Source organism: Micromonospora sp. BRA006-A (genome assembly GCF_033433935.1).
Lineage (GTDB): Bacteria > Actinomycetota > Actinomycetes > Mycobacteriales > Micromonosporaceae > Micromonospora > Micromonospora aurantiaca.
Map to the genome: position 1 here is coordinate 5,218,212 of NZ_JANCLW010000001.1, position 54,636 is coordinate 5,272,847.

Genomic DNA, 54,636 nt, shown 5'->3' on the forward strand with positions numbered 1-54,636 from the left:
CACCGTCTTCTCGTTCACCTTGGCCGGGTCGAGCCGGCCGGCGGCGACGTCACGGGCGATCCCGGCGGCGGCGTCGGCGATCTCGGCCTGACCGCCGTAGTTGACGCAGAACTGCAGCGTCAGCGTCGAGTTGCCGCGCGACATCTCCTCGGCGGTCTGCAGCTCGGAGATGACGCTCTTCCACAGCCGGCCGGCGCGGCCCGACCAGACCACCCGTACGCCCAGGTCGACGAGCTGGTCGCGGCGGCGGCGGATGACGTCCCTGTTGAAGCCCATCAGGAAGCGGACCTCGTCCGGCGAGCGCCGCCAGTTCTCGGTGGAGAACGCGTACGCCGACAGGTAGGGGATGCCCATCTCGATCGCGCCCTCGACGGCGTCGAACAGGCTGTGCTCGCCCTGCTCGTGCCCCTTGGTGCGGGGCAGCCCGCGCTCCTTGGCCCACCGGCCGTTGCCGTCCATCACGATGGCGACGTGCCGGGGCACCGCGGCGGGCGGCAGCGCCGGCGGACGGGCACCGGAGGGGTGCGGGGTCGGCGGCACCGGCTCGCGGCGGGTCGCCCTCGTCGATCGGATCACTCGGTCATCTCCCTGTTCACACCGGCGACGGGCCCGGCGCCGGAGCGCGGCGGGACCACATCCGGCCCCGCGACGCCGGGCGGCGGGACCGCGCCGGCCGCCGGGGCACCCCGGTCGACCAGCGGCAGCGAGCGTAGCGCGCGCTCCAGATGCCACTGGAGGTGCGCCGCGACCAGCCCGCTGCACTCCCGGCGTACGCCGGTCTCGGCCGCGTCGGCGTACGCCCAGTCGCCGGAGGTCAGCGCGGACATCAGCTCCAGCGTGGCGGGCGCGGGGTGGGCGGCGCCGGGGGGCCTGCAGTCCGGGCAGACGGCGCCGCCGGCCGGTACGGAGAACGCGCGGTGCCGGCCCGGCTCGCCGCAGACCGCGCAGGCGGCGAGCGCCGGCGCCCAGCCGGCGAACGCCATGCCGCGCAGCAGGTACGCGTCGAGCACCAGCGTGGTGGCGTGCTCGCCCCGGGCGAGCGACTTCATCGCGCCGAGGGTGAGCTGGAACAGCCGCAGCGACGGCTCGCGCTCGACCGGGGTGAGCCGCTCGGCGGTCTCGGCGATCGCGCTGGCCGCGGTGTAGCGGGGGTAGTCGCCGAGGAACCGCTTGCCGTACAGCTCGATCGCCTCGACCTGGCTGACGGAGTGCAGCGAGCTGCCCTGGTTGCCCTTGGGGTCACCGGCGAGCTGGAGGTCGACGTGCCCGAACGGTTCCAGCCGCGCGCCGAACCGGCTCGTGGTGCGCCGCACGCCCCGGGCCACCGCACGCAACCGGCCGTGCCGGCGGGTGAACAGCGTGATGATGCGGTCGGACTCGCCCAGCTTCTGCACACGCAGCACCACCGCGTCGTCGCGGTAGAGCTGTCGGCGGTACCCGGCCATCAGGCCATTCTCCCTCCGGGTGCGATCTCAGGGTCGGCTCGGGGTGGACCGGCGGGCGATCCCCGATGTGGCGGGCGCCGGGCCGGACCTAGTGTGCTGGCCATGGCTTCGCTCCGCACCGCGGTGGCCGCGACCGCTGCCGCCTCGCTCATCGTTCTCTCCGGGTGTGACACCCTCTCGTTCCGCCGCCTCGACTACGACCACACCGAGCGGACGAAGATCACGAAGATCACCGTGGACGACGACGGCGCCGGCGACGTCGTGGTGCGGGCCAACGGCCCCGCCGACCAGGTACGCGTCAAGCGCGTGGTCCGCTACCAGGGCGACGAGCCGACCAGCCGGTACGAGATCAAGGGCGACGAACTGGTCCTGCCCACCGACTGCGGGCACCGGTGCAGCATCTCCTGGGAGGTGACCGCACCGCCCGGCGTGGTGATCCGCGGCGGCACCGGCTCGGGCAACGTCGACCTCACCGACGTGGGCGCCGTCGAGTTCACGCTCAGCTCCGGCGACCTGACCATCAGGGGCGTCACCGGCGAGGTCCGCGCGTCCACCACGTCGGGCAACATCCGGGTCGTCGAGGCGGCCGGCCCGGTGCGGCTGCGGGCCCGCTCCGGCGACATCGAGGCCCGCCGGCTCGCCTCCGCCGTCGACGTGGAGACCACCTCCGGCAACATCGTCGTCGAGCTGGACCAGCCGGCTCCGGCCCGGGCGCACGCCACGAGCGGCGACGTCGACCTCGCCGTACCGGCCGGCCGCTACCGGGTGCGCGCCACCGCGACGTCCGGCGACACCGACGTACGCGTCACCGACGACCCGACCGCGTCGGTGACGCTGGAGGCGTCCGCCACCAGCGGCAACGTCACGGTCAGCACGCGCTGAGCCGACGGCTCCAGCCGGGTGACCGCATCCACGCACCCCGCAAACCCCACTCCCCCGACCTGGTGCCGCGACCCCGCCCTCACCCCGTTGATCATGAGGTTGGCGGCGACAAATCGGGCACGAACTGCCGCCAACCTCATGATCAACGGGGACAGGCGGCCGGGCGGTCGCGGACATCGTGAGGACCGGGGCCGTACCCGGGTGGTGGCTCAGCCGGGGCCGTCCCGCCGGGAGGCCGGGGCGCTGTCCCGGCCGGGGCGCACGGGGGCCTCGGCCGGGCGGCGCGGCCCCGGCACCCGGGCGCCGACGCTGACCAGCGCGTCCTCCGCCCCGGCGGGGGCCGGGCTGGCCGGGGCGGCCGCCGCCCGGTCGGCCACGGTCCGCCGCGGCTTCCCGGGGACCAGTTCGGGGGTACGCCGGGCGGCCACGTCCTCGACCCAGCCGACCATGAGCGTCACCACGCCGACGAGCGCGAAGACCAGCCCCACCCGCAGCCACAGGCCCACCGGGTCGCGTGGCGACCAGCCGACCAGGCCGACGAGCGGGGTGAGGAGCACCACGAACGGCATGTGCCACAGGTAGATGGTCAGCGCGCGACGGTTCACCACGGTCACCGCCCGGCCGAGCGCCGGCACGCGGTCGACCCAGGTCACCCCGGTCGGCGCCCGGCCGATCGCCACCAGGATGAACGCGGCCGACCAGAGCGCGTTGCCCAGCGGGATGTCGTTGATGTCGAATCCGCGCGGCCCCGGGTGGGTGACGATCCACGCCAGCCCGGCGGCGCCGACCACGGCGGCCACCGGCAGCAGCACCCGGGCGCGCATCCGGCGCAGCATCCCGTCGTGGTGGGCGAAGCCGAGCAGCCAGGCGCCGAAGTAGAGGCCGAACTCCCGCAGCACCGTCGGCGGGTTCGCCAGGATGCCCGCCTCGATCGCGACGAGCAGCAGGTACGGGGCGGCGAGCGTGGGCAGCGGTGCCCGGCGGAACAGCCAGAGCACCAGCGGTGAGGCGAGGACGAACCACAGGTAGTCCCGCAGGTACCAGATCGGGCTGAGCGCCAGCCCGCCCCAGTAGTTGGCCGGCGGGTCGCTGATCGGGAAGAGCCAGAGCAGCACCTTCGGGCTGAACGTCAGTCCGGTGAGCAGCATGGCCGGCACGAAGACCGCGGCGACCACCCACAGCGACGGCAGGAGGCGGCGCAGCCGGCGCCCGACCGCGCGTACCCCGCTGCGGTCGAGTGACGCCGCCATCAGCGACCCGGCCAGGGCGAACATCACCGACATCGCCGGGAACACCAGCGTGAGCGTGGCGTAGCCGGTGACGTGGTAGGTGACGACGCGCAGGATGGCCAGGAAGCGGAGCAGGTCCAGGTAGCGGTTTCGCATCAGCTCGCGGCGGGGTCCGGGGGCAGAGACAATGATCCCTACCCTGCTCCCGCACGCTGTGAAACAGCCGAGAACGCCTATGGAAAGTGAGATGTCCCATAGGTCTGGCTGATCCTGATCATCCGCTGCCGGGCCGGCCCCGGCCGCCCGTCAGAAGCCGAGCTTGCGCAACTGCTTCGGGTCGCGCTGCCAGTCCTTCGCCACGCGTACGTGCAGGTCGAGGTAGACCCGGGTGCCCAGCAGCTCCTCGATCTGCCGCCGGGCGGTGGTGCCCACGTGCTTGAGGCGGCTGCCCCGGTGGCCGATGACGATGGCCTTCTGGCTCGAGCGCTCCACGTACAGGTCGGCGTAGATCTTGGTGAGGTTGCCCTCCGGGATCATCTCCTCGACCACCACGGCGATGGAGTGCGGCAGCTCGTCGCGTACGCCCTCCAGCGCCGCCTCGCGGACCAACTCCGCCACGAGCACCTGCTCCGGGTCGTCGGTGAGCATGTCGTCCGGGTAGAGCTGCGGCGACTCGGGCAGGTAGCCGGTCATCACGTCGACGAGCGTGTCGACCTGGTGGCCGGAGACGGCGCTGACCGGCACCACGTCGGCGAACTCCCCCAGCTCGCTCACCGCGAGCAACTGCTCGGCCAGCCGCTTCTTGTCGACCAGGTCGGTCTTGGTGACCACCGCCAGCACCGTCGCCTTGAGGCTGGCCAGCTCGCCGGTGATGAAGCGGTCGCCCCGGCCGACCGGCTCGTTCGCCGGCACGCACAGGCCGATCACGTCGACCTCGCTCCAGGTCTCCCGGACCAGGTCGTTGAGGCGCTCGCCGAGCAGCGTGCGGGGCCGGTGCAGACCCGGGGTGTCGACAAGCACGAGTTGCGAGTCCGGCCGGTGCAGCACCGCCCGGATGATGTGCCGGGTGGTCTGCGGCTTGTTCGAGGTGATCGCGATCTTGGTGCCGACGATCGCGTTTGTGAGCGTCGACTTGCCCGCGTTCGGCCGCCCCACGAAACAGGCGAAACCGGCACGGTAGGGACGATCCTCGGGCGTTGTCACTCGACCACCGTGCCGAGGACGGTGCCGTCCGGCGCGGCCACGTGCACCGGCGCGTCGGCGGACAGGTCACGCACCGCGGCGTGCCCGGCCCCGTCCAGCGTCGACGCCTCGGTCACCACCACCGCGGCCTCCAGCCGGCTCGCGCCCGCCGCCACCGCCGAGGCCACCGCGAGCTGGAGCGCGGTCAGGGTCAGCGACGGCAGCGCCACGCTCGCCGCCGCGTACGTCCTGCCGTCCTGGTCGCGGACCGCCGCGCCCTCCACTGCAGCCACCCGGCTCCGCGCGCCCCGGGCCAGGATCACGAGCTTGGCGTCCTCGGCGCTCAGCTCGGCCGGATCGGCGGGGGTGGGCAGGGCGGCCGGTACGGCGGGTGACTCAGGCATCGGCGGGTTGCCTCTCCTCGGAACGGTTGTTGTCGCCACGCGAATCGGGCGGCTCGCTGCGGTTGGTGCCCTCCGGCGCGTCACCCCGGTCGACCCGGCTCACCAGAACCGTGTCGATCCGGTTGCGACGACCGGTCGTGCCCTCGGCCACCAGCCGCAGGCCGGCCACCTCGGCCTCGGCGCCCGGGATGGGCACCCGGCCGAGCGCCTGGGCGAGCAGGCCACCGACCGTCTCCACCTCGTCGGTGGGCAGCTCGGTGTCGAACAGCTCGCCCAGATTCTCCACCGGCAGCCGCGCGGTCACCCGCACGGCCCCGTCGGGCAGATGCTCGACCGGCGGGCGCTCGACATCGTACTCGTCGGTGATCTCCCCGACGATCTCCTCCAGGATGTCCTCGATGGTGACCAGCCCGCCGGTGCCGCCGTACTCGTCGACCACGATGACCAGGTGGTTGCGGGCCGCCTGCATCTCGGAGAGCAGGTCGTCCACCGGCTTGGACTCCGGCACGAACGTGGCCGGGCGCATCAGCTCGGCCACCGGCATCTGCCGGGCGGCCTGGTCGCCCTGCACCCGGCGGATCAGATCCTTGAGGTAGAGCACACCGAGCACGTCGTCGACGTTCTCGCCGATCACCGGGATGCGGGAGAACCCGGAACGCAGGAACAACGCCAGCGCCTGCGCGAGCGTCTTGCGCTCCTCGATCCACACCATCTCGGTACGCGGCACCATCACCTCGCGGGCGATGGTGTCGCCGAGCGCGAAGACCGAGTGGATCATCTGACGCTCGCCGTGCTCCACCACACCACGCTGCTCGGCCAGGTCGACCAGTTCCCGCAGCTCCACCTGGGTCGCGAACGGCCCCTCGCGGAAGCCCTTGCCGGGGGTGACCGCGTTGCCGATCAGGATCAGCAGCGACGCCAGCGGGTTGAGCGCGCGGCCCAGCCAGCGCACCAGCGGCGCGACAGCGCGGCCGACCGCGTACGCGTGCTGACGGCCGATCGTGCGCGGGCCGACACCGACCACCACGAAGCTCACCACAGTCATCGCGCCCGCTGTGACCAGCGCCGCCCGCCAGCCCGCGCCGAACGTGTCGACGGCCACCAGCGCGACGAGCGTGGTGGCGGTCAGCTCGGCCAGCAGTCGCAGCAGGAGCAGCAGGTTCAGGTGGCGGACCACGTCACCGGCCACCGCCTGGAGCGCACGCCCGCCGCGGGCGCCGTCCCGGGTCAGCTCCGCGGCACGGGCCGGCGAGACCGCTGCCAGCGCCGCCTCGGTCATCGCGATCAGGCCGGCGAGCACCACCAGCCCGGCGGCGAAGACCAGGAGTTGAAGATCAGGCAGACCGGCGGGGGTGCGGACCGCCGCCAAGGTGTCCATCACCGCGACCGGGTCGACCGCCAGCTGGCCAGCAGCCGGGCCTGGAGACCGAACATCTCCCGCTCCTCCTCGGGCTCGGCGTGGTCGTAGCCCAGCAGGTGCAGCACGCCGTGCACGGTGAGCAGGTGCAGCTCGTCGGCGGCCGAGTGCCCGGCCGCGGCGGCCTGCTTGGCCGCCACCTCCGGGCAGAGCACGATGTCGCCGAGCAGGGCGGGCTCACCGCCGGCCGGGTTGCTCTCCCCCGGGCCGTGGTCGACGCTGCCCTCGTCCATGGGGAAGGCGAGCACGTCGGTCGGGCCGTCGCCACCCATCCAGCGGTGGTTCAGCTCCGACATGTATTCGATGTCGACGAGCAGCACGGACAGCTCGGCGAGGGGGTTGACCCCCATCTCGTCGAGGGCGTGCCGCGCGACGGCGAGCACGGCGTCGGTGTCGACGTCGACACCCGACTCGTTGGCGATCTCGATGGACAACTGTCTTCCTCTGATGATGTGACGGCTTCCGCCGGTGGGTCAGCGGCGCCGGCCGGCCCGGCCGCCCTGGGCGGTGCGGCCCGGTACGGCGTGCACGCTCTGCGCCTGCTGGTTCTCCCGCTCGGCGTCCCAGCGGGCGTACGCGTCGACGATGTCGCCCACCAGCTTGTGGCGCACCACGTCGGAGCTGGAGAGCTGGGCGAAGTGCACGTCCTCGACGTTGTTCAGGATCTCCCGGACCACCCGCAGGCCGCTGGTCGTCCCGCCGGGAAGGTCCACCTGGGTGACGTCACCGGTGACGACGATCTTGGAGCCGAAGCCGAGCCGGGTGAGGAACATCTTCATCTGCTCGGGCGTGGTGTTCTGCGCCTCGTCCAGGATGATGAACGCGTCGTTAAGCGTGCGGCCCCTCATGTATGCCAGCGGCGCCACCTCGATCGTGCCGGCGGCCATCAGCTTCGGGATGGTCTCCGGGTCGAGCATGTCGTGCAGCGCGTCGTAGAGCGGGCGCAGGTAGGGGTCGATCTTCTCGTTCAGGGTGCCGGGCAGGAAGCCCAGCCGCTCGCCCGCCTCGACCGCCGGCCGGGTCAGGATGATCCGGTTGACCTGCTTGGCCTGGAGCGCCTGCACGGCCTTCGCCATCGCCAGGTACGTCTTGCCGGTACCCGCCGGGCCGATGCCGAAGACGATGGTGTGGGCGTCGATCGCGTCGACGTACTTCTTCTGCCCCAGCGTCTTGGGACGGATGGTGCGACCGCGCCGGGAGAGGATGTTGAGCGTCAGGACCTCGGCGGGCCGCTCGGTGCCGCCCTGCTCGAGCATGCCGACGGTACGCCGTACCGCGTCTGTGGTCAGGGTCTCGCCTTTCTCGATCAGTTCGAGCAGCTCACTGAAGAGGCGCTCGGCGAGGGCGTTGTCGGCGGGGGCGCCGGTGATGGTGATCTCGTTGCCGCGGACGTGGACGTCACTGTCGATCGAGCGCTCGACGAGCCGCAGGATCTCGTCGCCCGCGCCGAGCAGGTTCACCATGATCTTCTGGTCTCCGACCGTGATCCTGGTCTGCACACGCGGCGTGCCGGGAGGTGGGGTGCCGGTCATAGGTCGGGCCGTCGGGCCCTGCGCCACCTGCTCTCCGCTTCTCGGGCGCCGGGCCCTGCCGGCGCGGCGTTCGGTTACCTCCATCGTATCGGGTCGGCACCGTACGCACCGCGCCCATTTCCGGTGGCCGGCGGTCAGTCGCCGGCGCGGAAGTCGTACCCGTCGAAGGCCTCCTGGGTGCGGGTGAAACGGTAGGTCGCCCAGTGCATCCGGACCACCACGCCCCGTTCGTCGCGGGTCAGCCGCAGCAGCTCCCCTGCCTCCCGGCCGGAGACCGTGCGGAACACGTCCGGCCGGTCCGGCAGCGGCGCGAACACCGCCGGCGGCTTCCCGGCCGGGTCGTCCGCGCCACGCGCCCGCAGCGTCCCGTCGTGCCACGAGAAGACGTACTCGAAGCCCTCGCCCCACCAGCGGCCCAGCACGCCGCGCAGGTGGTCCGGCGCGGGCGGGCCGGGACGCCACGGCTCGATCTCCGCCGGGTCGTGCTCGGCGGCGGCGGCCAGCAGCCGGTGTGGCAGGTCGAGCACCTCCACGCCGGCGCCGGACGAGCCGAGCACCGCGGCGCCCATCGCCCCGGCGGTGCCCTGCCCGCCGCGCCGCCCGTACACGGCGGCGAGGAATCCGGGCATCGCTCCGTCGTGGCCCACGTGTGTCACCCGCTCCGGCTGCGGGATCAGGATCAGCCCCAGCCCGAAGCCGGCCGACCAGACCGACTCGTCGGTGGGGGTGAGCGGCCAGCGCATCTCCTCGACCGTCGTCGCGGCGAGCACCGCGCCGTCCGGGTCCACCGCCGCCGGGTCGGCCAGGAACGCGGCCCAGCGGGCCATGTCCGACGCGGTGCTCCAGAGCTGCGCGGCGGGGGCCACCGCGCCGAAGTCGGCGGGTGGTTCCGGGTGGGCCTCGTCGGAGTACGCGTCGACCAGGAACCCGGTCGCGGCCCGCTCGGTCGGGTACGGGCCGGTGGCGGTCAGCCCGAGCGGGGTGAGCACCCGATCGGCCAGCACCTCGGCCCAGGTGCCGCCGCGCAGCCGGGCGACCGCCTCGCCGAGCAGCGCCAGGCCGAGGTTGGAGTAGTGGAAGCGGCGGCCGGTGGGCAGCACCCGCTCGACCCGGGCCAGGTCGGCCAGCATCTCGTCGACAGCCGGGGCGCGCAGGCTGTCCCACACGTCGCCGTGCGGCTCGCGTTGCAGGCCGGCGGTGTGCGACAGCAGCCGGCGTACCGTCGCGTCGCCGTGCGCCGGCAGGTCGAGGTGCCGCCCGATCGGGTCGTCCAGGTCGAGCAGGCCGTCGTCGCGGCACTGCATGACCAACGCGGCGGTGAAGGTCTTGGTGACCGAGCCGATCCGGAACACCGTCTCCGGCCCGAGCGGGGTGTCGTTGCCGGTGTCGCCCACGGTGCAGGTCCAGAGCGGCCGGTCGGCCCGGTGCAGGGCGGCCGACACCGCCGGGATCCGCCCGGTGGCCTGCACCTGGCGCACCATCCGGGCGAGCCGGTCGGACACGTCGGTCATCGGCAGAGCATCGGGCCGAGCGGCGCGCCACCGAGCAGGTGGGCGTGCACGTGGAAGACCTCCTGGCCGCCGTACGGGCCGGTGTTGAACATCAGCCGGAACCCGTCCACGGTCAGGCCCTCCTCCTCCGCGACCACGGCGGCGGTCTGGAGCACCTCGCCGGCCAGCTCGGGCGCGCCCTGGGCCAGCGTGGCCACGTCCGCGTAGTGCTCCTTGGGGATCACCAGCACGTGCGTGGGCGCCTTCGGGTCGATGTCGCGGAAGGCCAGGGTGGTGGCGGTCTCGCGGACGATGGTGGCCGGAATCTCCCCGGCGACGATCCGGCAGAAGAGGCAGTCCATCGCAGCAGTGTAAGGAGGGGGCCCTGCTTAACGTCTCCGGTATGGGAAGGGGCCCTTTCTAACAGCCTGGCCCGGTGCGGCAGGATGGCCGCCATGTCGGGACGGGCGGTGCTGGTGACGGGGGCCTCGCGGGGCATCGGGCGGGCGGTGGCGCGGGCGTTCGCCGCAGGTGGAGACCGGGTGGCGATCCACCACCGGGACTCGGCCGAGCTGGCCGAGCGGCTACGCGCCGAACTGCCGGGCGACGGACACGTCGTGGTCCGCGCCGATCTGGCCGACCCCGAGGCGGTACGGACCATGGTGGACGAGGCGGCCCAGCGGCTCGGCGGCCTCGACGTACTCGTGAACAACGCCGGGGTGTTCGGGCCGGCCGATCCCCCGCACCCGGTCTTCGAGAGCAGCTACGAACAGTGGCGGGCGCGCTGGCGGGAGGTGCTCGACACCAACCTGGTCGGCGCCGCGAACGCCGCCTGGTGCGCCGCGCAGCACATGCGTGAACGCGGGGGCCGGATCGTCAACGTCTCGTCCCGGGGCGCGTTCCGGGGCGAGCCGGCCAACCCGGCGTACGGGGCCAGCAAGGCGGGGATGAACGCGATGGCCCAGTCGCTGGCGGTGGCCCTGGCGCCGTACGGCATCGCTGTGGCGTGTGTGGCGCCCGGCTTCGTCGAGACCGACATGACCAACGAGCACCTGAAGAGCGAGCGGGGCGAGGCGGTACGCGCCCAGTCCCCGTTCCACCGGGTGGCCCGGCCGGAGGAGATCGCCGCGGCGGTGCACTGGCTGGCGAGCCCCGAGGCCGAGTGGGCGTCGGGCACCATCATCGACCTGAACGGCGCCTCCTACCTCCGCTCCTGACCCCCGCCCCCGACCTCCGGCGATCTTGCACTTTCGGCCCCGACGAAGCCCTGCAAAAGGGGCACACCGAGGGCCCAAACTGCAAGATCGACGGGGCGGGAAGGGCGGGGGCGCGGCCGCGGCCGCGGCCGCGAGAACAGGGCGCGCGGGTTACCAGTGGGTCAGGCGGGTGGCCAGGACTGTCAGGGCTGCCACGCCTGCCGTCGAGGTGCGCAGGACTGACGGGCCCAGGCGGACCGTGCGGGCGCCCGCCTCGGCGAACGCGGCCAGCTCATGGTCGGCGATGCCGCCCTCCGGGCCGACCACCAGCACGATCTCCCCGGCAGCCGGAAGGTCGACTGTGGTCAGCCGGTCCTGCGCGCCCTCGTGCAGCACGTACGCGCCGGCCGCACCGGCGATCCGGCGGGCCACCGAGGCGGTGGACTCGTCCGGCGCGCCGGCCACCACCGGCAGCCACGGGCGGCGGGCCTGCTTGGCCGCCTCGCGGGCGGTCGCGACCCACTTCTGCCGGGCCCGCTCGCCCCGCTCGCCGCGCCACTGCGCCACCGAGCGGGACGCCGCCCAGGGCACGATCTCGTCCACCCCGACCTCGGTCATCGCCTGCACGGCGAGTTCACCCCGGTCGCCCTTGGCGATGCCCTGCACCACGACGAGCCGGGGTACCGGCGCGTCCGCGTACCCCCGGCTCGTGACCCGCAGGTCGAGCGTGCCGCGGCCGACGGCGGTGACCACCGCGGCGGCGGTGCCACCCCGGCCGTCGGCGAGCACCAGTTCCTCGCCGACGCGCAGCCGCTGCACGGTGGCCGCGTGGTGGCCCTCCGGGCCGTCCAGCGTCAGCGTGTCACCGGTCGGCAGCGCCTCGACCAGGAACAGCGGCGCGGACACCTCAGGCGTGCCCGTTGAAGGCGTCGCGCATCCGGGAGAAGAAGCCGCCCTGCTTGGTCAGCTCGGCGACCTCCTCGCCGCGGGTCTTGGCGAAGTCGCGCAGCATCCGCTCCTGGTCGGCGTCGAGCTTGGTCGGGGTACGCACGTCCAGGTGCACGTAGAGGTCACCCCGGCCGGTGCCGCGCAGGTGCGGTACGCCCCGGGCGCGCAGCCGCAGCGTGCTGCCGGGCTGGGTGCCGGGCTTGACGTCGACCGTCTCCTCGCTGTCCAGCGTCTTGATGGTCAGCCGGGTGCCGAGCGCGGCGGCGGTCATCGGCACCGTCACCCGGCAGTGCAGGTCGTCGCCCTTGCGGGAGTAGACGTCGTGCGGCCGCTCGTGGATCTCGACGTAGAGGTCACCGGCGGTGCCGCCACCCGGGCCGACCTCGCCCTGCTGGGCCAGGCGGATCCGCATGCCGTCCTCGACCCCGGCGGGGATCTTGACGGTCAGCGAGCGGCGGGTGCGTACCCGGCCGTCACCGGCGCAGGTCGGGCAGGGGTGCGGGATGGTGGTGCCGTAGCCCTGGCAGACGGTGCACGGCCGGGCGGAGACGACCTGACCGAGGAACGTCCGCTGCACCGACTGCACCTCGCCCCGGCCGCCGCACGCCTCGCAGGTGGCCAGGTGGGTGCCGGCGGCGGTGCCGGCGCCGGAACAGGTGGTGCAGAGCACCGCGGTGTCGACCGTGATCGGCGCCTCGACGCCGAACGCGGTCTCGTTGAGGTCCAGTTCCAGGCGCAGGATCGCGTCCGCGCCGGGGCGGGTACGCGGCCGCGGCCCCCGGCTGCCGCCCGCGGCGCCGCCGAAGAACGCGTCCATGATGTCCTGGAAGCCGACGAACGGGCCGGCGCCGCCGGGACCGCCCGGGCCGCCCATGCCACCGCCGCCCGGGGCGAGCGGGTCGCCGCCCAGGTCGACGATCTGCCGCTTCCGGTCGTCCGAGAGGACCTCGTACGCGGCGTTGATGTCCTTGAACTTCTCCTGGGCCTCCGGGTCCGGATTGACGTCCGGGTGGAACTGCCGCGCCAGCTTGCGGTAGGCGCGCTTGATCTCGTCGTCGGAGGCGTCCCGGCTCACGCCGAGAATGCCGTAGTAGTCCCTGGCCACTGCGTTAGGTGTCCTCATGTTCGTCTCGCGTCGCTCCGGTCGTCGGCCGGAACCGGCCGTCGGCCCTGACTGGTCAGTTCTGGGCCAGCAGTTCGCCCACGTAGCGTGCCACGGCCCTCACCATGGCGATATTGCCGGGGTAGTCCATCCGGGTCGGCCCGAGCACGCCGAGCCCGCCGACGATCGTGCTGCCCGGTCCGTAGCCGGTGCTGACCACCGAGGCGGCCCGCAGGTTGTCGAATTCGTTCTCGTCGCCGATGAGCACCCGGGTGGTGCTCGGCTCGGTCTCGCCGATCAGCTTGAGCAGCACGACCTCTTCTTCGAGCGCCTCCAGGATGGGGCGCAGCGAACCCTGGAAGTCGAGCAGGCCGCCCCGGGTGAGGTTGGCCTGGCCGGCCAGCGCGAGGCGTTCCTCGTGCCGCTCCACCAGCGTCTCCAGCAGCACGGTGGACAGCGTGGTCATGGCCGGGCGCAGGTGCGGCGCGGACTCGTCGACGAGCGCCTGCACCAGCGGCGGCGTCTCGGCGAGCTGGCTGCCGACCAGCTTCTCGTTCACCAGCCGGCGCAGGTCGGTCACGTCGTCGGCGGGCACCGGGGCGGGCAGCTCGACCAGTCGCTGCTCGACCCGGCCGGTGTCGGCGATCATGACGACCATCAGCCGGGTGGTGGAGATCGGCACCAGCTCCAGGTGGCGCACCTTGGACCGGGCCAGGCTCGGGTACTGCACCACCGCCACCTGACGGGTGAGCTGGGCGAGCAGCCGGACCGTACGGTGCACCACGTCGTCCAGGTCGACGGCGCCGACCAGGAAGCGCTCGATCGCCCGGCGCTCGGCCGGGCTGAGCGGCTTGACCCGGGACAGCCGGTCGACGAAGAGGCGGTAGCCGCGGTCGGTGGGCACCCGGCCGGCGCTGGTGTGCGGCTGCCGGATGTAGCCCTCCTCCTCCAGCACCGCCATGTCGTTGCGCACGGTGGCGGGCGAGACGCCGAGCTGGTGCCGCTCGACCAGGGCCTTGCTGCCGACCGGTTCCTGCGTGGCGACGTAGTCCTCGACGATCGCGCGCAGCACGGCGAGTTTGCGGTCGTCGAGACCCATTCCCCACCTCCTGACGCAGCTCGGCCGGGCCGGCACGCGGCATCCGCCGGGCGGCTGGCACTCGACTGTAGCGAGTGCCAGTCTACGTCGGCACCCCCGCCGACGCGATGATCGCCCGACGGACCTGCGGTGCGGCCCACCACACAGCGCCGCCCACCAGGGCCGAACAGCCGGTCATCGTCGGTCTGTGTCGCTCTGGTGCGAGTTGACCGGTGCACCTACCGTGGCGACCATGACAGAACCTCCTCGCCCTCCAGGGGCAGGGGACTCCGGCCCCCAGCCCGACCCGTCGGCGCCCTACGGCTCGTCGCCGGGCAGCGAACCGCCCACCGCTCCACTGTCCGGGGCGCCGGGCGCCGGCGGCTATCCCCCGCCCGGTGACTATCCGCCTCCGGGCGGCTACCCGCCCCCGGGCGGCGGCTACCCCCCGCCGGGTGGCTACCCCCCGCCGGGCGGCACGCCCGGCTACCCCGCCGGTGGCGGGTACGGTCCGGCCTCGTACGCCAACAACGACGAGAAGACGTGGGCCCTGGTGGCGCACTTCGGCGGCGCCGCCGGCGTCATCGTCGGTGGCGGTCTGCTCGGCTGGGTCGCCCCGCTGATCGCGATGATGACCCGGGGTCAGCAGTCCCCGACGGTCCGCGCCCACGCGGTCGCGGCGCTGAACTTCCAGATCACCTGGACCATCGCCAGCGTGCTCGCCTGGGTGATCACGGTCATCACCTGCGGGATCCTGTTCTTCGTCCCGATGCTGGTCTGGCTGGTGCCGCTGATCTTCGGGATCATCGGCGGGGTCAAGGCCAACGAGGGTGTGCTCTACCGCTACCCGATGACCTACAACTTCATCAAGTGACACCGCCGGCCGGCCGAGGGGGCGGCCGGCCGGTGCCGGTCACGGCAGCAGGTCGCGTACCACCGCGTCGGCCAGCAGCCGTCCGCGCAGCGTCAGCACCACGAGCCCTCGCGCGTACGCCCCGGCGTCGAGCAGCCCGGCGTCCCGGGCCCGCTCGGCGCCCGCCCGGCCGGGCTCGTCCAGCACGTCCAGCGGCAGCCCGGAGGCGAGCCGCACCCGCAGCATCACGTCCTCCATGTGCTGCTCCTCGGGGCTGAGCCGCTCCCGGGCCAGCGCCGGCGAGGCACCCTCGGCCAGCCGGGCCGCGTACGCGCTCGGGTGCTTGACGTTCCACCAGCGCACGCCGCCGACGTGGCTGTGCGCCCCCGGGCCCAGGCCCCACCAGTCGGCGCCGGTCCAGTAGAGCAGGTTGTGCCGGCACGCCGCCGCCGCCGAGCGGGCCCAGTTCGACACCTCGTACCAGGAGAATCCGGCCGCACCGAGCGCGGCCTCCGCGGCCAGGTAGCGGTCCGCCGCCACGTCGTCGGAGGGGTACGGCAGCTCGCCCCGGCGCATCCGCGCGGCCAGCCGGGTGCCGTCCTCCACGATCAGGGCGTACGCGCTGACGTGGTCCACGCCCGCGTCGACCACCTGGGCCAGCGAGGCGGCGAAGTCGTCTGCGGTCTCGCCCGGCGTGCCGTAGATCAGGTCCAGGTTCACGTGCTCGAACCCGGCGTCGCGCGCCTCCAGCGCGGCGGCGGTGGCCCGGCCCGCGCTGTGCCGCCGGTCCAGCACCGCGAGCACCCCGGGAGCGGCGGACTGCATGCCGAGCGAGATCCGGGTGTAGCCGGCCGCCCGCAGCGTCTTGAGCGACTCCGGGCTCACCGACTCGGGGTTGGCCTCGGTGGTCACCTCGGCGTCGGCGGCCAGCCCCCAGACGCGGTCGATGCCGTCGAGGATCCGGGCCAGGTCGTCGGCGGGCAGCAGGGTGGGCGTGCCGCCGCCGACGAAGACCGTGTCGACCCGGGGCGGCGGTGAGTCGCCCAGCACCCGGGCGGCCAGGGCCAGCTCGGCGAGCACCGAGTCGGCGTAAGTCTCCCGGCTCGCCCCGCCGCCCAGCTCGGAGGCGGTGTACGTGTTGAAGTCGCAGTAACCGCACCGGCTGGCGCAGAACGGCACGTGGACGTACACGCCGAAGCCGCGCGCGCCGACGGCGCGGCGGGCGGTGGCGGGCAGCGATCCGTCGCGCGGGACGGGTTCGCCTTCTGGAAGGACGCCGGGCATGGCCACTAGTGTGCCCGGCATGACCTCTCCGGACGTTCTCGTGCGAGTCGCCACGGCCCGTGGGGTGACCACCCTCACCCTGGACAGCCCGCACAATCGCAACGCGCTCTCCACGCCCCTGATGACCCAGCTGCTGGCCGGGCTGGCCGACGCGGTCGCCGACGACGCGGTACGCGCGATCGTGCTCGACCACACCGGCCCGGTCTTCTGCTCCGGCGCCGACCTGAAGGAGACCGCCGCCGCGTACGCCAGCGGCACGGTGCCCGCCGGGATGCTCGGCGACGTGCTGGTGGCGGTGCGGGAGTGCCCGAAGCCGGTGGTGGCGAAGGTCGCCGGGCCGGCCCGGGCCGGTGGTCTGGGCCTGATCGCCGCCGCCGACCTGGCGGTCTGCGCGCAGGAGGCGACGTTCGCGTTCACCGAGGTGCGGATCGGCGTGATCCCGGCGGTGATCTCGGCGACCGTGCTGCCGCGGCTGGGCCAGCGGGCCGCCGCCGAGCTGTACCTGACCGGCGACACGTTCGACGGCCGCCGCGCCGCCGAGATCGGCCTGGTCACCGCCGCGGTGCCGGCCGACGAGCTGGACGCCGCCGTCGGGCGCTACTGCGACTCGCTGGTGAAGGGCGCGCCGGGGGCGCTGGCCGGGGCGAAGGAGCTGCTGCGCCGGCCCGCCGGGACCGACCTGCGGGCCGAGATCGCCGAGTTGGCCGCGCTGTCGACCGGGTACTTCCTCTCCGACGAGGGGCGCGAGGGCGTCATGGCGTTCCGGGAGAAGCGTCCCGCCGCCTGGGTGCCCGCCGGAGACTGAGGGCGCGGCGGGCCCCGCGGGAGCCATTGCGGCCGAGGTGGGGCCCGCCGGTCGGCCGAGACGCGCCGGTGCGGGTGGGACGTACGCTTGTCGGACTGTCGGGACAGGGGGTGCGGGTGCGGACGCGAGCGGCGATCGTGGCATCTGGGGTGGCGGTGTGCGTGCTGGCACTGCTCGCGGTCTATGTCGTGACCAAGCAGTTCGGCGAGCACCTGCGGCTCCCCCTGTCCAGCCGGACCTGCACGGTGAAGGCCGACGGCGAGGTGGTGCTCGGCGCCGACCAGATGGCGAACGCGGCCACCATCGCGGCCATCGGGATGCAGCGCCGGATGCCCGAGCGGGCGGTGGTGGTGGCGCTGGCGACCGCGTACCAGGAGTCGCACCTGCGCAACATCGCCCACGGCGACCGCGACTCGCTCGGCCTGTTCCAGCAGCGCCCGAGCCAGGGCTGGGGTACCCCGGAGCAGGTCCAGGACCCGCGGTACGCGGCGAACAAGTTCTACGCCGCGCTGAAGAGGGTCAAGGGCTGGGAGCGGATGCGGGTCACCGACGCCGCCCAGCGGGTGCAGCGGTCGGCGTTCCCCGAGGCGTACCAGAAGTGGGCGGACGAGTCGGAGGTCCTGACCCGCGCGTTGCTCGGCCACGCGACCGGCGCGGTGGCCTGCACCGTGTCGTCGCCGCCGACGATGCGCGGCCCGGCCGCCGCCAGCGCCGTGCTGGAGAGCCTGTCCCTGGACTGGGGGCTTCCCCGGCTGGCCACCGCGACCGACCTGACCGCGCTCACCGTGCCGGCCGGTGGGGACCGCAACGGCTGGCGGTACGCGCACTGGCTGGTCTCGCACGCCGACGACCACGGCGTGAAGAAGGTCCGCTTCGGCAACCTGGAGTGGACCGCCGAGCAGGGCTCCTGGGCCCGGGTGAAGGGCGACCCGGCCACCGAGGTGCGGGCTGAGGTGTTCGCCGCGGCCTGACCGGCCCGCCGGCTCAGCCCTTCACCGCTCCCGCGACCAGGCCGGAGACCATCCGGCGCTGCACCAGCAGGAAGAAGACGATCACCGGCAGGGTGAACAGCGTGGACGCCGCCATCACCGAGCCCCAGGCGGTGTCGTCGCGGCCGAAGAAGAACGTCATCGCCACCGGCAGCGTGTACTTCTGCTGGTCGTTGATGAAGGTCAACGCGAAGATCAGCTCGTTCCACGCGGTGATGAACGAGAAGATGCTGGTGGCGACCAGGCCGGGCGCGACGAGCGGGAACAGCACCTTGCGGAACGTCTGGGCCCGGCTGGCGCCGTCGATGGCGGCGGCCTCCTCCAGTTCCTTCGGCACCGCCGCGACGAAGCCACGCAGCATCCAGACCGCGAACGGCAGCGAGAAGCCGAGGTACGTGAGGATCAGGCTGGGCAGCGTGTTGTAGAGGCCGAGCCGCTGGATCATCAGGAACAGCGGGATGACCAGCGCCTCCAGCGGGATCATCTGCACCACCAGCAGCATGATCAGGAACGTGGTGCGCAGCTTGAACCGGAACCGGGCCACGGCCGTCGCGGCGAGCAGCGCGACCAGCCCGCTCAGCAGCACCGTGGCCCCCGCGACGAGCACGCTGTTGAGGAAGAAGTCGGCGAATGTGACGCCCGGAATCAGGTTGCCGGTGAGGATCTCCCGGTAGTGCTCCAGCGTCGGCTCCGCCGGCACCGGCCGGGGCGTGGACGAGAAGATCTCCCGGTTGGGCTTCAGCGAGGTCGCCACCATCCAGTAGACCGGGAACGCGGCGAAGAGCGCGACCAGCAGGCCCGCGCCGTTGAGGGCGATCTTCTTCATCATTCGTCCTCCTGCCGCAGCACCATGCGGACGTACAGGGCGGTCACCACGAGCAGGATCACGGTGAGGATGACCGCGATGGCGGAGCCGAGGCCGTACTTGGGCGGTGGCGAGAACGCCTCCGCGTACGAGTAGATCGACAGCATGAACGTGGACCGGTCCTGGGTGCCGCCGGCCAGCACGAACTGCTGGGTGAAGACCTTGAAGTCCCAGATCGTGGAGAGCACCACGAGGATGCCGAAGACCGGCCGCAGCATCGGGAACGTGACCTTCCAGAACACCTTCCACGGCCCGGCGCCGTCGACCCGGGCCGCCTCCTGCAACTCCGTCGGCACGCTCTTGAGCCCGGCCAGCACGCTCACCGCGATGAACGGGAACGAGTGCCAGACCACCACGAGCGTCAGGATGGCGAAGAACAGCAGCGGGTCGTTGAACCAGCCGTACCCGGTCCAGTCGCTGCGCCCGAACAGGGCCGTGGACAGCCCGTCCGGGAGCTTGTTGAACAGCCACGTGACCAGGCCGCTCGTGTCATCGAAGATCCACTTCCAGACGATCGTGCCGGTCAGCGCCGGGGTGGCCCAGGCGAGCATCACGCAGCTCGCCACGAACGTGGCCATCTTCTTGCCCAGGCGGTTGAGCAGCAGCCCGACAAGCGTGCCGAGGATCATCGTGAGCGCCACGTTGGCGAGCGCGAACAGCACGGTGTTGCGCAGCACCGTACGGAAGAACGGGTCGCCGAGGATCTGCGCGTAGTTGGCCAGGCCGACCCACGGCCACTCGCGGTCGCCGCGCAGCTGCCGGACGCTGTCCAGCTTGTGGAAGGACATCCACACGACCTGGCCGAGCGGCCAGAGCAGCAGCACGGCGATGATCGCCAGGCAGGGCAGGAGGAGCAGGTACGGAAGGTGGTCCACCCGGCGACGGCGCCGCCGCGCGGGGGTCTCCCGCGCGGCGGCCTCGCCGGTGGCCTCGGTCAGCGTGGTCACTTGGCGTTGAGGATGCTTTCCATCTCGGTGGCCGCGTCGGCGGTGGCCTTCTCGACCGTCTTCTGGCCCTTGATGACCGAGCTGTTCATCGCCTGGGTCACCGTCTTGGTGCGGCTGACCTCGACCCACTTCGGGGTGAGCGGGGTCAGCTTGGTGTTCTGGATGGCGGTGGCGAACGCGGCCATCACCTTGTCGTTGGCGTAGTCGCCGCTGCTGACCAGGTCCTGGTAGACCGGGAAGAAGCCGAGGCTGCTGGCGAACTCCTTGTCCTTCTGCTTGCTCAGCAGCACGGTCATGTAGTCCCAGGCCAGCGCCTGCCGCTCGCTGTCCTTCCAGATGGCGATGTCGGAACCGCCGGCGAACGCCGGGGCGGGCTTGCCGTCCGGGCCGGGGATCGGGAACGTGCCCCACACCTTCTCGATGTCGGGGTTGTCCTTCTTCATCGCGCCGCCCTGCCAGCTACCGGCGAACGCCATGGCGGCCTTGCCGGTGGCGAACTGGGTACGGGCGTCGACCTCGTTCCACCCGGCGGCGGCCGGCGGGGCGACCTTGTGCACTGTCACCAGGTCGGTCCAGAACTTGACCGCCTTCTGCGCCTCGGGGGTGTTGTAGCCGGACTTCCAGCTGTCGCCCTCCTTGGTCGCGATCTCCCCGCCGGCACCCCAGAGGAAGGAGTAGAACGGCAGCTCGGAGTTGCCGGGCAGGGCGATGCCGTAGGTTCCCGGCTTCTTGGCCTGCACGGCCTTCGCGGCGGCGACCATCTCGTCCCAGTTCGTCGGCGTCTTCACGCCCGCCTCGGCGAACCAGTCGGTGCGGTAGTAGACGGCGCGCACGCCGGCGTACCACGGCACGCCGTACTGCTTGCCGTCGAGCTGGGCGTTCTTGACCAGGTCGGGCAGGATGTCCTTGCCCTCGGACCAGCCGTTGAACTTGTCCGAGACGTCGGCCAGGGCCTCCTGCGCGGCCCAGCCCTGGGTCTCGGTGTTCCCCAGTTCGGTGACGTCCGGGCCCTCCCCGCCGGCGAGCGCGGCCTGGAACTTCTTCGGCGCCTCGAGCCAGGGGATGTACTGCACCACGACGTCGGTCTCGGGGTGCTTCTTCTTGAACTCCGCCTCGACGCTGTCGAGGAACGTGGTCTGAGCGTCGCCGCCCTCACCCATCATCCACACAGTGAGCTTGCTGTTGTCGGCGGCCTTGTCGTCGTCGCCGGAGCCACCGCACGCGGTCAGCACCAACGCGGCCGACGCCACGATGGCGGTGACCGGAGCCAGCCGCTTCCACCTGTTCACGCCATATCTCCCTCAGGGCCGTTTGGCACTAACCTTCTCCGCCGCACCTTAGTAGGAAAATTTCCTTTACAACAGGGGGTGTTGGTGACGGAGGGCACAGGCGACCGTATCGCAGCCGGAGGCCCGGCCGACATCGATGCCGTCCGGGCAGTTCCGGGCCGCACACGCCGACGGGCGCCCGGCCGGTGAGGCCGGGCGCCCGTCGAGGCGCGTGGTGCGGGGTCAGTAGCGCGAGACGCCGCGGCGACGGCCGACGCCCGCCACCAGGGCCACACCGATCGCGGCGAAGAGCACCTGCAGCATCAGCTCGCGCCAGTCGATACCGGCGGTCTCGGCGAAGCCGGAGGCCCGGGCCACGATCGTGCCCAGAAGCGCGGCGCCGACGCCGATCAGCATGTGCAGCCACATCGGCATGTTCTGCCGGCCCGGCACGACCAGCCGGCCCAGCGCGCCGACGATCAGACCAACGACCAGCGCCGTGATGATGCCCCAAACGGTGAGCTCCATGGTCGCCCTCCTCCTTAAGATCCGGTCACACGTTTTTGTGTGGTTACTGTCGTGATCGCTAAGTTCCCGACCGCCCGGAAATCCAAACCGACTCCGATGACGAATTGTTCAGACGTACCCTGACCTGCTGCTTAACCCCGAAACCGGGCGCGGCGGGCGGGCGCAGCACACCGACGGGGTTCAATGCGCCGAATACGCCGACGGGCGCCCGGCCGCATCGGCCGGGCGCCCGTCGAGGCGCGTGGTGCGTCGATCAGTAACGCGAGACGCTGCGGCGGCGGCCGACGCCGGCCACCAGGGCCACGGCGATGGCGGCGAGCACGACCTGCACGGCCAGCTCGGCCCAGTCGATGCCGGCGGTCTGCGTGGCGATGCCGAGCGCGCGGGCCAGGACGGTGCCCAGCAGTGCGGCGCCGACACCGATCACCATGTGCAGCCACATCGGCATGTTCTGCCGGCCCGGCACGACCAGCCGGCCCAGCGCGCCGACGATCAGACCCACGACGAGCGCGGTGATGATGCCCCAGACGGTGAACTCCACGGTCGGTCCTCCTAAAGCGATTTCGCACGTTCTGTGCGGTTGCTGTCGTGACCGCTAAGTGCCCGACGCATCGAAAACCGAAACCGGCAACATCGACCGCCACTCCCCCGGCCGGGACGAACCCGCAGGCGGGAGCGCTGCCACCAGCTGAAAATTTCCTGGGTACACGAACCGGCCGGCGCCCCCGCGAGGGGACGCCGGCCGGTTCGTGGACTCTGGCGGCTACTTCTTGCCGGCGGGCTTGCCGTCGCCGGAGTCGGACGAGAGCGCCGCGATGAACGCCTCCTGGGGGACCTCCACCCGGCCCACCATCTTCATCCGCTTCTTGCCCTCCTTCTGCTTCTCCAGCAGCTTGCGCTTCCGGCTGATGTCACCGCCGTAGCACTTGGCGAGCACGTCCTTGCGGATCGCGCGGATGGTCTCCCGGGCGATCACCCGGCTGCCGATGGCCGCCTGGATCGGCACCTCGAACTGCTGGCGCGGGATCAGCGTGCGCAGCTTCGCCGCGATCGTCGTGCCGTACGTGTACGCCTTGTCCTTGTGCACGATCGCGCTGAACGCGTCGACCGGCTCACCGTGCAGCAGGATGTCGACCTTCACCAGGTCGGACGCCTGCTCGCCGGAGGGCTCGTAGTCCAGCGACGCGTACCCCTTGGTGCGGCTCTTGAGCTGGTCGAAGAAGTCGAAGATGATCTCGGCCAGCGGCAGCGTGTACCGCAGCTCCACCCGGTCGGCGGAGAGGTAGTCCATGCCGAGCAGGCTGCCCCGGCGGCCCTGGCACAGCTCCATCACCGCGCCCACGTAGTCGTTCGGGGTCAGCACCGTGGCCCGCACCGTCGGCTCGTACACCTCGGCGATCTTGCCGGTCGGGTACTCGCTCGGGTTGGTGACCACGATCTCCTCGCCGTCCTCCTGGATGGCCCGGTAGACCACGTTCGGCGCGGTGGAGATCAGGTCGAGGTTGAACTCCCGCTCCAGCCGCTCCCGGATGATCTCCAGGTGCAGCAGGCCGAGGAAGCCACAGCGGAAACCGAAGCCCAGCGCGCCGGAGGTCTCCGGCTCGTAGACCAGCGCGGCGTCGTTGAGCTTGAGCTTGTCCAGCGCCTCACGCAGGTTCGGGTAGTCCGAGCCGTCGATCGGGTAGAGCCCCGAGTAGACCATCGGCTTCGGGTCCTTGTAGCCGCCGAGCGCCTCCTTGGCCGGGTTGCCGTTGATGGTGACCGTGTCACCGACCCGGGACTGGCGCACGTCCTTCACGCCGGTGATCAGGTAGCCCACCTCGCCGACGCCGAGCGCGTCGGCCTTGACCATCTCCGGCGAGATGACGCCGATCTCCAGCAGCTCGTGGACCGCGCCGGTGGACATCATCTTGATCCGGTCCCGGGCCGAGATCCGGCCGTCGATGACCCGGACGTACGTGACCACGCCCCGGTAGACGTCGTACACCGAGTCGAAGATCATCGCGCGGGCCGGCGACTCGGCCTCGCCCACCGGCGGCACGAACTGCCGGACGATCTCGTCCAGCAGGTAGGGCACGCCCTCGCCGGTCTTGCCGGAGACCCTGATGCAGTCCGCCGGGTCGCCGCCGATCAGGTGGGCCAGCTCCTCGGCGTACTTCTCCGGCTGCGCGGCCGGAAGGTCGATCTTGTTGAGCACCGGGATGATGTGCAGATCGTTCTCGAGCGCCAGGTAGAGGTTGGCGAGCGTCTGCGCCTCGATGCCCTGCGCGGCGTCGACGAGCAGGATCGCGCCCTCGCAGGCGGCCAGCGAACGGGACACCTCGTAGGTGAAGTCCACGTGGCCCGGGGTGTCGATCATGTTGAGCACGGCTGTCTCGCCGGCCCGGTCGCCCTCGCGGATCGTCCACGGCATCCGCACGGCCTGGCTCTTGATGGTGATGCCGCGCTCGCGCTCGATGTCCATCCGGTCCAGGTACTGCGCGCGCATCTGCCGGGGGTCGACCACACCGGTGAGCTGCAACATCCGGTCGGCCAGGGTCGACTTCCCGTGGTCGATGTGGGCGATGATGCAGAAGTTCCGGATGCGCGCCGGGTCGGTGGCACCAGGAGCGTTCGCGCCGGGATCGAGCGTCGGTGGCACAGCGGTCCGTTCTGGTCGGCTGACGTGAGCGGGCCGGCGCGCCGCCGGCCCCCTCCATGGTCCCACGTCGCCCGGCGCGCGCCCGGGCTCCCCCTTCACTCCACCGCTATTCCACGGGTGGCTGGACTATTCCACGGGTGGCTCGACGAAGAGTGCGGCCAGCCTCGGCAGGCGGCGGCGGGCCTCCTCCTCGTCGTCGAAGTCCCAGAAGTCGTTCAGGTCGGGCACCGGAACCGGGTCGCGCTCGGCCGGCAGGTCGGACGCGGTGGCCTTCCGGTACGCGTCCCACGGCACCGCCAGCATCTGCTCGCACTCGAACTCCTCGCCGCTGAGTGCCGCCGCGCGGACCTGCGGCAGCTCGGCCAGCGCGTCCGGGTCGCCGACCGCCCGCGCGAACACCGCCCGGCCCTGCGTCATCAGCCAGCCCCGGAAGTACTCGAAGCCGTCGTCCGAGGCGCCGCCGTTGATGAGGTAGGCCGCGCCCCACAGGTCGACCTTGTAGGAGGCGGCGAGCACCCGCCGCTGGTGGTGGGCGTAGCCGACGATCTCCTCCGGGTCGCGCTCGGCCAGCAGCGCGACCGCCCGGGCGGCCACCGCGTCGGGCTCTCCCCCGGCGCCGGCGCGGGCGTCGTCGATCAACTGCCAGAACTCGTCGGTCCTCATGGCAGGCAGTCTGGCAGAGCCCACCGACGCGCCGGTTCGCCGCGCGCCGCCGGTGCGGCAGCATGGTGCGGTGCGCCCGATCTCCCTACCTCCGGTTCCGTACGGGTCGACAGCCGTCCGGCCCGGCTGGGCCGACCTGCCGGCCGGGTTGCGGGACGCGCTGTCCGCCCGGATCGGCGGCGAACCGTCAGCGGTACGGGTGACGGGCGGCGGATTCACCAGCGGCTTCGCCGCCGCGCTGACCGGCCCCGCCGGGGAGCGCGTGTTCGTCAAGGCCGCGGCACTGCACGGGCAGCGGCACCTGGTCGACTGGTACGCCCACGAGGCGGCGATCCTGGCCCGGCTCCCGGCCGGCCTGCCGGTGCCCCGGCCGCGCTGGGCGGTCACCGAGTCCGGCTGGTACGCGCTCGCGCTCGACGCGATCGACGGGCACACCCCCGCGTTGCCCTGGGCGCCGGCCGAGCTGGACGCCGCCCTCGCCACGTACGCCGAAGTCGCCGCCGCGCTCGCCGAGCCGCCCGCGGAGCTGGCCGCGCTCCGGCTCCCCCGCCTCGCGGACCTGGCCCGCGACGAAATCCTCTGGTGGGGCGAGGTGGCCGCCGGGCGCGAGCCGCTGCCCGAACCGGCGGCCGGCGCCCCGCTGGCCGAGTTGGTCGCGCTGGAGTCGCGGCTGCCCGGGTACGCCGACGCGGCCCCCGGCCTGGCCCACGGCGACCTGCGGGTGGACAACCTCCTGATCGACCCCGACGGCCGGGCCTGGCTGTGCGACTGGCCCTGGCTCTGCCACGGGCCGGCCTGGTTCGACCTGGCCGGGCTGCTGCTCACCGCCTACGCCGGCGGCTTGGACGCGGACGCCGCGTTCGCCGGTCACCCGGCGGCGGCGGGAGCACCCGCCGACGCGCTGGACGTGACGCTCGCCGCGCTGGCCGGGTACTTCCTGACCGGCGCCGCGGCCGGACCGTCGAACGCCTCCCCGCACCTGCGCGCCCACCAGCGGTGGAGCGGGGAGCAGGCGCTCGGTTGGCTGGCCGAGCGGCAGGGCTGGTCCTGGGCACGCCCCACCCCTTCCCCTTGATCCACACCAGTTCGGCGAGGTGGCGGCATCCCACGGGCCCTGACCACACCACCTCCCCGACGTGGCGCGCCGCCCGACCAGGCTGGATGGGGCTGGGCAGAGGCGTTTTGGCTCGTCCGGGGCCGACCTGGTAGCCTGGCTTTTCGCGCGGCGATGACGCATGCTCGTCGTGCGCGAAAGCAGACCAACCCGAGCTATCAAGACGAGGCTGTCGCGTGGCGAACATCAAGTCCCAGATCAAGCGCAACCGGCAGAACGAGAAGCGCCGGCTGCGTAACAAGTCGGTCAAGTCGTCGCTGAAGACCGCCATCCGGAAGTTCCACGAGGCTGCCGAGGCGGGCGACACCGAGAAGGCCACCGTGCTCATGCGTGAGGCCACCCGCAAGCTGGACAAGGCTGCCAGCAAGGGTGTCATCCACTCGAACCAGGCGGCCAACCGGAAGTCGGCGATCGCCAAGCGCGTCGCCTCGTTCTCTGCCTGACCAGCGCTACAGATCCCACCGGAAGCCCCGGGGCCACCGCGCCCACGGGGCTTCCGCCTGTCCCCCTCCCCGCCGCGCGCGCGGAGATCTTGGACGATTTCGGCCCCTCTGGGGGCCATTTCGTACCAAGATCTGCGGAGTGATCGGGCCCCGGTGGCGTCTTCGGCGGTCGGTCCGGCGGGAAAACGTGGGGCGTCCGGGGGGCGCGGGGCGCGGTGTCGGGAGGCGCAGCGCCGGGCCTCTGGAGGGGCAGCGCGGGGTGTCGGGAGGGCGCAGCGCGGTAGGCGCTACTGCTCGTTCGGGTGGTCGAACGTCGCGCGTTGCGGGTGGTGGTAGCGGACGCCCCGGGAGTCGGTGGTCGTGCCGTCCGGCCATGCGCGGGCGCTCGTGGGCACCCGGGCGCGGCCGACCACCGGCTCCATCTGGCGGCGGAAGCGGTCCCGCTCCTGCTCGGGTACCTGCGCCGCGGTGCGGACGACCATCTCGGCCACCACGTCGTTGAGCTTGACCATCGCGGCCACCGCGATCGGCAGCACCAGCACCGCCCACCAGCTCACCAGCTCGGCGAGCGCGAGCAGGACGGCCAGCGCCACCGCGCCCTCGAAGAAGAGGAAGCAGAGCACCCCGCCCGGGTTGACGAAGCGCAGTCCCAGCACCCGGGCGTAGAGCGGGCGGTACCGCTCCTCGTCCGTGGCCACCGTCGACCACGCTCGGGTCACCGGGCGCCGCCCTGCCGGGCCGCGGCCACCGAGAACACGGCCCGCTCCAGCGCGTACGCCCGGTCGTCGGCGCCGCCCTTGACCGCCGCGTTGCACTCGGCCGCCACCCGCATCGCCTCGACCAGGCCCTCGGGCGTCCAGCCCCGGGCGCGCACCTGGGCCTTCTCGATCTTCCAGGCCGGCATGCCGAGCGTCTTCGCCAGCTGGAACGCGCTGCCCCGGCCGGCGGCGGCGACCCGGGCGACGGTCCGTACGCCGTCGGCCAGCGCATCGGCGATCGGCACCGGGTCCACGCCGACGTGCAGCGCCCACCGCAGCGCCTCCAGCGCGCCGGGTACGTCACCGACCATCGTGGCGTCGGCGACGGTGAAGCCGGTGACCTCGGCCCGCCCTCGGTAGTAGCGGGCGACGGTGTCCGCGCCGATCCGCCCGTCGGTGTCGGCGACCAGTTGCGAGCAGGCGGCGGCCAGCTCACGCATGTCGTTCCCGACGGCGGCGACCAGGGCGTCGGCCGCGTCGGGCGTGCACTTGCCACCGATGCGGCGGATCTCGTCCCGCACGAAGGCGGCCCGCTCCCGGTCGCCCTTCAGCTTCACCGCCGGCACCACTGTGGCGCCCGCCGCCCGCAGGCCGTCGGCGAACACCTTGCCCTTGGCCCCGCCCAGGTGCAGCACCACGAGCTGCACGTCCGGGTCTGGGTTCTTCGCGTACGCCAGCAGCGCGGTGGAGAGGTCCTTGCGGGCGTCCTGCCCGGAGCGGAGCACGAGCACGCGGCGACCGCCGAACAGCGACGGGCTGAGCATCTCGGCGATCTCGCCGACGGTGAGCGTGCCGGCCTGGTATTCCCGTACGTCGACGTCGGGGTCGACCTCGCGGGCCCGGGCGACGGCTTCGGTGACCGCTCGCGTGGCGAGCAGCTCCTCGTCGCCGAGGACGAGCACAATAGGAGGCAGGTCGGCGGGGGTCACGTCGCCCATACTCGCACGCCCTCCGACCCGGCCGGGCCTGCTCATCGGGGACTGTGACGGCGCAGCCCGCACACAGCGCAAATCCAGACATTTGACTTGATTCAGCATCTACCGCAACAAGATCCCCTGGTTCAGCGGGGCCGTCCCGACTCGGCGCCCCGCTTCACCACCGCGAGACCGCCACCCGCCCGGACCGCCGCGACGTCCCCGTCGGTGTCGGTACGCAGCACCCGCGCACCAGCCCGGGTCAGCCGGTCCAGCAGCCCGGCGTTTGGGTGCCCGTAGTCGTTGTCGACGCCCACGCTCACCAGCGCCACCGCCGGACGTACCGCGGCCAGGAACTCCGGCGCCTGGTACGCGGACCCGTGGTGCCACAAACATCAACTAGAACATCAGATGCGAATGGTGTCCGGGTCAATAAGACGGGCCCGGCAGGTGTGCGACCACCTGTTGACCCGGGCCCTTGATCGACTGCGAAGGAGTCGACCCATGACCATCATGGCATCTGCGCCCGTCCCCCCGGCGTCCCGTCTCATCGACGCGGACACCGCCGACATCGCGGCGATCCGCAAGGCGGACACCAACCAGGGCCGCTTCCCGATGAACAAGTCGTACGTCGGCCGGGCCGCGGTGCCGGTCGAGCCGTCCGCCGAGATGCTGAAGCTGGGCCGCCGGGCGTGGGAGCTGAGCCGCACCTCGCCGACCCCGCTGAGCGACAAGCAGCTCGCGGTTCGGCTCGGCACCAGCGTCACGGCGATCGAGGAGTCGGTGCTGGCGTACCTGCGCAGCAGCGCCGACCTCGCCGCCTCCGTCCAGATGGGCCGCTCCGTCGACGCCCGCCTGGAGGCGGACCCGCACGCCACGACGGCCGAGGTCGCCGCCGACCTGGGCATCACCATCGACGAGGCCCTGGACGCCCGGCACAACCTGATCTGCTGGGAGGAAGGCGCGACCCGCCTCATCCGCCTCCCCGAGACGGTGGAGGGCCGGACCAACTTCCTGGGTCGCCCGCTCGTGCGGTGCGGCGTCGACTGGTGCACCGGCAACTGCACGTTCGACGACGACTTCGCCAAGGGCGAGTTCGCGCACAACCGGACCATCGTCGACGACCAGGTCGCCGACGGGTCGAGCATCGGGGAGTCCCGGCGGCTGTTCGTGCAGCTCCAGGAGTTCCACTCGCCGATGCTCAACGACAACGAGGAGCCGTCGGTCTACCTGTCGACCGGCGACACCGACGAGTACGGGGCGAAGCTGACCCTGGACGAGGCCGAGCGGATGGCCCTGGCGATCCTGGCCGGCGTCCGCGCCGTCCGTCAGGCCCGCGACTGATCACGCCTGGGCAGGTCGGCCGCACGGTCGACCTGCCCGCCGGACCTTCAACGACACCGGAAGGAGGCTGACCCATGAACGAGCCGACCCTGTTGGAGCTGATCCGCGAGTACGGCCGAGCGATGGACGCGGCCGGCCGGCACGACGCCCGGGGCAGCGCGGCGGCGGGGCCGATGGCGCGGACCGCGGAACGCCTCATGGATGAGATCGAGCGACGCCTCAGTCAGGGCGGTCGGTGATCCCGGTGACCGACACCCGCAACACTGACCCGCTGGCCGTCTGGGGCGAGCGCATCGCCCTCGGCGCCGCCGTCCTGCTCACCGCGAAGGGCGAGTTCGACCTCGCGGTCATGGCCCACTTCGCCCCGGGCATCGCCTGGATCTTCCCGGTGATGCTCGACGTGTACGTGATCACCGCGTTCCACAAGCGCCGCTGGCTCGACGTGATTATCAGCTTCAGCCTGATGCTGTTCAGCCAGGCCGCCGTTCACCTCGTACCGGTGTGGATCGACTTCGACGGCGGCGAGCAGGCCCCGTGGGGTCTGGTTCTGGCGGTGGCGTGCATCGCCCCGATCGTCGTGGTGCGGGTGAAGGCCCTCACCGGCAAGACGGCGGCCGAGCGGGAGGCGGAGGCCCGCGACTACCAGCTCGCCGCCGACGCCCGGGAGGCCCGGGCGGAGGCGGAAGAGGCGACCCGGAAGGCGGCGGAAGAGCGCGCCGGCCGGGAGGCGGAAGAGCGGAAGCGGAAGGCCGCCGAGGAGCGCGTCGAGGCGGAAGAGCACAACCGGAAGAAGGCGGAAGAGCAGGCGGAAGAGGACCGGAAGGCGCTCGACCTCTTCCGGTCCCGGCATGCGGAAGAGCGCGCCGAGGAGGACCGGAAGAACCGCGAGCAGGTGACCCTCCTGAAGGCGCAGCACGCCGAGGCCGCGGCCCGGTTCCGGCAGCAACTCGACGAGGCGCAGTCGGCGGGGCGGGAGGCCCGCGAGCAGGCCGCCAAAGTCTCCGATGAATCCTCCAGAACCGCAGGTCAGCTGGAGGAGGCCCGGCGGATGGCCGAGCAGGCGGTGGCCGACAAGGTGACCGCCGAGCAGCACGCCGCCGCCGTCGAGCAGTCGCGTCAGGCCGTCGTGGAGGAGTTGGCGCGGGTGCGCGCCGCCCACGATCGGCTGCTGCGGAAGGCGGAAGAGGCGGACCGGAAGAGCGCCATCTCTTCCGGTTCCGGAAACCGGAAGAGCAACCGGAAGAGCGCGGTCTCTTCCGGTGCGGAAGACCGGAAGAGCATCGCCGCCGTTCCGGTTGCTCTTCCGGTCCCGGCACCGGAAGACGTGCCCGCTCTCCCGGGCGTGAGCGCCGACCTGGTGGCCCGCGTAGTCGCCGCGTTGGAGGCGGAGCCGGCGGCGACGCAGGCGCGGCTGGCGGAACTGGCGGGGACGTCGGAGCGGTCGGTGCGGAACGTGCAGAAGGCACTGGCGGCCGTCCCGGCCGCCGACGACGACCGCGCCGCGGTCTGAGAGGAGACAGGTCAATGGCCAAGCGAACCGAGCTGTGCGAAACGTGCCGCGAGCCCATCGAGTACGTCGACGTGAAAGACCCGTACTGGCGGCACGTGGGGGCGACGACGCACCCGGCCAGGCGGAAGACCAGCAAGTAGACCCCCGGGGCGGCGGTTCAACCGACCAAAGCAGCGCCGCCGCCCCGGGCCCCCTACCGAGATCCGAAGACCCACGGAAGGACCCTCATCATGCCCCACCAGCCCCCGCAGGCGCCGCCCCGGCCCGCCACCATCGGCCCCACCGTGTACGCGGCGATCGTGCTGGCGTTCATGGTCGGCACCCTGCTCGGCACCATCACCGGGATGGTGGCCCTGTGACCGTCACCAACGGCCGGCGCGTCACAGTCGGTAACTCTCCACTGTCCAGTGGACAGTTCCAGACGGACCCCCGTGAGCGCGAAACCGCCCCGCCGGCGCCCGAGACTCTCCACTCTCCGATCACCGCCAGTGACGCCGGCCCGGGATGGACAAGCCGCGCGGCGGGATGGCTCAGGGGGTTCTTCGCCCTGCCGTCGCCGCTCGCCGAGCGGGCCCCCGCCGTCGAACAGATCCTCGACTACGCCCGCAACGCGCCCTGGACCGCCCGCACCGACGGACCGCTCCGGGCCGCCGGGGTGGCGTTCTGCTGGCTCGTCGCCGTACCCGCCGTCGTGGCGCTGCGCGTCGCCGAGTGGCCGTTCACCCGGCCATCCCGGCTCCTGTTCACCGCTCTCACGGTGAAGCTGCTCGCCGAGCTGCCGCCGGTCGAGTGGTTCACCGACCACATCGTCAAGCCCGGCGCCGACTGGGCGCTCTGGCTGTTCCTCTGAGAAGGAGGCCACCCCGTGGCTAAGAACAAGACCATCAAGAACATCCGCCAGAAGGGAGTGAAGATCCTTGCGTGGCTGTCCTTTGGCATCGCCTTCCTCGGTGGTGCGTTCGGCGCCGAGACGTTCGTCGGCGACGTCATCGAGACGGTGCTGGAGGCACTGCCGTGGAAGTGGCTGCCGGTCCTGCTTCTGATCGTCGCCTTCGTCGGATCCCTGATCGACGCGTTCATCGACGGCATCCCCAACTGGTTCGCGGTCATCTCGGCGATCGTCGGCCCGTCGATCGCCACCGCCGTCGACGGCAAGTTCGGCGACACCGTCTCCGGGTGGGGTGACTCCGCTCAGGAGTGGGTGAACGCGGCCCTGACGGAGTGGACCGGCGAGCAGTCGGCGGTCGGGCTGACGCTGGCGTGCATCGTCGCGTCGCTGCTGATGGCCCGCCGGGTCATCAAGAAGTCGTCCAGCTCGACCGCGGAGGCGTGACCATGGATCCGATCTTCTGGGTGCTCGTGTTCGCGTGGATGCTGCAGCGCGGCGTCACCGACGGCCTGTACGCCTACCGCGGCAAGCCGAACCCCCGCTACGAACTGAAGAAGGCCCGCGCTCAGGCGGCCGGGCAGCCGACGCCGGCGCAGCCCCGCTACATGACCGGCGACTGGTTCAAGGATCTGTACTCCGACGCCCTGGTCGCGAACACCGACAAGCGGCGGGCGAAGGTCAAGGCGAAGGCGCAGCCGGTCGACGACATGGTCGACGTGGCCGGTGTCCGCCCCACCGAGTCCGCAAGGGAGGAGCGGGAGCCGGAGTGGCTGACCCCCGACCCGGACGAGCTGGACGGGTCGGAGCCGGTGGTGCACGACGACACGTCGACGTCCCGCGCCAACGCCGGCAAGTGGAGCTGGTCGTGCCGCCGGCCGGGCTGCCCCGGCAAGGGGTTCGACTACGACACCGAAGACCAGGCCCGCGCCGGAGCCGCCGCGCACCGCTGCAAGGACACCGACTCCCGCCCGGCGGAGGGCGTGCAGATCCTCGGCGGCAACAAGCCCGCCCCCACCGCCAACCCCGTACCCGAGCCCACCCCGGCCGGCGAGCAGCCGAAGCTCGCCACCGTCATCCCGATGTTCCCGATTCTGAAGGAGCCCACCATGTCGAACGCCGAGATCACCGGCCTGCCCACCGCCATCGCCTTCGCGCAGGGCATGGCCAGCGCCCACCGCGCCGCGTCCACCGCCGGTGGTGAGCAGTACGTCGCCGCGCTGCGCAGCTTCGAGGTCGGCGACGGCACCATCGCCACCGTCGCCACCGCCCGCGAGCTGTCCGCGCAGGCCGCCGCCGCGTGGGAGCGGGCCGCCGCCGAGATCGGCAAGCAGAACACCGTCAAGGAGGCGTACCAGGCGGTGCCGGACGCCGGCAACAAGCGGTTCGTCACCGGCGAGTAACCCCGGCTGCCGCCGTGCGGCGCAGACCCCCGGGCCTGCGCCGCCGCGGTGGAAGCCGGGACACCTTGAAGGAGACAGGAATGAGTGACGTCGAGGTGCCCGAGCAGGGCATCCCCCGAATGGCTGTGGACCTGCGGGCGCAGCGCGCCCCGCACATCGCGGTGGGCGCCCTGGTGCTGGCTGCCGGCGCGGCCCGTCTCGCCGTGCACACGGTCGGGCATGAGGCGGAGGTCGCCCGCTGGACGGCCATGACGGCGTTCGTGGTGGCCGTGGTTGCGGCCACCACCATCAGCCGGAAGCGGCGGGTGTTCGGACGCAAGGCCACCGCCCGCGCGCTGGCGTTCGTCGGGGTGGCCGCCGTGTGGCTGACCACCGTCGCGACCGTCGGCCTGAGCCTCGGCGCCGTTGGGGTGCTGATGGCGCTCGGGTACGGGCTGCACCTGCACTGGTGGCGGGAGAACCGCATCGAACCGGTCACCGAGCCGGTGGTGCTGCGGGCGTACACCGACCTGTGGCACGACAACCTGTCGGGTGTGGGCGGGCCGCTGGCCGGTACGCAGGTGCTGTCGGAGCGGCCCGTCGCGGGCGGCATGCGGTTGACGGTGCGGCTGGTGCCCGGCAAGCAGGAGTTGGCCACGGTGACTGGGGCGCTGGGGAAGATCCGCACCGGGCTTGGGCTGCGGCCCACCGACGAGCTGATGGCCGAGCACCACCCGAGGCGCGACCAGTCGTACATCCGGGTCACCATCCTGGAGAAGTCGCCGGTGCTCACCCGCGACAACGTGTGGCCCGGCCCGATCACCTACAACCCGAGGACCGGGCGGGTGGCGCTCGGCCCGTTCGTCGACGGCGACGGGTACGCCCAGTGGCAGGTGTACACCAACAACAGCATCTGGGGTGGCTTCCTCGTCGGCGGGCAAGGATCCGGGAAGACCCGCATGGTCGAGGGCATCGTTATGTCGGTGGTGGAGTCCACGCCGACGGTGGTGTGGTTCGCCGACGGGCACGGCGAGACCGGCGCGTCGTCGAAGCTGCTGCGCGACCACTGCGACTACTTCGCCGGCACCCCCGACCAGTTGCGGATCATGCTTGCGGGCGCGCACCTGGTCGCCGCCGCCCGGTTCGACGACATGCTGCTCGACGACCTGGAGGGGTTCACCCCCACCGACGACCGGCCCGGCCTGATCATCGTCATCGACGAGTGCCACCGGTTCTTCTGCCACGACGACATCCAGGAGCTGGCCGCGAACCTGATCACCGAATACCGGAAGGTGGGCATCACGATCATTGCCGCCACCCAGTCGGGGAACCTGGACCGGGCGTTCGGCACCGGCAAGCACGCCGACGTGCTGCGGTCCGCTTTGCTCACCGGCAACGGGGTGGTGCTGCGCATCAAGTCCGGGTCGATCAAGGACGTCCTGAAGCTGGCCTACGACCCGCGTGACTTCCCGCCCATCCCCGGCTACGCGCGGATGGTGGATGAGGAGCGGGGGGCGGCGTTCCGCGGCTTCCGGGTCACCGACGAGCAGATCGCGACGCTGCCGAAGCGAATGCGGTGGCGCAGCCTCAGCGCGGCGGAAGGTGCGGCGTTCGGTCCGGGCTACGCCGACCGGAAGGGTGTGCGGGGGAAGGCGAAGGCGGACGCACTGCGGCGGCGGCAGGCACGGCAGGCGGGTGTCCACATTCCGGCGCCCGCCCCGACCTCCGCCGCCGGGCCCCCGGCGGCGCCGCAAGCCCAGGCGGTGGCGGAACTGCTGGAAGACGTGGTGTTCCCGGTGTGGCCGGGATCGGTCGAGCCGGAGTTCGAGCCGACGGACAGCCACCGGAAGGTGCTCGACGCGATCGGTGCCGGCCGTCAGCAGCCGAAGGACGCCATGGAGGCGGCTGGGATCGGCTCGTCTCGCTTCTACAAGCTGGCGGGGGATCTGCTCGCCCACGGCTACGTGGTGAAGGAGGGCCGCGGTCCGGCGGCGAAGTACCGGCTGACGGAGCGGGCATTGATCCAGGCTGCGTGACCCGACACGGCGGCAGGCCATCCCACGATTGGAGTGCCTGCCTTCTTGACCGAGCACAATGAATCCCCCACCGACCACGAGGGAGAAGTCATGCCTGGCACGGACCCGATGAACGACGCCCGCACCTACGCCGACATGGCCAAGAGCAACGCCAACGAGGCCGTCGCGGCGAACGTCGCCGCCGTCGCTCAAGCCTTCGCCACGATCGCCCTGGTCAACGAATTGCGTGCCCTGCGGCAGACCCTTGATGGGCTCAAGGGCGCCGTCACCGACACCGGCGGGTACAGCTCCGCGGACCACCTGCGAAGCATCAACGAGTGGGTCGAGCGGATCGCCAAGGCCTGAGCCGCAGCACCGCTGAACGGCCCGCCGGGTTCGCCCCGGCGGGCCGTTCGTGTCACCGCTCGGCGATCTTCTTCAAGAAGTCGGCGATGTAGTGGAGATTGGCCCCTGCGTTGCCGCCACCGTGCGGGTCAACCAGGGCTTCGCCCGCCCACGACACGGCCTCCCTCAACTCCCGCATCTCGTGAGCAACCGCCAGCAGCCCTAACGTCACGGCCTCCAGGCGCAGGGCCTGCGCCTTGTCTGGGGCAGTATCCGAGTCCTGAGCGAGGGCGATGTAGTTCTCGGCCCGTTCGATGGGATCAAGCTTCGGCACGACGCGGCTCCCTGTCGGTTCGAGGACGTTTCCTCCGCGATCGTGTCGACCAACCCATTGTGTTCAGCCGGTCTGTCGCCTACCGGACAGGTCGGCCCTCGCCGCCTTCCGGCGGCGAGGGCCGAGTCACGATCGCTACCAGCCGATCGTGGGCCCGCGGTACGGAACCTTGATGGTCACATCGTGACCGCAAGGCTTCGCGACCGCCCGAATGAGCGTCGCCCGAGCCCTCCGAGGAAAGTCAATGTCGCTCTCCTCGAAGGGTTCGAGACTTGACACCGGGGTGCCACACTCCGGACATGGGCCGTTGCCCTTGCCGTACTCCTCCACGCCTTGATCCTTCCAGTGTGTCTGGACACGGTGTGGGTGGGCACATCCATGATCCGCGATCCGCAAAACCGCAGCCAGGAATGTGGGGGTCGACACACTGGACGGCCCGTCAGGATCACGTTGGCGCGGTAGCCGTGATCAGCCCAGGAACACCTCCGCCAGCTTGGCACCAGCGAGGATGAGCCCGCACGCCGCGGCGACCATAGCCGCTACCTCGGCGCAGCGGGTCAACCGCGACTTACCTCGCACTGCATCCGGCGCCGGCAGGCGTTCCCGCCTGCAGTCGTCGTTCGTTACGCCCATGCCTGTTCCCTTCGCTGAGGTCAGGCCCGTGGGGCGGGTGCCGGTCGCATGGACCCCGCCCCACGGACATGCTGGGCCTGAATGCCCTTCGCGAGCGATCAACGCAGGGAGATGCGGTCCCGGTCGCACAGCGGGTGCGCCTGGGGCGCTTGACAAAGCCGAAGCTGCGAGCTCCTCTCGGCCGTAACTTCGCTCGCCTGACCGAGCGTTGACATCATGTGAGCACCGCACAACGCCTTCGCGCTCAGATCGCTGCCCACACCAGATGGGCGAACGCGGCCGACCGCGGCAGGGCGACAGCCGCCGCGCGGGCCGCCTTCCTCGCCCGCTTCGAGCGCGCGGTGGATCCGAACAACGAGCTTGACCCGGCCGAGCGCGCTCGGCGAGCCGCATCCGCAAAGAAGGCGTACTTCCTGCGGCTCGCGCTCAGGAGCGCCGCCGCTCGCCAGGCCAGAAGAGGTCCGCGATGAATGTTCATCGGAGGTTGCGGACCCCCGACGAGATCCGTGCCGCCGGCGCCGACGCCGTGAGCGGGTGGGAGATCCCGGACCACGTCGTGGAGCAGCTCGTCACCCTGATCAGCCCCGTCGCCGCCGACGTGCAGGCGAGCCGGGGCGACACGGCGGTCGACGCCGCTGGACATGCGACAGCGCCCCAGCCCGACCGAAGCCCGGCAGAGGCGCTGTCGCATATCGGGCAGGGGATGTGACACTTCGCGCGCGGCAACTATCGTGCCGCGCATGCGCACCCGCCTCATCCCCGGCGCGGCCGTCCTGGTCGCCCTCGCCCTCACCGGCTGCTCCGGCAGCGATGAGCCGCCGGCCGCGACACCCACCACCGGCTCCCCGGCCGCTTCCGCGAGCAGCAGGCCACCCGTCGACGGCGGCACGTTCGACAGCCCGCTGCTGCTCGTCGAGGCACTCAACAAGGGCGGCGTCGCCTGCAAGAACTACGAGGCCATCGCTCAGCCGCAGGGCGCGGTGGCGCGCGGCCGCTGCTACGTCGGCGCGGACGAGTACACCATTGGCATCTATGCCTCGGCCGCCGACGCCCGCGCGCAGCCCGACTTCCAGGCAGAGCTGCTGGAGGGCGTGTCGGACGTGGACATGGTCTTGGGCCGGAACTGGACGGTCGGTTGCCCGGGTCCGACGACGTGCCGGGAGGTGGCTGAGGCGCTGGGTGGGGAGGTGTTCCACGAGCCAGCCTGACCCGAAACGACGAAGCGCCCCCGTCCGGCCGAAGCCGAGCGGGGGTGTTGTGTCGGGCGGGTCAGGACTGGCCGAGGTCCGGCCGCGGGGTGTGCTTGGCGAGGTAGCCGGTCACCAGGGTGATCGCGGCCGGGATCATCGGTGCGACGAACACCTCGATCACGTCGGGCAGGCCGGCGATCAGGTTGGTCGAGGTGATGCCGTTGAGGATGGCCAGCAGCGCGAGCGAGCCGAGGTACGTGGCCACGGTGGCCACCTTCACCTTGGTCTCGACCGGGGCGGCCGGGGCGGTGTACTGCGACATGACGTGTCCTCCTGGGTATGGTCCGATGGTGCAGCGGTAGGTACGGCCGCCAGACGGGCTGGCAGAGGTCCCGCAGCCGTGCCCGGATGGGTACGCCGACACGACCCCGGCCTGGGGTGCGTGCCCGGTCGAGAGCTGTAGAGAGATGGGCCGGCAGTGGCGCTGCCGGCGGCCGGGCTGCGGAAAGACCACGCAGCACCAGCACGAACACCGAGGTCGAGCTGCCTCCGGTTAGCAGCCGAGTTCGGCGTGCAGCTGCTCCACCTCCTGGGCGATGCGGGCACCCCGGTCCGTTTCCGGTGGCGGGCCGCCCTCCCCCAGCACCGAGAACAGCTCACACCAGCGCCGGTCCGCGACCTCCTGCGTGTGGTGCGTGTACCAGATGCCCGCCCCCGACACCGCCAGGACGGACACCAGCACGGCGAGCAGCGCGTACCAGAGCGGCACCGGCCGCCTGTGCGGGCTCACCGGTCACCCACCGACGGCACGGGAGACGGCGACGACGAGGGCGGCGGCGGCTCCGGCGATGCCGGAGCCGACGACAGCCCACCGCCCGGGATATGCCCCGCCAGCACGAGCTGCAGCACGCCGGGCCCGGCCATCAGCGCGGCGCTCACCAACAGGGGCGGCAGGCCAGCGCCCGTCTTCAGGCTGTACGCGAACCCCGCCAGCCCGGCCATGAGGGTGGCGAGATCCCGCACGAGCGGGATGCGCTGCTGCAGTGTCACTCACATTCCCTGCCTTCCGGTGGACCGGACCAGGCGGGCCTGGCGGTCGTCTGCGTGGTGTGTCGGTCAGGCGGCCAGGCGGGAGGCCAGTTCGTCGGCGACGCGCTGCGCCTGGTCGGTGGGCAGGTGCTCGGCGATCTGCTCGGCGAGCGTGGCCGGGTCGATGCCGGCGAGGACGCCGGCGATGATGGCCTGCTCGTCGGTGTCGTCCCGGCCGGCGGCGGCGAGCAGCACGGCCAGCGGCGACCCGTCGGCCGGTTTGAGGTAGCTGTCCTGCGCGCCGATCGGCGAGACGAGCCAGTTCCGCAGGTTCGCCATGTCCGCGAGGACGTGCCCGACGGTGCGGTTGGCGTTGTCGGTGCCGCGGGCGAGCTTCTCGGACTGCTCCATGTCGGTTTCCTCCACAGGGGTTGGGACCGGCACCGGGGTTGGTGCCGGGGGCTTGATGAGACCGATGGCGGTCAGGTAGCGGCGGAACAGCGGGGTGAGGTCACGGCCCGCCTTGGTGGCGTCGCGGAAGAAGCTGATGTGCGTGTGCCACAGGTGGGAGTCGTCGCCGGTGGTGCGCTTGCCGAGGCGGTCCCACCGCTTGACGGTCTTGCCGTCCGGCGAGTAGATGACCTCCCGGATGTCGCGGCAGTCCGGCGCGCCGGCCTTGCACTGCGCCACCAGCCACGCCGAGAAGGTCCGCAGGTTGTGGGTCTTGCCGCCGGCCCGGACGGAGAACGCGCCGATGTCCAGCGCCGACGCGTACTTCGACAGGCCGGTCCGGTCCCGGGACGACTCGACCACGGAGTAGTCCCGCGACACGACGCGGTCTGAGCCGCAGTGGTAGCCGCCTCGGTGGGCGGCGTCGCCGACGATGCCGACCGCGGCACCGGACAGGCCGTCGAGGTGGTTGAGCAGGAGCCGGCGCACGGCCAGCAGGTTGTCGGGTGCGGTGGTGGCCACCGGCGTCTCCTCCACGATGATGGTCTGCCAGGCCAGGCGGCCCGCCTCCGCGCCCGGGGCGGCCAGATCCCAGCTCTCCTTGTGGTACCAGCAGCAGGTCAGCGCCCCGTCGCTCTTGAGGGCGGCGACCATGGCGCGCATCCACGCCGTCTGGCCGGCCGCGCCGAGGTCGGACGCCAGCCGGGTCGCGCCCAGTTCGGCGACCAGGTACGGCACACCCAGCTCGACAGCGACCTGGCGAGGGATCGACAGCAGGTCGTCGGGGGTGCGGTACGTGAGGCCGTTGTTGTAGATGTCCCAGCCCACGAAGTCGACCGGGACGCGGGGCATCCAGCGGCGGTCACCGGCGTTGGCCTGCCACCAGAAGCGGGTGAAGGTCGGGCCGAGCCAGATTTCGTCTCGCATCGGCGCGCCGTCGAACGCGGGCACCAGCTCGGCCCAGGCGGCGTGGAACTGCTCGACGGTGGGGTCGCCGTCTTTCTGCTGCTCCGGCTCGTGGCTGCGCGTCAGGAACAGCGGCAGCCCGGCCGGCTTGCCGGCGGCCCAGGCGAGCACGTCGGCCATCGGGTTCGTCTTGTACGACAGATGGATCGTCACACCGGCGGCGACGAGCGGGCCCAGCACCGGCCCGTCCCACGCCGGCAGCAGCCTGCCGCCCTGCACGAAGACCCGCACCGCGCCGGTGCCCTGGTAGGTGTCGAGCATCGCCTTCGTTGTGCGCCCGCCAGGGCACCAGCCGACCAGCGTCATCAAGCACCTTCCACGGAAATCGTGTTGAGCTGCGACGCGTTGCCGAACGACGACCAGGTGTTGGTGCCCGTGTTCCGCACCACCGTGACGCCGACGGTGATCTTCCCCGTGGCCGCGGCGACGAAGAAGCCGCCCATCGGGGTGACGAATCCCAGATTCGCGGCGTACGACGGCACGATCTTCGAGTCGATCTGCGCGCCGCCGGACGTGACGCTGATGCCGGCCGCCCATCGCAGTCGGGCCACCGCCGAGTCACCCGAGCCGGTCGACTGGAACGACTGCACCGCCGCGGCCTTGTACCGCACCCCGACGATCGCGTCGAACGTCACCGACTGGATGACTGTCTCCGTGCCGGTGACGTTCGGGGAGGCGGTGTTACGGATGCTCTCGGCCACGAATCCCTTGCGGGACAACAGGTCGTCGACGTCCTGGGCGAGGGTCTGGAAGTGTTCCCAGATGCGGGTGTGGTCCGTGCTTGCCGGGTAGGTGATCCCCAGCGAGGTGTCAGGCATCGGTCATCCTCTCCGCCACGAAATGGCCAGGGTGAACGCCGGGGACCAGGAGCCGCGGCCGGCGAACCGCACGTACGGCGAGCCCGACGAGTCGTAGACGGCCAGGCCACCGGCGGTGCCGTCGACCATCGCCTGCGCCCACGCGTCGGGGATCGTGAACGTCGTCTGCGAGCCGACCGCGATCGACGGGCCGGCCGTGGTGGAACCCAGCGTGGGGGCGCCGCCCGGCCGGGTGGCCTGTGTGACCAGCCGCAGCGTTGTCGACTGCGCCGCGTACGTGCCGGCCGACAGGCGCTTGACCTTGATGGTGGCTTTCGTGACCGTCGCCCCCGCCAGCGACCGGGGCTTGCGGCCGTAGAACACGGCGCCGGTGTGGTTGCCCCAGCCGCCGTACTCGCCCTGGTAGACGTCGGTGTTGTCGGAGCGCCACCCGTACGACGGCCGCCACGACCTGGTCTCGACCGGGGCGACGATCAGCGTGCCCGTCGTGATGGTCGGCTTCGGTGGCGGAGGGTCGTCGTTCGGCGGCGCAGTCGGCGCCGACGCGAACACCCGCGCGTACGCGAACCACTGCGCGCCGACCCGCTCCACCAGCAGCACATCCCCGGCGGCCACGGTCAGATCCCGGGCCACCTGCACTGTCGTCGACACGCCGTTCACCACGGCGGTGACCGTGCTCCCCGACTTCGCGGATGTGGCTGTGACCAGACGACCGCCGCTCACGTCAGGCTCCTCACCGTCAACGTCTGCGCCCCACCGCCGGCCGTGTACGGCAGCGTCAGCGCCTCCACCACACACGGCAGCCCGGTGTAGTCGGCGGTCGTCACCGACACCGTGTCGCCGGTCTGAAGACCCGGGTGCGGCACACAGGCGATCTGGAACTCCAGGCTGGTGGTGCGCTTGAGCCGCGACAGGACCGTCTGCGCCGCAGCGGACGCCTCCGCGACCGTGGTGAGCAGCGGCGACTCGTAGTAGTAGGGGACGGCGAGCGGGTTGAACGGGCCGCCGTACGCCTTCGGCCCGGTGTAGTCGTAGGCGACGCCCTGCACCTGCCCGCCGTCCGCGGCCGTACCGCGCGCCACGACCGCGTTATACGCCCGATCCCGGGTGGACGCGCCGGTGGCCTGGATGACGGTTCCGCCTGCCCCGTCGGTGAGCGCGAGCACGGGCGTCAGCGACGGGCCCATCGGGAACACCGACAGGTAGCCGTCCTCTGTGACGACCGCGTCGGCGCCCCACGCGTCGAGCAGTTCCATCACCGCGCCGAGCCGGTCCTCGTCGTAGTTGATGCCGCCGGGGACCGCCCGGTCCGACAGGCCCTCGACGACGACGGTGAGCGCCGGCTCGATCAGCCCCTGCAACGTAGACGTCAGGGTGCCGGACGGCTGGAACGGCGACACCAGCCGCGCCTCGTCCACCAGGGCCAGGAGGCCGACGGCGTTGACGGTGATGGTGTCGGCGTCGGCGTTGGTTTCCTGCACCACGAACCAGCCGCGCTGGAACCACTCCACCTGGTCGCCGCCCAGATCCACGCCCAACTGGACGCGCAACCTTTGTCCGTTCGCCGCGAGGGGGTGGTCGTCGGCGACCGGCGACCACGACATGCCCCGGTCGTAGCGGGGCACCGTCAGCGTCACTCGCTCCGGCACCCGCAACGACCGATCCGACTCTTCCGACGCCGCCGACACGGGCACGTCATCGGCGAGCAGCTCGTCGCCGCGCCACGACTCCACCGCAAGCCGCAGCCCGTACGAGCGGGTCAGCACCGACAGCGCCTCAGCAGACAGGGTGATCATGCGAACTCCGCCTGGGCCAGGGCCAGCAGCGACGGGAAGTCGCCGGACAAGCCGTTGAGGCTGATGTACGCCCGCCGCAGCACCGCCTCGTCGATGTACACGGTGTGCCCCGACGGCGGGGTGCCGCCCATCGACACCGGCACCGACATGGCCTGCGTCGCCGTGGACGGCGCCACCCCGGTCACTTCGAGGTACGTCCACGTGCCGGCAGGCACGGCGGCGAGCGTGCCGAGGGTAGTGGCGACGATCGACGCGCCAGCATCACGCCACAGGATCGCGCACTGCATCGTCCGGGCGACCGTGGAGCGGACCCACGCCGACAGCCGATACGCGACCCCGGCGGTGACGGGCACGTTCTCGGAGCGTGCCTCCACCGACGCCGCCGCGCCGGTGGGGGTGAGCAGCAGCGACGCCGCGCCCTCGTGGAACTGTGCGGTGGAGCGGGCCACCGACCCGCCCAGCGCCGACCACGACGCCGCGTTCGTCTCGAAGAACGGGTTCGCGTTGAGAACCGGCCCGGCCACGTCGTACGTGTCGGCGATGTCCTGCAACGTCGTACCGCGGGCTTCGAGGGCGGGCGCCCAGCCTTCCACCTCGGCGACCTCCGCCGACACCGTCCGCCGAGGATCCGAACCGTCCTGGCTGAACCGGCGTTCGGAGACGCTGAGGACAGCCAGGTACGAGTCGATGCCGGCGTAGCCGCCCGGCTGCCGAACCTGAACCACACCGCCAGTGGCAGTCGACAGCACACTGACCAGGTCGTCGAGAGCCGCCGTGGACGCCGCGTAAAACTCGACGTCGCTGGTCGGCTGCCCCATCGGCCCCGACACGACGACGGTCCGACCGCCGACGTCGAACGTCGTGGCCTGCCGGGTGCGGGCCTTGTCCGGCCACGCCATGATGACCGTCTCCGCCGACTCGCCGGTGATCGCGTCGGTGACGGCCACCTTCCCGCCCGGCAGCGCGTAGGTGGTGGCAGCGGTGGCGTACTCGATGTCGCCGTTGACGACGGCCACGTACGTCACGGGGACACCGAACGGCAGTTCCGCGTCGGTGCGCAGGAACGACGAGTCGGCGACAGCAGCGGATTCGCCGGCACGGACCAGGGTCCGCTGCCCGCCGGCCTGCCGGTACAGCTCGACGGCGTCGCCGATGGTGAGGCCGGTGACGGACACGAGGACGCGGGGCGGCCAGGTGTCCTGCTTGACGGCGGTGATAGCGGGCATCAGCGGGTACCCACCTTCTGCCGCCACCGCTCCCGCCGCCGGTCCTGCTCGACAGCCTGGGCGGTCATCTGACGGAAGGGCGCACCGTCGAGAAGCACGTTCACGGTGGACTGGACGGACACGGGCGTGGGTCCGCCGGTGCGGGACGTCGAGCCGTCCGCCCCGGACCGCCATCCCGCTGCGCCGGCCGCGCCGTCGAAGGTGAGTTGGCCGCCGCCGGGCATCCGGTGGTTGCCGCTGCGCAGCACCTGCACCGTGATGGTGACGGTCTTGCCCTTGATCGTCTGGATGCTCTTCTTGATCGTCTCAACCTGCGACGCTGCCGTCTTGGTGTTCACGTTGACGTCGGTCTTCACGTTGCGGGGAATCGTCAGCATCGACGCGGCCAGCTCCTCGGCGGCCTTCTTGGACATGCCCGCCTTCTGCGCCATCGCGACCAGCCGTGCACGGTTCGTCGCGTACGCCTCCGACGCCTTGGCGGCGCTGATACCCGACCGTTCCCCGGCTTCCGCCTCCGTGTTGAACGCCTGGGCCATGCTGAGCAGCGCCGTCTTGTTCGCGTCGGCGCGCTGCTTGCTGGTCATCTTCGCCTTGGCGTTCTCGCGGATCGCCGCGGACGCCTGCCGGGTGGCGTCGCGGGAAGCGATCTGCGCCTGGGCCAGACCGATGTTCGAGTTGACGGTTTCCCGGGCCGCCTCGTTGGCCTTGGTGATGCCCTTCGCGGCAGCGTCGGCGTCCGCCCCCAGCGCCTGGAAGCCGCCAGCGAGGTTCAGCGCCGACCCCGTTGCGCCCGCGCTGGTGCCCGCGAACCGTTCCAGGGCGGCCTTCCCGCCGGGGATCTTGTTGACGAAAAACTCGAACGCCTCGACCAGGAAGTTGATCGCCTTTCCGGCCTGGTCGATGGCCCCGGCGACGATCGCGAGCGTGACCTTCAGGGCGGCTGCCATCGACACGCCGTTGTCGGACAGGCTCGCGAACACCTTGCCGATCGCGCGGCCGATCATGACGATGCCGTCGCCGATGGCGGCGACCACCGGGCCGGCCTTCGTGACCGCCTTGGTGATGCCGTCAACGGCCAGCTTCGCGCCGAGGCCGAGCGACTTCGTCAGCGGCCCCACCCACGTAGCGGACACGTCGAAGATGCGGCGCAGGTCGGGCAGCAGCGCCCGGAACCCGGAGCGGGCTTCCTTGATCGCGTTGAGGCTGGCGGGGACGAACCGCTTCGCGGCGTCCTGTAGCCCGGTGCCGATCTCCTCTTTCAGCCCGTCGAACGCCGACGCCACCCGGGCGTCCTTCGCGGCGATCATCAGACCGCCGACGACACCGCCGAGGCCCGCGCCGCCGACGATCGCACCGGCCAGCGCCGGACCGGCGGCTGTCGCCGCAGCGGCCAGCACACCCATCAGGGCGATCTGGACGTACGGGCCGGCAGCCGACACGGCCTTGGACAGGCCCCCGCCGATCGTCGCCCCCAGCTCGCCGATCTTGGAAACGGCGGACCCGATGCCCCGCGCGAACCGCTTACCGGCGCTGTCGCCGGAATGCGCCCACCGCGATGCCGCACCCGACACCTTCGACAGGCCGCGGCCCCACTGACTCGCGATCTGAGACGCCGCCGACATGCTCTTCTTGCTGGCGGCATCGACGTCCCGGTACGACTTCTGGACCTTCTTCAGGTTCCGGTCAACCGACCCGACGCCCGCCCCGGTCTTGTCCCGCATGAGGACATCGATCTCGACATCGCGGTCAGCCACGGCGGATCACCTCCAACGCCTTGTCCACGGCACGCACCGCGGCATCCCGCCACTGGTCGACATCAGTCGACGGCTCCGAGAAGAACCCCGGCTTCACGTTCTGGAAGTGCCAGTCACCGGCGCCGCGGCGACCCCACGACGGGGCAGCCACCCGGCCCTGGTCGATGCGCCGCAGATCCACCTTCGGCTGCTTGTCCGGGAACCCCTTGCGGCGGCCCTTCAACGTCACACCGGCCGCCCGGCCCTGAAGCTTCACCCGCGCCGTCACCGACAGCTTCGACACCCACAGGCCAAGCCCACCCCTGGACGGCAGATGACTCTTGGCCCGCGCCCGGATCGCTTTGCGCACACCCGGCACCGGCTTGCGGATCTCCCGCGCCAGATGGTTGGTGACCTCCCGGCGGCGGTCGAAGTTCCGCATGTCACGGATCAGGTCGTCGATCGAGCCCACCGGTCACCTCCGTTGCGCCCGCCGCGCCGCAGCGTCTTGCTCCTCGATCAGGTCCTCCAACGTGGCGAGGTCCCGTGCATGCCAGGCCAGCAGCCCGGCCGGTCCCGTCAGTGGCTGCCCGGTGCGCCAGGCGAGAGCGACAAGGTCGCCTCGGACGGAACCGGCAGGCCAGGGTCCGGGTCGGTGAACTCCGCCTCACCGGACTCCTCGGGGTCGGCGGCCTCCACGCACACCTCGTCGAACTGCTCCCAGGTCATCGGCTTGCCGTCGACCTCGGACAGCAGCCCGCGCCGCGACATCGCGGACCAGGCCAGCCAGCGCAGCGCCAGCATCGGCGACCGGGAGTCGATCTCCGAGAGCAGGCAGCCGAAATCCTGAACCTCCCAGCGGGCGACGTCCCGCTGGTCAGCGACGACGTTGTGAACGGCGCCGTCTTCCATCTCGACGCGCAGCGCGATCTGGATGCGGGCCATCAGGCACTCGTCCCGAACACGGGCTGGCCGACGACCGGCAGTTCCAGTTCCTGCGTCGCCCACTCGCCCTGGTCGCCACCGAACTCGGGCATCAGGGCGAGCACGGTGAACGTGGCGGTGGCCTGCCCGGTTCCGGCGCGCGGCTGAAGCACCACGTCGACCTCACCGCCGTTGGCGTCGCGCAGCGCCTTCGCGAGGCCACCGGCCACGTTGATCTGAAGACCACTGATCTCGAACGTCCAGACCGGCGAGTCGACGTCCTGGACGACACCGTCCGGCACGAGGGTCCGCATCGTCTGGATCGGCTGGTCGGGGACGAGCCGAGCCTTGTTGACCTGGTTGGCGTACTCGACGCCGTCGATGGTCACGACGGCGTTCTTGATGACGTGCGCGCCGGCGGCAGCAGGCATCTCATTCACTCCTTAGCTGGAATTGCAGGGCGAAACGTTCGTTGTCCCCGTCGGGGATCGTGAGAGGTTCGATGCGCTCCACGAACCCCACCGGCGTCAGCGCATCCACCAGTTCGTTGACGTGCCGCTCAACCCACCCGGAAGAGCCCGGCCCGTCCTGCGGCAGCCACACCAGCACCCGCCACAACACGGTGAACGCCCACCCGTCGGCCCGTTCCATCGGCCCGAGCAGCGGCCACGCGTCCCCGACGCGCGGCTTCGCCGGCCGGAACGCGTGACCGGTCACATCGGGTGCGGACGACAGCGCATCCACCAGGGCCTGTCGGCCCGCGGCGAGGTCCATGCTCAACTCCAGAAGACGGGCCGCTCAGTGAGCGACACCTCGGTCAGCAGCGCCTCCGTCGGCGTGCACACCCGCGGCCGGCCCGCCCACGTGCACGCCGCCACGTCGACACCGATCGACAAGCCGTGCACCCCACCGGCGGCGTACGCGAGAGCCAGATCCCCGTCGCGGCTGCGATCGGCGCGCAGCACCACCCACAGGCCGCCCAGACTGTCGTGCATGTCGACGAGTCGGCCCGCCCGCCGGGACTGCACGTGATCGTGCAGCAGCCACACCCGGGCGGCTGGCCGCAGCGTGCCGTACGCGTACCGCCAGAGGCGGCCCCGGGCGAACCCCACCGGCCCGTACGGCACCGCCACACCGGCGATCGTGCGCGCCACCCGGTCGACGATCAGGGCAGCCATCCGCCCTGCTCATACGGCTTGAGTAGCTCCCGGACCCGGCGGGGCACGAAGAACCCCAACCGCACCTCACCCGGCACACCCTCCTCCGCCGAGTCGGTGTCGAACGGGCTGTAGTCGCCGCCGAGCTGCGGCCGGAAGTTCACCTGCGCCAGTTCCTTGGCGGCGAGCCGGATCGACGGCGGGGTGACCGTGCGGCCAGCCCGGTAGGTGACCGCCACCGTTCCCGCCCAGCGGGCGCCGGAACGCGTCAGGATGCCCGTCTCCGGGTCCACCTGCCACGCGCCGTCGGCGAGCGTCGTCCCGTTCTCCACCACCGCGGTGACGGAGATGACCGGCGGCCTGCGCAGGATCAGCGTCCCCGCGCCACCGGTGTGGGTTTCGGTGACCGTGCGCGGCAGCACCGGCCCGACGATGTCCTCCACAACCTCGGTGACCGCGTCGATGTACCCGGACAGCTCCTCATCCTGGGAGGTGTCCGCCGGGTCGATGTTCAGCTGCTTCTTCACCTGGGCCAGGCCGACGATCCGCAGCGCCGGTGCGGTGATGTGCACCTGGTCGGAGTCCACCGCGACCACGGCGCCGCTGACCTGCCACACCCGCAGCCAATCGCCGGCCTGGTCGTAGGTGACCTGCGCCGTGTACACCCCGAACAGCGGGTTGTCGACCGCCGGAGAGGCCGTCGTGCCGTCGGGTTTGGTGAGGGTCAGCGCCACGTCCGCGTTGGACAGGTTGCCCTGCTCGTCGCGGACCTCCAGGCGGAGGGTGTCACGCTGGCCCAACAGGTACGACACGTGCGCCTCCTCAAGATCCGGCCGTGGACGTGAGCCGCCCAGCGGCGGAGGTAGCGGCAACCCGCGCCCCCTCGGCGCGGACCACCGTCCGAGGGGACACCGCCGACGCCGCGAGCTTCCCCGGCCCGCCCGGCACCGGCGTGGGGCCCAGCGACGGCGCCGCCGCCGCGACCGGCAGCACCACACCAGCCGGGACGACTACCGTCGACCAGCCGACCGACGGCCCGCCCACGACGACCGCGACCGAGACACCAGCGGGAGCAGCCGACCGCGTCCACGCCACCCTCGGAGCGCCGGCAGCCACCGGCACCGACACCCCACCTGGGGCGACCGTGCCAGGCCACGACGCGCCCGGTGACCCGACAGCCACCGGAGCGGACAGCCCAGCCGGAGCAGCCGCAGCAGACCACACAGCGCCAGGCCCGCCGACCGCCACAGGAACCGACAGGCCGTCCATCGTCGCGGCGCCGTCCGGGAGGCCCGGCTCGCCGACCTCCACCGGAACCCCGGCACCGTCCGGCTCCGCTATACCCGTCCAGCCGGCGGCAGGGCCACCGACCGTGGCAGGCGCCGCCACACCGGCAGGACCGGCCGTAGCCGACCAGCCGACGCCCGGCTCGCCGACAACAGCAGCGACCGTCACACCGTCCGGGCTCGCGTCCCCCGACCAGCCCACTTCGGGGCCGGCGAGCGACACCGCAGCGGACACACCATCCGGGGCCGCTGACACCGCCCAGGAGACACCGGCCGAGCCAACCGCCACCGCAGCGGCGAGTCCCGCCGGAGCCGCCCCCAGGGCGCCGTCTACGGCCGGGGAGCCGGCCGCCGCCGGAGCAGACACCCCTACCGGCACCACCGTGAACCCGCCGGCCACGGACGGTGCGCCCACCTCGGCCGTCACCGACAGGCCGTCGGGGCTGACTGTCGCGTCGACCGACGCCGCCGCCAGTTCCAGCAGCAGGCCGATCATCGACCCGGTCACATCCGAGCCGACCGCCTCGCCGCCGTACGAGCCGGACGCGCCGACCACCCGATACGCGGCACCCATCCGCAGGTTCGCCGAGCCGGTCGCCCGCGACGTCGCGTGATCGACGACCTCGGTGTACGCCACCGCCGGGGACAGGTTCGTTGGGATCGTGCCCGACGCGACCCGCACATGCGCCGCGGCGACCAGCGCCGAGCCCGCGGCCACACCGGTCAGGGTCGGCAGTGTCACCGACGTGCCCGACGCGGTCGCCGTCGCGGCCTGGGCCACGCCGGTGACGTCGCGGAGCACCAGCAGTTCCCAGCCGCCGGTCATCGCCCCGTTGATGGCGATCGTCGGCGCGCTGTCGCCGGACTGGAGAACCCGCGACCAGGCGTACATGCGGCTGGACCCGGACTCCGTCACCGGCCACGACACTCCCGGCAGGGACGTCCAACCGGCCGGCGTCGACATGTTCAGCGAGCCGCCCGACACATGCCCGACCAGCACCGCCACGTCGCCGGCCGCCCAACCGGACGGCAGCGACGTCGGCAGGCTGTTCGAGGTGCCCGCCGCGGTGTTGCCGGAGGTGGGCGTGCCGACGACAGAGACCGCCACGACGCCCTCCCGGGTCCGGTCAGCCGACCTTCAGGATCTTCGGGTTCGTCGCGGGCCAGGTGATCGTCACCGTGCCGGTGCCCGGCTGGATCGGCAGGCCCGTCCCGGTGTCGTACCAGGCGATCACCCGCTGGCTCGTGGCCGCGACGTCGGCGCCGCCGGCCGCGGCGGACGACTGGAACAGCAGCAGCCCATGGTTGCTCGCGGACGCCGTCGCCGAGATCGTGGTGTCGTCGGCGTCGAACACACCGCCCGTCACCGTCTTGCCGGTGAGGGCCGCCGACGTGCCGTTGATGGTGCCGCCCGCGCCGGTGACGTCCGAGACGTGGCGGTGGGTGGCCGTGAACGTGTAGCCGCGCACCAAGGCGACCTTGACGGTGGCGGTGTCCAGGTCGATCGACCCGTCCAGGATTCCTTCCGTGAACGGCGTGAAGTAGCCGTTCGCCATCAGGACCCCTTGGACTTGTTGGCCGCCGTGCGGCCCTTGTTCGCGGGCGTGCTCGCCTTGCTGCCGGTCTCGGCCGGCGACTCGGCCGGCGACTCGTCGACCAGCTTGGCGTCCGGGTACAGCTTCACGTCGGCGTCGCTGAGCTTCATGATCGTTGGGTAACCGTTGTGGGTCACGTGGTACTTCCGAGCAGATCCCACGGTGCGATCCCTCCTCGCGGGGATGTCGATGGGTGTGCCGGTGCCGGCCGGCCCGCACGAGACGTGCGCCGCCCCGCAGACAGGACAGCCGGCACCGGACGAACGAATGAGCATCAGGGCGCGATGACGCCAGCGGTACGCAGCGCGGCCAGCGCGGCGTTCAGCTTGGTTCGCAGCGCCGACACGTCGGCACGCAGCGCGTCGTACTCGGCCTTCGTCGGGTTCGCACCCGCCGCCACCACCGAAGTCAGCGCCGCAGCGTCAGCGACCGCGGCGGCCCGCTTACCGGCCCGCTTCGCCCCCTCGTCGGGGTTCAGGTACGCCATGTCACAGCCTCCGATCAGGGGGTCATGTCGATCTCGACGAAGGCGTTCGGCTGGAGCACACCGAACGCGTCGCGCTGCTCACCGAGGATCGCGACCAGGTTGCGGATGAAGAAGTCCGCGTGCGAGTCGGTGATGCTGATGTTCGCCTGCTCCCGGCTCCACCGCACCGCCTTGCGCCAGTCACCGACCCACGGGGCGCCCTCGGCGACCGCCTCGCACTCCACGACCGGCAGACCCCACACGGTCGGCTGGCCCTCCCGGGCCGGCCCACCGAAGTAGTAGCGGTTCTCGTTGTCCTGGAGCAGGTCGACCCGCTCCCAGTCCGCCGGGTTCATCACGTACGCGGTCGCCCGCGACCGGCCCACCGTGCGGACCTTCGTCTTGGCCTTCCGCAGCGTGGTGAGGATGTCGGTGTCGTACGCCTGCGTCTGCGTGCCCGACACGGTGTTCAGGCCCTCGAAGTTCTCGCCGGTGCCGTCACCGTTCATGATCTGGTCTTCCAGCTCCTCGGCCAGGCCGTAGCGCAGGAACTCGTCGATCAGCGTGCGGACCTGCCCGGCGTCGGCGATGGCCCGCTTCGTCGCCGGCAGCCAGTGCGCGATCGTCTTGACCGCGGTGGTCACCTTCTGCAGGGCCAGACCGGACTCCGGCTTGTACCCGCCACCCGTGTTGTTGACCAGCGCGCCCGCCCCGCCCGGAGCGGTCGGCGCCGCCGAGCTGGTCGCCTCCGGCACCGGCGCGGCGTTGTTCGTGATCGACGTGACCCGCACGTACTCGATCGCGTCGCTGGTGGTGTTGCCGTTGGTGATGATGTCGACGAGGCTCAGCGGCCGCCGGAACGCGTCCAGGCCGACCTGCAAGCCGATGTTGTCGTTGACGACCAGCGCGCCCGCGCTCGTGTCGGACACACCGGTGACGAGGGCCTTCGCGCCGAACGGGTCCGACTGGACGCGCTGGCGGTCCCCGAAGCGGCCGTTGTTGGCCTGCTTCATCATGCCCCGGTAGGCGTCCGACTTGACGAACGCCTGACCCAGGGTCTCGCCCTTGCGGGGGGTCCACAGGCCGTCGATCGGCTGGTTGTGGCTCTTGGAGCCGGGCTCGAAGGTGATGCCCTCGCCCAGGTCGCCGAGCTGCTTGGTGAGGTCGTTGTCGGCCTTCGCCTGGTCGATGCGGGCCTTGATGCCGTTCGCGGTCTTCACCGCGTCGGTCACGCGGGTGCGCTCCTCGTCGGTGAGGTCACGCTTCTCCGCCTCCGCCTTCGCGGCGATGTCCCGCGCCGGGGTCAGCGCGTCGGCCAGCTCCTTGCGGAGCTTCTCCATCAGTGCGGTGCTCATGGTCTGTGTTTCCTCCGTGATCGTCAGTCGAGGCCGTACGCGAGCGCGTCGACCTGGAGCGACAGCAGAACGGAGGCGGGGCTCAGGGTGGGCTCGACGGGCGTCGCCGGGGCCTGCTCGGCAGGCGTGGGCTCGGTGTCGTCGGCGGCCGGGGCTGGCTTGGCCTTGGTGCTGTCGTGCTGCCCGCAGGTGGGGCAGGTGCCGGCCTTCGCCCCGATTAGATCGGTCGAGGCGTTCATGCCGAGCAGGGTGGGACCGACCTCGTACAGGTCGAGATCCCGCAGCTCGTACACGTCGCGGCCGTCACGCTCACCGAGCGCACCGTCGCGGATGTCGTAGCTGAAGCTGAACTGCTTCACCCGGCGGCCCTTCAGCAGCCGGTGGACCTTCGCCGCGCGCGGCTCGTCCAGGTCGAGCTGGCCGCGCACCCACAGGCCGCCGTTGTCGCGCAGCTTCTCCGGCAGCCGGTCGTCGCCGGCCAGGAGTTCCTCCGCTTCGAGGACGACACCGATGTGCGAGTCCGGGTCGCCGATCTGGTGCGACCAGATCACGGGGATGGGGTCGCCGGCCGCCTTCCACTCCGACAGGGAGCGGGAGAACGCGCCCGGCAGCACCACGTCACCGCCGTGGTCGACGTTGCCGAACACGGACACGATCGCCTCGAACTGGCCGGCCTCCAGACCGTCCTGCTCACCGGCCGCCTTCACGTAGGCCGGGAACGCCTTAGTCCGCATCGGGTTCCTCCCCGGTGGTGGTGTCGGTGCCGGCGGTGCCGGCCGGTAGCGCGGGCTGATCGCCCGGGTCGTCGGTTGGCTGCGGGGCCCCGATCGCCACGTTCAGCGGCACGATCAGCTCGTCCGCCCCGTCGATACGTGGCAGGTTCATCCGCGACCGCGCCTCAGCGCGGGACATGAACGGGCCGCCGACGGCGGCCTGCAACATGGCGGCTTCCTCGTCGAACGATCCCTGGAGCTTCTCGCGAATGTTGAACTCGACGTACACCTGGCCGCTGTCCGGCAGGAACGGCAGCAACTGCAAACCGATCTCCTGCTCGATCTCCGCGCACCACGGGCCCAGCGTGTCCTGGTACAGGTTCTTGTGCTGCTCGCGGATGTTGGAGAACGTCGCGTGCTCAAGGATTCCCACGAACGGCTGCGGGATGTGGTACGCGGCGGCAACCTCTTCCCGGGTCAGCTTGCGCGACTCCACGTACTGCGCCTGCTGCGGTGAGATGCCCGCCGGCATGAACTCCATGCCGTCTTCAAGGATCGGCGTCCCACCGGCCCGCGGGCCGTCGCCGGTGTACTGCGCCTGCCAGCTTTCCCGGAACCGATCGCGTGCCCGCTCCGACCACTCCGGCGCGTCCGCAGGCCGCCGCAGATACCCGGTCACCCGGGCACCGTTCGACCACATCTGCTCCCGCCAGCGGGCCGCCGCGTACTCCTCGGCGAGCACCTGACGCAGCGTCTCGATCGGCGAGCACCCGACCCTGGAATCGTCCGGGTTGTAGCCGCGGAAGTGCACGACGCTCGCCGCATCCAAGTCCAGGTAGCCGTGCGAGCCGTGCAGCCGGTACGACTCGGCGTCCGTCCAGTCCGCGCCCCGGGCCTCCACCCGCCACGGCGGCAGCCGGCGCAGACCGATCGGCGGGCCAGGCTCGCCGCTCTCAGTCGACTCGCCGCGCAGCATCACCCAATAGGCGTCATCGAAGATCGCCAGGTCCGACACCAGCGCCCGGATCAGCCGGAACGTGGTGGTCGTCGGGTTCGGCACCCGCAGCAGCGCGGCGATCGGATGGTCGGTCAGCCGCTGCCGGTCGTCGTCGTCCAACCGCCGGTAGGCGTGCAGACCGAGCTGGGCCAGGTTGCGGGCCAGGAATCCGACGACGGTCCGGACCGCCGGCTGCGTCCGGTAGATCGCCGCGTACGTCATCGACTGGTGGCCGCCGAGCTGGGAGGCGTAGGCAGGCCACATCGAAGTCTGCGCGGCCGGCGGCTCCAAAGCGCGGAGTTGGCCGGCCGACACCACGAACGCCATCAGCCCACCACCTGCATGAAGTCGATCCGGCGGCGCGGAATCAACACCACGCCGTCGATCCGCGTCGGCTCACTGGGCCCTGAGTGCAGTTGTGCGTCCGACAGACGCACCTGCCACGGCCACGACAGCCGCCGCGCACCGGTGATGCTGGTCCGCCCGTCGACCAGGTTCACGACGACGGT

65 protein-coding genes and 1 pseudogene (1 of these 66 cut by a window edge) are annotated in these 54,636 nt (G+C 71.8%); 18 read left to right on the forward strand and 48 right to left on the reverse strand.

Annotation, left to right across the window (positions count from 1 at the left end):
• Both NMK34_RS23645 and recO read right to left on the reverse strand, forming a co-directional pair.
• On the reverse strand, positions 1-540 hold the 5' portion of the coding sequence (locus NMK34_RS23645; protein ID WP_030274649.1) for an isoprenyl transferase. 237 nt of this gene lie to the left of the window's left edge; only the first 540 of its 777 coding nucleotides appear in the window; its start codon is at positions 538-540; the stop codon falls past the left edge of the window.
• Between the two features lie 32 nt (positions 541-572).
• A complete protein-coding gene (recO, locus tag NMK34_RS23650) occupies positions 573-1,445 on the reverse strand; it encodes a DNA repair protein RecO (protein WP_318335262.1) in 873 nt (290 codons plus the stop codon).
• A 102-nt stretch (positions 1,446-1,547) separates the two neighbouring features.
• Here recO and NMK34_RS23655 point away from each other — a divergent pair, with 102 nt between their 5' ends.
• Positions 1,548-2,327 (forward strand): DUF4097 family beta strand repeat-containing protein, encoded by a 780-nt coding sequence (locus NMK34_RS23655; RefSeq protein ID WP_318335263.1) that lies wholly within the window; start codon positions 1,548-1,550, stop codon positions 2,325-2,327.
• A gap of 209 nt (positions 2,328-2,536) precedes the next feature.
• On the opposite strand, the gene NMK34_RS23660 is transcribed toward NMK34_RS23655, so the two are convergent.
• From NMK34_RS23660 to NMK34_RS23695, 8 genes are all read right to left on the reverse strand, one after another.
• On the reverse strand, positions 2,537-3,712 hold the full coding sequence (locus NMK34_RS23660) for an acyltransferase (RefSeq protein ID WP_318335264.1): 1,176 nt from the start codon (positions 3,710-3,712) through the stop codon (positions 2,537-2,539).
• Between the two features lie 150 nt (positions 3,713-3,862).
• Complete coding sequence (era, locus tag NMK34_RS23665) at positions 3,863-4,759, reverse strand: GTPase Era (protein WP_318335265.1); 897 nt, start codon at positions 4,757-4,759, stop codon at positions 3,863-3,865.
• Entirely contained in the window at positions 4,756-5,142 is a 387-nt protein-coding gene (locus tag NMK34_RS23670; protein ID WP_135241577.1) for a cytidine deaminase, read from the reverse strand. Before NMK34_RS23670 ends, era begins: the two co-directional genes overlap by 4 nt.
• Entirely contained in the window at positions 5,135-6,544 is a 1,410-nt protein-coding gene (locus NMK34_RS23675; protein ID WP_262015211.1) for a hemolysin family protein, read from the reverse strand. The genes NMK34_RS23670 and NMK34_RS23675 overlap by 8 nt, the downstream gene beginning before the upstream one ends.
• Entirely contained in the window at positions 6,520-6,993 is a 474-nt protein-coding gene (gene ybeY, locus NMK34_RS23680; protein ID WP_135241579.1) for an rRNA maturation RNase YbeY, read from the reverse strand. The genes NMK34_RS23675 and ybeY overlap by 25 nt, the downstream gene beginning before the upstream one ends.
• 39 nt (positions 6,994-7,032) lie before the next feature.
• Positions 7,033-8,091, reverse strand: a complete 1,059-nt coding sequence (locus tag NMK34_RS23685; RefSeq protein WP_318335266.1) for a PhoH family protein — start codon at positions 8,089-8,091, stop codon at positions 7,033-7,035.
• 134 nt (positions 8,092-8,225) lie between these two features.
• Positions 8,226-9,602: a serine hydrolase domain-containing protein gene (locus tag NMK34_RS23690; protein ID WP_318335267.1), complete on the reverse strand. Its 1,377-nt coding sequence runs from the start codon at positions 9,600-9,602 to the stop codon at positions 8,226-8,228.
• Entirely contained in the window at positions 9,599-9,943 is a 345-nt protein-coding gene (locus NMK34_RS23695) for a histidine triad nucleotide-binding protein (RefSeq protein WP_013475524.1), read from the reverse strand. The genes NMK34_RS23690 and NMK34_RS23695 overlap by 4 nt, the downstream gene beginning before the upstream one ends.
• Before the next feature lie 93 nt (positions 9,944-10,036).
• Here NMK34_RS23695 and NMK34_RS23700 point away from each other — a divergent pair, with 93 nt between their 5' ends.
• Positions 10,037-10,798, forward strand: a complete 762-nt coding sequence (locus NMK34_RS23700) for an SDR family oxidoreductase (protein ID WP_318335268.1) — start codon at positions 10,037-10,039, stop codon at positions 10,796-10,798.
• 150 nt (positions 10,799-10,948) lie between these two features.
• Here NMK34_RS23700 and NMK34_RS23705 read toward each other — a convergent pair whose 3' ends face one another.
• From NMK34_RS23705 to hrcA, 3 genes are all read right to left on the reverse strand, one after another.
• A complete protein-coding gene (locus NMK34_RS23705) occupies positions 10,949-11,683 on the reverse strand; it encodes a 16S rRNA (uracil(1498)-N(3))-methyltransferase (protein WP_318335269.1) in 735 nt (244 codons plus the stop codon).
• A gap of 1 nt (position 11,684) precedes the next feature.
• Positions 11,685-12,830 (reverse strand): molecular chaperone DnaJ, encoded by a 1,146-nt coding sequence (dnaJ, locus tag NMK34_RS23710; RefSeq protein ID WP_175438744.1) that lies wholly within the window; start codon positions 12,828-12,830, stop codon positions 11,685-11,687.
• A gap of 73 nt (positions 12,831-12,903) precedes the next feature.
• Entirely contained in the window at positions 12,904-13,926 is a 1,023-nt protein-coding gene (gene hrcA, locus NMK34_RS23715; protein WP_135241584.1) for a heat-inducible transcriptional repressor HrcA, read from the reverse strand.
• Positions 13,927-14,158: 232 nt separating this feature from the next.
• Between hrcA and NMK34_RS23720 the strand changes: the two genes are divergently transcribed.
• Positions 14,159-14,779 (forward strand): DUF4870 domain-containing protein, encoded by a 621-nt coding sequence (locus tag NMK34_RS23720; RefSeq protein ID WP_135241585.1) that lies wholly within the window; start codon positions 14,159-14,161, stop codon positions 14,777-14,779.
• A gap of 39 nt (positions 14,780-14,818) precedes the next feature.
• Here NMK34_RS23720 and hemW read toward each other — a convergent pair whose 3' ends face one another.
• Positions 14,819-16,042: a radical SAM family heme chaperone HemW gene (gene hemW, locus NMK34_RS23725; protein ID WP_318335270.1), complete on the reverse strand. Its 1,224-nt coding sequence runs from the start codon at positions 16,040-16,042 to the stop codon at positions 14,819-14,821.
• Between the two features lie 19 nt (positions 16,043-16,061).
• Between hemW and NMK34_RS23730 the strand changes: the two genes are divergently transcribed.
• Positions 16,062-16,847 (forward strand): enoyl-CoA hydratase-related protein, encoded by a 786-nt coding sequence (locus tag NMK34_RS23730; protein ID WP_318335271.1) that lies wholly within the window; start codon positions 16,062-16,064, stop codon positions 16,845-16,847.
• 110 nt (positions 16,848-16,957) lie between these two features.
• A complete protein-coding gene (locus NMK34_RS23735; RefSeq protein ID WP_318335272.1) occupies positions 16,958-17,818 on the forward strand; it encodes a hypothetical protein in 861 nt (286 codons plus the stop codon).
• A gap of 13 nt (positions 17,819-17,831) precedes the next feature.
• On the opposite strand, the gene NMK34_RS23740 is transcribed toward NMK34_RS23735, so the two are convergent.
• The 7 genes from NMK34_RS23740 to NMK34_RS23770 form a co-directional block, all read right to left on the reverse strand.
• Entirely contained in the window at positions 17,832-18,665 is an 834-nt protein-coding gene (locus NMK34_RS23740; protein ID WP_318335273.1) for a carbohydrate ABC transporter permease, read from the reverse strand.
• Positions 18,662-19,648: a sugar ABC transporter permease gene (locus NMK34_RS23745; protein ID WP_318335274.1), complete on the reverse strand. Its 987-nt coding sequence runs from the start codon at positions 19,646-19,648 to the stop codon at positions 18,662-18,664. The genes NMK34_RS23740 and NMK34_RS23745 overlap by 4 nt, the downstream gene beginning before the upstream one ends.
• Complete coding sequence (locus NMK34_RS23750) at positions 19,645-20,937, reverse strand: sugar ABC transporter substrate-binding protein (protein ID WP_135241589.1); 1,293 nt, start codon at positions 20,935-20,937, stop codon at positions 19,645-19,647. The genes NMK34_RS23745 and NMK34_RS23750 overlap by 4 nt, the downstream gene beginning before the upstream one ends.
• 222 nt (positions 20,938-21,159) lie before the next feature.
• Positions 21,160-21,444: a GlsB/YeaQ/YmgE family stress response membrane protein gene (locus NMK34_RS23755; RefSeq protein WP_030503112.1), complete on the reverse strand. Its 285-nt coding sequence runs from the start codon at positions 21,442-21,444 to the stop codon at positions 21,160-21,162.
• 253 nt (positions 21,445-21,697) lie between these two features.
• Positions 21,698-21,985, reverse strand: a complete 288-nt coding sequence (locus NMK34_RS23760; protein ID WP_013287984.1) for a GlsB/YeaQ/YmgE family stress response membrane protein — start codon at positions 21,983-21,985, stop codon at positions 21,698-21,700.
• A gap of 222 nt (positions 21,986-22,207) precedes the next feature.
• The gene (gene lepA / locus NMK34_RS23765) at positions 22,208-24,085 is read right to left on the reverse strand and encodes a translation elongation factor 4 (RefSeq protein ID WP_282310913.1); all 1,878 of its coding nucleotides are present in this window, start codon (positions 24,083-24,085) and stop codon (positions 22,208-22,210) included.
• Between the two features lie 126 nt (positions 24,086-24,211).
• Positions 24,212-24,748 carry a DUF4240 domain-containing protein gene (locus NMK34_RS23770; RefSeq protein ID WP_135241591.1) on the reverse strand — a complete coding sequence of 179 codons (537 nt, stop codon included), beginning with the start codon at positions 24,746-24,748 and terminating at the stop codon, positions 24,212-24,214.
• Here NMK34_RS23770 and NMK34_RS23775 point away from each other — a divergent pair.
• Both NMK34_RS23775 and rpsT read left to right on the forward strand, forming a co-directional pair.
• On the forward strand, positions 24,747-25,823 hold the full coding sequence (locus NMK34_RS23775) for an aminoglycoside phosphotransferase family protein (protein WP_318335275.1): 1,077 nt from the start codon (positions 24,747-24,749) through the stop codon (positions 25,821-25,823). The genes NMK34_RS23770 and NMK34_RS23775 overlap by 2 nt on opposite strands.
• Positions 25,824-26,038: 215 nt before the next feature.
• The gene (gene rpsT, locus NMK34_RS23780; protein ID WP_013287988.1) at positions 26,039-26,305 is read left to right on the forward strand and encodes a 30S ribosomal protein S20; all 267 of its coding nucleotides are present in this window, start codon (positions 26,039-26,041) and stop codon (positions 26,303-26,305) included.
• Positions 26,306-26,592: 287 nt separating this feature from the next.
• On the opposite strand, the gene NMK34_RS23785 is transcribed toward rpsT, so the two are convergent.
• The 3 genes and pseudogenes from NMK34_RS23785 to NMK34_RS23795 form a co-directional block, all read right to left on the reverse strand.
• On the reverse strand, positions 26,593-27,024 hold the full coding sequence (locus NMK34_RS23785; RefSeq protein ID WP_318335276.1) for a hypothetical protein: 432 nt from the start codon (positions 27,022-27,024) through the stop codon (positions 26,593-26,595).
• Positions 27,021-28,001: a DNA polymerase III subunit delta gene (holA, locus tag NMK34_RS23790; protein ID WP_318335277.1), complete on the reverse strand. Its 981-nt coding sequence runs from the start codon at positions 27,999-28,001 to the stop codon at positions 27,021-27,023. Before holA ends, NMK34_RS23785 begins: the two co-directional genes overlap by 4 nt.
• A gap of 122 nt (positions 28,002-28,123) precedes the next feature.
• A pseudogene (locus tag NMK34_RS23795) lies at positions 28,124-28,363 on the reverse strand (competence protein ComEC); the annotation flags it as partial.
• Between the two features lie 118 nt (positions 28,364-28,481).
• On the opposite strand from NMK34_RS23795, the gene NMK34_RS23800 reads away from it, so the two are divergent.
• From NMK34_RS23800 to NMK34_RS23840, 9 genes are all read left to right on the forward strand, one after another.
• Entirely contained in the window at positions 28,482-29,321 is an 840-nt protein-coding gene (locus tag NMK34_RS23800) for a hypothetical protein (protein ID WP_318335279.1), read from the forward strand.
• Between the two features lie 74 nt (positions 29,322-29,395).
• Positions 29,396-29,560 carry a hypothetical protein gene (locus NMK34_RS23805; protein WP_318335280.1) on the forward strand — a complete coding sequence of 55 codons (165 nt, stop codon included), beginning with the start codon at positions 29,396-29,398 and terminating at the stop codon, positions 29,558-29,560.
• A 5-nt stretch (positions 29,561-29,565) separates the two neighbouring features.
• Positions 29,566-30,831, forward strand: a complete 1,266-nt coding sequence (locus NMK34_RS23810) for a hypothetical protein (RefSeq protein WP_318335281.1) — start codon at positions 29,566-29,568, stop codon at positions 30,829-30,831.
• A gap of 230 nt (positions 30,832-31,061) precedes the next feature.
• Positions 31,062-31,190 carry a hypothetical protein gene (locus tag NMK34_RS23815; protein ID WP_318335282.1) on the forward strand — a complete coding sequence of 43 codons (129 nt, stop codon included), beginning with the start codon at positions 31,062-31,064 and terminating at the stop codon, positions 31,188-31,190.
• The gene (locus NMK34_RS23820) at positions 31,187-31,681 is read left to right on the forward strand and encodes a hypothetical protein (RefSeq protein ID WP_318335283.1); all 495 of its coding nucleotides are present in this window, start codon (positions 31,187-31,189) and stop codon (positions 31,679-31,681) included. Before NMK34_RS23815 ends, NMK34_RS23820 begins: the two co-directional genes overlap by 4 nt.
• A gap of 15 nt (positions 31,682-31,696) precedes the next feature.
• Positions 31,697-32,164, forward strand: a complete 468-nt coding sequence (locus tag NMK34_RS23825) for a hypothetical protein (protein WP_318335284.1) — start codon at positions 31,697-31,699, stop codon at positions 32,162-32,164.
• A 2-nt stretch (positions 32,165-32,166) separates the two neighbouring features.
• A complete protein-coding gene (locus NMK34_RS23830; RefSeq protein WP_318335285.1) occupies positions 32,167-33,120 on the forward strand; it encodes a hypothetical protein in 954 nt (317 codons plus the stop codon).
• Positions 33,121-33,200: 80 nt separating this feature from the next.
• Positions 33,201-35,135, forward strand: a complete 1,935-nt coding sequence (locus NMK34_RS23835; protein ID WP_318335286.1) for a hypothetical protein — start codon at positions 33,201-33,203, stop codon at positions 35,133-35,135.
• Positions 35,136-35,225: 90 nt separating this feature from the next.
• On the forward strand, positions 35,226-35,480 hold the full coding sequence (locus tag NMK34_RS23840) for a hypothetical protein (protein ID WP_318335287.1): 255 nt from the start codon (positions 35,226-35,228) through the stop codon (positions 35,478-35,480).
• Positions 35,481-35,532: 52 nt separating this feature from the next.
• On the opposite strand, the gene NMK34_RS23845 is transcribed toward NMK34_RS23840, so the two are convergent.
• Entirely contained in the window at positions 35,533-35,793 is a 261-nt protein-coding gene (locus NMK34_RS23845; RefSeq protein WP_318335288.1) for a hypothetical protein, read from the reverse strand.
• Between the two features lie 1,099 nt (positions 35,794-36,892).
• Here NMK34_RS23845 and NMK34_RS23850 point away from each other — a divergent pair.
• Complete coding sequence (locus tag NMK34_RS23850) at positions 36,893-37,135, forward strand: hypothetical protein (protein WP_318335289.1); 243 nt, start codon at positions 36,893-36,895, stop codon at positions 37,133-37,135.
• Between the two features lie 31 nt (positions 37,136-37,166).
• The gene (locus NMK34_RS23855; RefSeq protein WP_318335290.1) at positions 37,167-37,634 is read left to right on the forward strand and encodes a hypothetical protein; all 468 of its coding nucleotides are present in this window, start codon (positions 37,167-37,169) and stop codon (positions 37,632-37,634) included.
• 61 nt (positions 37,635-37,695) lie between these two features.
• Here NMK34_RS23855 and NMK34_RS23860 read toward each other — a convergent pair whose 3' ends face one another.
• The 23 genes from NMK34_RS23860 to NMK34_RS23970 form a co-directional block, all read right to left on the reverse strand.
• Positions 37,696-37,938, reverse strand: a complete 243-nt coding sequence (locus NMK34_RS23860; protein ID WP_318335291.1) for a hypothetical protein — start codon at positions 37,936-37,938, stop codon at positions 37,696-37,698.
• Between the two features lie 231 nt (positions 37,939-38,169).
• Positions 38,170-38,406: a hypothetical protein gene (locus tag NMK34_RS23865; protein ID WP_318335292.1), complete on the reverse strand. Its 237-nt coding sequence runs from the start codon at positions 38,404-38,406 to the stop codon at positions 38,170-38,172.
• On the reverse strand, positions 38,403-38,666 hold the full coding sequence (locus NMK34_RS23870) for a hypothetical protein (protein WP_318335293.1): 264 nt from the start codon (positions 38,664-38,666) through the stop codon (positions 38,403-38,405). Before NMK34_RS23870 ends, NMK34_RS23865 begins: the two co-directional genes overlap by 4 nt.
• Positions 38,667-38,732: 66 nt before the next feature.
• The gene (locus NMK34_RS23875; RefSeq protein ID WP_318335294.1) at positions 38,733-40,322 is read right to left on the reverse strand and encodes a hypothetical protein; all 1,590 of its coding nucleotides are present in this window, start codon (positions 40,320-40,322) and stop codon (positions 38,733-38,735) included.
• A 44-nt stretch (positions 40,323-40,366) separates the two neighbouring features.
• Positions 40,367-40,879, reverse strand: coding sequence for a hypothetical protein (locus tag NMK34_RS23880; RefSeq protein ID WP_318335295.1), 513 nt, complete (start codon positions 40,877-40,879; stop codon positions 40,367-40,369).
• A 3-nt stretch (positions 40,880-40,882) separates the two neighbouring features.
• The gene (locus NMK34_RS23885) at positions 40,883-41,602 is read right to left on the reverse strand and encodes a hypothetical protein (RefSeq protein ID WP_318335296.1); all 720 of its coding nucleotides are present in this window, start codon (positions 41,600-41,602) and stop codon (positions 40,883-40,885) included.
• Positions 41,599-42,675, reverse strand: a complete 1,077-nt coding sequence (locus NMK34_RS23890) for a DUF5047 domain-containing protein (RefSeq protein ID WP_318335297.1) — start codon at positions 42,673-42,675, stop codon at positions 41,599-41,601. Before NMK34_RS23890 ends, NMK34_RS23885 begins: the two co-directional genes overlap by 4 nt.
• Positions 42,672-43,901, reverse strand: coding sequence for a carbohydrate binding domain-containing protein (locus NMK34_RS23895; RefSeq protein ID WP_318335298.1), 1,230 nt, complete (start codon positions 43,899-43,901; stop codon positions 42,672-42,674). The genes NMK34_RS23890 and NMK34_RS23895 overlap by 4 nt, the downstream gene beginning before the upstream one ends.
• Positions 43,901-45,655 carry a hypothetical protein gene (locus NMK34_RS23900; protein ID WP_318335299.1) on the reverse strand — a complete coding sequence of 585 codons (1,755 nt, stop codon included), beginning with the start codon at positions 45,653-45,655 and terminating at the stop codon, positions 43,901-43,903. The genes NMK34_RS23895 and NMK34_RS23900 overlap by 1 nt, the downstream gene beginning before the upstream one ends.
• Positions 45,648-46,106: a hypothetical protein gene (locus NMK34_RS23905; protein WP_318335300.1), complete on the reverse strand. Its 459-nt coding sequence runs from the start codon at positions 46,104-46,106 to the stop codon at positions 45,648-45,650. Before NMK34_RS23905 ends, NMK34_RS23900 begins: the two co-directional genes overlap by 8 nt.
• 107 nt (positions 46,107-46,213) lie before the next feature.
• Positions 46,214-46,579: a hypothetical protein gene (locus NMK34_RS23910; RefSeq protein WP_318335301.1), complete on the reverse strand. Its 366-nt coding sequence runs from the start codon at positions 46,577-46,579 to the stop codon at positions 46,214-46,216.
• Complete coding sequence (locus NMK34_RS23915; RefSeq protein ID WP_318335302.1) at positions 46,579-46,989, reverse strand: hypothetical protein; 411 nt, start codon at positions 46,987-46,989, stop codon at positions 46,579-46,581. Before NMK34_RS23915 ends, NMK34_RS23910 begins: the two co-directional genes overlap by 1 nt.
• 1 nt (position 46,990) lies before the next feature.
• Complete coding sequence (locus tag NMK34_RS23920) at positions 46,991-47,332, reverse strand: hypothetical protein (protein ID WP_318335303.1); 342 nt, start codon at positions 47,330-47,332, stop codon at positions 46,991-46,993.
• Between the two features lie 2 nt (positions 47,333-47,334).
• A complete protein-coding gene (locus NMK34_RS23925; RefSeq protein WP_318335304.1) occupies positions 47,335-47,736 on the reverse strand; it encodes a hypothetical protein in 402 nt (133 codons plus the stop codon).
• Complete coding sequence (locus tag NMK34_RS23930) at positions 47,724-48,527, reverse strand: head-tail connector protein (protein ID WP_318335305.1); 804 nt, start codon at positions 48,525-48,527, stop codon at positions 47,724-47,726. Before NMK34_RS23930 ends, NMK34_RS23925 begins: the two co-directional genes overlap by 13 nt.
• A gap of 10 nt (positions 48,528-48,537) precedes the next feature.
• Positions 48,538-50,109: a hypothetical protein gene (locus tag NMK34_RS23935; RefSeq protein ID WP_318335306.1), complete on the reverse strand. Its 1,572-nt coding sequence runs from the start codon at positions 50,107-50,109 to the stop codon at positions 48,538-48,540.
• Positions 50,110-50,128: 19 nt separating this feature from the next.
• Positions 50,129-50,557: a hypothetical protein gene (locus NMK34_RS23940; protein ID WP_318335307.1), complete on the reverse strand. Its 429-nt coding sequence runs from the start codon at positions 50,555-50,557 to the stop codon at positions 50,129-50,131.
• Positions 50,557-50,706 (reverse strand): hypothetical protein, encoded by a 150-nt coding sequence (locus NMK34_RS23945; protein ID WP_318335308.1) that lies wholly within the window; start codon positions 50,704-50,706, stop codon positions 50,557-50,559. The genes NMK34_RS23940 and NMK34_RS23945 overlap by 1 nt, the downstream gene beginning before the upstream one ends.
• Before the next feature lie 164 nt (positions 50,707-50,870).
• Entirely contained in the window at positions 50,871-51,083 is a 213-nt protein-coding gene (locus NMK34_RS23950) for a hypothetical protein (RefSeq protein ID WP_318335309.1), read from the reverse strand.
• 14 nt (positions 51,084-51,097) lie between these two features.
• Positions 51,098-52,417 (reverse strand): phage major capsid protein, encoded by a 1,320-nt coding sequence (locus tag NMK34_RS23955; RefSeq protein ID WP_318335310.1) that lies wholly within the window; start codon positions 52,415-52,417, stop codon positions 51,098-51,100.
• A gap of 23 nt (positions 52,418-52,440) precedes the next feature.
• The gene (locus NMK34_RS23960; RefSeq protein WP_318335311.1) at positions 52,441-53,151 is read right to left on the reverse strand and encodes an HK97 family phage prohead protease; all 711 of its coding nucleotides are present in this window, start codon (positions 53,149-53,151) and stop codon (positions 52,441-52,443) included.
• Entirely contained in the window at positions 53,141-54,454 is a 1,314-nt protein-coding gene (locus tag NMK34_RS23965; protein ID WP_318335312.1) for a phage portal protein, read from the reverse strand. Before NMK34_RS23965 ends, NMK34_RS23960 begins: the two co-directional genes overlap by 11 nt.
• On the reverse strand, positions 54,454-54,627 hold the full coding sequence (locus tag NMK34_RS23970; RefSeq protein WP_318335313.1) for a hypothetical protein: 174 nt from the start codon (positions 54,625-54,627) through the stop codon (positions 54,454-54,456). The genes NMK34_RS23965 and NMK34_RS23970 overlap by 1 nt, the downstream gene beginning before the upstream one ends.
• Positions 54,628-54,636: the final 9 nt, after the last annotated feature.

Excerpts from the sequence above, each read along its gene's own strand:
- NMK34_RS23835 (WP_318335286.1), top strand. The coding sequence starts at position 33,201 with ATGAGTGACGTCGAGGTGCCCGAGCAGGGCATCCCCCGAATGGCTGTG.
- NMK34_RS23830 (WP_318335285.1), top strand. The coding sequence starts at position 32,167 with ATGGATCCGATCTTCTGGGTGCTCGTGTTCGCGTGGATGCTGCAGCGC.
- NMK34_RS23730 (WP_318335271.1), top strand. The coding sequence starts at position 16,062 with ATGACCTCTCCGGACGTTCTCGTGCGAGTCGCCACGGCCCGTGGGGTG.
- NMK34_RS23960 (WP_318335311.1), bottom strand. The coding sequence starts at position 53,151 with ATGCGGACTAAGGCGTTCCCGGCCTACGTGAAGGCGGCCGGTGAGCAG.
- NMK34_RS23965 (WP_318335312.1), bottom strand. The coding sequence starts at position 54,454 with ATGGCGTTCGTGGTGTCGGCCGGCCAACTCCGCGCTTTGGAGCCGCCG.
- NMK34_RS23940 (WP_318335307.1), bottom strand. The coding sequence starts at position 50,557 with ATGGCGAACGGCTACTTCACGCCGTTCACGGAAGGAATCCTGGACGGG.
- NMK34_RS23770 (WP_135241591.1), bottom strand. The coding sequence starts at position 24,748 with ATGAGGACCGACGAGTTCTGGCAGTTGATCGACGACGCCCGCGCCGGC.
- NMK34_RS23875 (WP_318335294.1), bottom strand. The coding sequence starts at position 40,322 with ATGCTCGACACCTACCAGGGCACCGGCGCGGTGCGGGTCTTCGTGCAG.
- NMK34_RS23920 (WP_318335303.1), bottom strand. The coding sequence starts at position 47,332 with ATGGACCTCGCCGCGGGCCGACAGGCCCTGGTGGATGCGCTGTCGTCC.
- NMK34_RS23775 (WP_318335275.1), top strand. The coding sequence starts at position 24,747 with ATGGCAGGCAGTCTGGCAGAGCCCACCGACGCGCCGGTTCGCCGCGCG.
- hrcA (WP_135241584.1), bottom strand. The coding sequence starts at position 13,926 with ATGGGTCTCGACGACCGCAAACTCGCCGTGCTGCGCGCGATCGTCGAG.
- NMK34_RS23945 (WP_318335308.1), bottom strand. The coding sequence starts at position 50,706 with ATGAAGCTCAGCGACGCCGACGTGAAGCTGTACCCGGACGCCAAGCTG.
- NMK34_RS23720 (WP_135241585.1), top strand. The coding sequence starts at position 14,159 with ATGACAGAACCTCCTCGCCCTCCAGGGGCAGGGGACTCCGGCCCCCAG.
- NMK34_RS23840 (WP_318335287.1), top strand. The coding sequence starts at position 35,226 with ATGCCTGGCACGGACCCGATGAACGACGCCCGCACCTACGCCGACATG.
- NMK34_RS23815 (WP_318335282.1), top strand. The coding sequence starts at position 31,062 with ATGCCCCACCAGCCCCCGCAGGCGCCGCCCCGGCCCGCCACCATCGGC.
- NMK34_RS23755 (WP_030503112.1), bottom strand. The coding sequence starts at position 21,444 with ATGGAGCTCACCGTTTGGGGCATCATCACGGCGCTGGTCGTTGGTCTG.
- NMK34_RS23695 (WP_013475524.1), bottom strand. The coding sequence starts at position 9,943 with ATGGACTGCCTCTTCTGCCGGATCGTCGCCGGGGAGATTCCGGCCACC.
- NMK34_RS23660 (WP_318335264.1), bottom strand. The coding sequence starts at position 3,712 with ATGCGAAACCGCTACCTGGACCTGCTCCGCTTCCTGGCCATCCTGCGC.
- NMK34_RS23700 (WP_318335268.1), top strand. The coding sequence starts at position 10,037 with ATGTCGGGACGGGCGGTGCTGGTGACGGGGGCCTCGCGGGGCATCGGG.
- NMK34_RS23910 (WP_318335301.1), bottom strand. The coding sequence starts at position 46,579 with ATGGCCCGCATCCAGATCGCGCTGCGCGTCGAGATGGAAGACGGCGCC.
- NMK34_RS23690 (WP_318335267.1), bottom strand. The coding sequence starts at position 9,602 with ATGACCGACGTGTCCGACCGGCTCGCCCGGATGGTGCGCCAGGTGCAG.
- NMK34_RS23890 (WP_318335297.1), bottom strand. The coding sequence starts at position 42,675 with ATGATCACCCTGTCTGCTGAGGCGCTGTCGGTGCTGACCCGCTCGTAC.
- NMK34_RS23855 (WP_318335290.1), top strand. The coding sequence starts at position 37,167 with ATGCGCACCCGCCTCATCCCCGGCGCGGCCGTCCTGGTCGCCCTCGCC.
- NMK34_RS23740 (WP_318335273.1), bottom strand. The coding sequence starts at position 18,665 with ATGATGAAGAAGATCGCCCTCAACGGCGCGGGCCTGCTGGTCGCGCTC.
- recO (WP_318335262.1), bottom strand. The coding sequence starts at position 1,445 with ATGGCCGGGTACCGCCGACAGCTCTACCGCGACGACGCGGTGGTGCTG.
- NMK34_RS23925 (WP_318335304.1), bottom strand. The coding sequence starts at position 47,736 with ATGGCTGCCCTGATCGTCGACCGGGTGGCGCGCACGATCGCCGGTGTG.
- hemW (WP_318335270.1), bottom strand. The coding sequence starts at position 16,042 with ATGCCCGGCGTCCTTCCAGAAGGCGAACCCGTCCCGCGCGACGGATCG.
- NMK34_RS23895 (WP_318335298.1), bottom strand. The coding sequence starts at position 43,901 with ATGCCCGCTATCACCGCCGTCAAGCAGGACACCTGGCCGCCCCGCGTC.
- holA (WP_318335277.1), bottom strand. The coding sequence starts at position 28,001 with ATGGGCGACGTGACCCCCGCCGACCTGCCTCCTATTGTGCTCGTCCTC.
- NMK34_RS23655 (WP_318335263.1), top strand. The coding sequence starts at position 1,548 with ATGGCTTCGCTCCGCACCGCGGTGGCCGCGACCGCTGCCGCCTCGCTC.
- NMK34_RS23685 (WP_318335266.1), bottom strand. The coding sequence starts at position 8,091 with ATGACCGGCACCCCACCTCCCGGCACGCCGCGTGTGCAGACCAGGATC.
- NMK34_RS23670 (WP_135241577.1), bottom strand. The coding sequence starts at position 5,142 with ATGCCTGAGTCACCCGCCGTACCGGCCGCCCTGCCCACCCCCGCCGAT.
- NMK34_RS23860 (WP_318335291.1), bottom strand. The coding sequence starts at position 37,938 with ATGTCGCAGTACACCGCCCCGGCCGCCCCGGTCGAGACCAAGGTGAAG.
- NMK34_RS23800 (WP_318335279.1), top strand. The coding sequence starts at position 28,482 with ATGACCATCATGGCATCTGCGCCCGTCCCCCCGGCGTCCCGTCTCATC.
- NMK34_RS23880 (WP_318335295.1), bottom strand. The coding sequence starts at position 40,879 with ATGCCTGACACCTCGCTGGGGATCACCTACCCGGCAAGCACGGACCAC.
- NMK34_RS23850 (WP_318335289.1), top strand. The coding sequence starts at position 36,893 with ATGAATGTTCATCGGAGGTTGCGGACCCCCGACGAGATCCGTGCCGCC.
- NMK34_RS23955 (WP_318335310.1), bottom strand. The coding sequence starts at position 52,417 with ATGAGCACCGCACTGATGGAGAAGCTCCGCAAGGAGCTGGCCGACGCG.
- NMK34_RS23805 (WP_318335280.1), top strand. The coding sequence starts at position 29,396 with ATGAACGAGCCGACCCTGTTGGAGCTGATCCGCGAGTACGGCCGAGCG.
- NMK34_RS23950 (WP_318335309.1), bottom strand. The coding sequence starts at position 51,083 with ATGGCGTACCTGAACCCCGACGAGGGGGCGAAGCGGGCCGGTAAGCGG.
- NMK34_RS23915 (WP_318335302.1), bottom strand. The coding sequence starts at position 46,989 with ATGCCTGCTGCCGCCGGCGCGCACGTCATCAAGAACGCCGTCGTGACC.